Genomic DNA, 52,044 nt, shown 5'->3' on the forward strand with positions numbered 1-52,044 from the left:
TCTCCGGAGGCGTGGTCACCGGCGTGACCAGCTCCGGGACAGGGATTTCGGGCGGCACGGTGAACGTGTCGTCGGGAGGCGCGATCGACCACACGACCGTCAGCAGTGGCGGCATGTTGAATGTCCTGTCCGGGGCGACTGCCCACAATGTCAGCGTCTCCAGCGGCGGCACTTTCAATGTTGCCGGCACGGTGACCAGCAACGTTGCGGTGTTTGCCGGCGGTACGGAAATCGTTTCGTCCGGCGGATCGACCGGTGCGATGACGATTTCGGGCGGCAGCGTCGAGCTGCAGGCCGGAAGCATCGCGAGCGGCGGCATTACCTTCGCCAGCTCCAGCGGAACGCTGGTGATCGACGGCACCACCATGCCCAGCGACATCATCAGCGGCATCGTCGTCGGTGACACCATCGATCTGACCGGCGTGATATTCGCGTCCGGTGGCTCAGCCACTGTTGTATCCGGCAGCATGCTTCAAGTTGTCGAGGGCGGAATAACGTATGATCTGCAGCTGGGTCAGAATCCCGGAGTTGGCTTCACTGCAACGCAGGATTCTGGTACGGGCACGCTGATTACGGCCACACCACCTATTACGCCGTCGGTTAACGTCGCGAACTACCCTTCGGCGAGTGCAGGTCAGTTGATCACCTTGTCGAGCCTGGTTACCGTGTCCGATCCCAACGGTGCCGGCTATCAGACTCTCCAGCTGTGGGATTCGAACGGCACGGCAGCCGGCGGCGAGTTCCTGATCAACGGCGTGGCGCAGACCGCAGGCCATGCGATCAATGTGCCGTTGGGCGCCAATGTGGTGTTCGATGCCGGTACTTCGGCCGGTACCGATACTCTGTACGCGCGGCTCGTTCAAAACAACGGCGCGCTAGGTAGCTGGCAGCAGTTTACGGTCTCGGTGGCGGCGCCGACGCTGAGTGTATCGGGCGTGCCCAGCACCACGGCCGGTGCGCAGATTGCGCTCTCGAGCCTGGTCAACGTTTCCGATCCAAGCAATGCGACGTATCAGCTGCAGCTGTGGGATTCGAACGGCACGGCAGCCGGCGGCGAGTTCCTGATCAACGGCGTGGCGCAGACCGGAGGCCATGCGATCAATGTGCCGTCGGGCGCCAATGTGGTGTTCGATGCCGGGACGTCAGCCGGCACCGATACGCTGTTTGCGCAGCTCGTTCAGAACGGCACGGCAAGTGGCTGGCAGCAGTTTACGGTCTCGGTGCCGGCGCCGACGCTGAGCGTATCGAGCCTGCCAAGTGCCACGGCGGGCGCTCAGATTGCGCTTTCGAGCCTGGTGAACGTGTCCGATCCAAGCAATGCCACGTATCAGTTGCAGCTGTGGGATTCGAACGGCACGGTGGCCGGTGGCGAGTTCCTGATCAACGGCGTGGCGCAGACCGCAGGCCATGCGATCAATGTGCCGTCGGGTGCCAATGTGGTGTTCGATGCCGGGACGTCAGCCGGCACCGATACGCTGTGGGCGCAGCTCGTTCAGGGCAACGGCACGGCAAGTGGCTGGCAGCAGTTCACGGTCTCGGTGGCGGCGCCGACGCTGAATGTCTCGAGCCTGCCGAGTGTCACGGCCGGCGCGCAGATCGCGCTCTCGAGCCTGGTGAACGTGTCCGATCCGAGCAACGCGACGTATCAGCTGCAGCTGTGGGATTCGAACGGCACGGTGGCCGGCGGCGAGTTCCTGATCAACGGCGTGGCGCAGCTCGCAGGCCAGGCGATCAATGTGCCATCGGGCGCCAATGTGGTGTTCGATGCCGGGACGTCAGCCGGCACCGATACGATGTGGGCGCAGCTCATTCAGAACGGCACGGCGAGTGGCTGGAAGCAGTTCACGGTCTCGGTGCCGGCGCCGACGCTGAATGTCTCGAGCCTGCCAAGCGCCACGGCCGGTGCGCAGATCGCGCTCTCGAGCCTGGTGAACGTGTCCAATCCGAGCAACGCGACGTATCAGCTGCAGCTGTGGGATTCGAACGGCACGGCGGCTGGCGGCGAGGTCCTGATCAACGGCGTGGCGCAGTCCGCGGGCCAGGCGATCAATGTACCGTCGGGTGCCAATGTGGTGTTCGATGCCGGGACGTCATCCGGCACCGATACGCTGTGGGCGCAGCTCGTTCAAGGCAACGGCACGGCAAGTGGCTGGCAGAAGTTCGCGGTCACGGTGCCGGCGCCGACGCTGAGTGTATCGAGCCTGCCCAGCGCCACGGCCGGTGCGCAGATTGCGCTCTCGAGCCTGGTCAACGTGTCCGATCCAAGCAATGCGGCGTATCAGCTGCAGCTGTGGGATTCGAACGGCACGGTGGCCGGCGGCGAGTTCCTGATCAACGGCGTGGCGCAGACCGCAGGCCACGCGATCAATGTGCCGTCAGGTGCCAATGTGGTGTTCGATGCCGGGACTTCAGCCGGCACCGATACGCTGTGGGCGCAGCTCGTTCAGGGCAACGGCGCGGCAAGTGGCTGGCAGAAGTTCGCCGTCACGGTGCCGGCGCCGACGCTGAGTGTCTCGAGCCTGCCAAGTGCCACGGCGGGTGCGCAGATTGCGCTCTCGAGCCTGGTGAATGTTTCCAATCCGAGCAATGCGACGTATCAGCTGCAGCTGTGGGATTCGAACGGCACGGCGGCCGGCGGCGAGTTCCTGATCAACGGCGTGGCGCAGACCGCAGGCCAGGCGATCAATGTGCCGTCGGGCGCCAATGTGGTGTTCGATGCCGGGACTTCAGCCGGCACCGATACGCTGTGGGCGCAGCTCATTCAGAACGGCACGGCAAGTGGCTGGCAGCAGTTTGCGGTCTCGGTCCCGAATCCGACGGTCACGGTGCACAACTTCAGCACCGCGACCCCTGGCCAGACCATTGCGCTGTCCAACCTGGTGACGATCCTGGATCCCGGCAATGTCGGGTATCAGAAGCTCGAGCTGTGGGATTCCGATGGAACTCCTGCTACGGGTCAGTTCGTTGTAAACGGTGTGGCGCAAACCGGCGGCCACACGATCAACGTGGCTCCCGGCGATGTCGCCAACACCGTGTTCAACGAGGGCACGACCGGCAACACCGACACGCTGTGGGCGCAGCTTTTGCTGAACAACAACACCACGACCGGCTGGCAACAGTTCACGGTGGTCGATCCGGTAACCGTTGAGCAAGGCGCAACACTCGAGCTTACCGGCGCCTATGCGGGGCACGCGATCTTTGCCGGCAGCAGCGGCACGCTGCAGCTCGACCAATCTGCGGCGTTCAGCGGAACGGTGTCGGATTTCGGAGGTCAGGATCAGCTCGACCTGCGGGACATCGGCTTCGGCTCTGCCACCACCGTGGGCTTCTCGGCTAACAGCAGCGGCACAGGAGGAACCCTCAGCGTCAGCGACGGCACGCACATGGCTCAGATTGCGCTGCTTGGCCAGTATGCCGCCAACAGTTTCGTTGCGGCCGGCGACGGCCACGGCGGAACGCTGATCACGGAGCCTGCCGCAGCCGTCATGCAGGCCCAACTGACGCAGCCGCATGCCTAGACCGTACCGATTGGAGATCGACCGGACGGAAAGGATCCTGGTGAGGGGGACGAGAAGCGTAGCGTAGACCGCGACAGGATTCCTGTACGGAGAGATGGCCTCGTCTTGCCCGTCACTTTGCCGGTCGAATGTCCAAATGGCCATTCGACGGCAAAGCGCGGTGTATTGAAAAGTGTGGAGCTATCCGTTTCGTTATTCGGGTCGGATAAACTGCGCCTGCAGATCTCCTGTAAACGTCACCGGGCCGGTGTGGTTCAATTTGCTGAACGTATCGAGCCAGATTTCGCCGCCGAGATCGCGCCATCGCCGGCAGAACGCATAATCCTCCGAAAGGTATTCCTTAGTCTCGGGATCAATCATGCAGTCGAACAGGGCCCAGCGGGGGCTGTTTTCGGGTACGTGCCCCGCGTAGACCGGAGCTATGTGACGAAGCTCGGGATACGCGTCGCACATCCGCTCGATGACATTGCGTCGGATGAGGAGGAAACCGGTGCCGATGCGTTTCACGGGCGCGAAGCCGTCCCTCGCCGTGATTGCGGTGCTGTCCTCCCAAGCCAGTACATAGTGCAGTGCCGCGGTTTGCACATTGGAACGACCGGCCTTGATGGCGCGTTCGGCCTTGGCCCAGTCGACTTCCTTCAAGGGATAGGCGCCCGCCGCAACGTCGACGTTGAATTTCAGAAGTCGCAGCACCTGGTCGGGCGAGAATCCGATGTCTGCATCGATGAACATCAGGTGCGTTGCGTGCTCGTGGGCCAGAAACTGGCGGACAAGCTCGTTGCGTGCGCGCGTGACCAGCGAATCGCTGAAGAAGCGAACGCCCATGCCAACGCCAAGCTCGAGGCACGTCGTTTGAAGCGTCAAAAGTGAGGTTATGTATGAAGTGGTCGCCAATCCTCCGTAGGTTGGGGTGGCGACAAGAATATAGGGCGGTTGCGACATGATACCCCTCGGTGGACGCGAACGAAGGAATTCAAGCTCATTCGCTCGCGGCATTTACCTGATGCGGATCGTGAGTTACCGGCATCTTGCATTCGTCGTTTGAGATGGCCGGCCAGGATCCTTGATAGCTAAGCTACCAGCCTAGCTTACCGAATACGGTCTCTGGGACACCAGCGGAAACGAACACTGGTTCGCAGGCAGCACGCTGGAGCCCGCCCCGCGAGACGACGGCACCGGTGGCGTTCCGTGGCAGCACCGGAAAGCTCAGGCGTGGCAGCTCCACGAGCTTCGGGGACCGTTGCGGGCAGCGCAGCGCAAGCACTGTCCACTTCGCCGACATCAACTTCGTATCCGTCCAATCCCCGCCCATACCGGGAATACTACGGGTGGCCCGCTGACCGGGACCGATGGTAGGCATATGGCGGCATTTCGCTGGTTGGCCGCTATCTGGCCCCCGACCTTTGCAGCCTCGCGCGACCGACGCGCAGGAGCCTCGGTTGTCCCAACGTTCGACCAGTGGTGTGCTGACCACGCTGCATCACGCATAGGGTGATCGCGCAACCTGTATGGAAAACCCGTCCCCCCGGAGCGAGGGAGATCGCTCCAGGGGGACGGGCATTGAATTAAGTATTTTTGACAACCAGGGCTGGTAGCCTAGCTCAGATACTTGCAAATTAGGCCGTTCTCGCAATATCAGGGAGCTTATTGTTATTCATATTTCAGGAAGACAGGTGTCCGAAGGTCCGGACCAGCACAGCGCAACCGACGAAGGGCTGATCGCGCTCGCCCGTCTGCTCCAGCTCAATGGTTTTGCTGCAGACCCCAAGCAGATTCAGCACGCGCTTGGAAACGTCGTCATTGGCGTCCCCGAGATGCTCCGCTTCGCGAGGCAATCGGGCTTCAAGGCGCGGGCCTTTCGAACGAGCTTCAAGCGGCTGCTCAAAACGCCGCTTCCGGCAATCGCAACCCTGCGCGACGGTGGATTCCTGATCCTGGGCAAGGCGGCCGAGGGCAAGGTTCTCGTTCAGTCCGCCAAGATTGCCGTGCCGCAGATCCTCAGTCAGGCCGAGTTCGAGAAGATCTGGGACGGCCAGATCGTCTTGTTCACGCGTCGTGCACGCCTGGTCGAACTGACGCGGCGCTTCGACATCACCTGGTTCCTGGCCGCGATCGTGAAATATCGCGCGCTTCTGGCCGAAGTCCTGGTCGCTTCCTTCTTTCTCCAGCTGTTTGCGCTGGCTTCGCCGCTGATATTCCAGGTCGTCATCGACAAGGTGCTGGTGCATCAGAATCTCAGCACGTTGGACGTGCTGATCTTCGCTTTCTTTGCGATCGTGCTGTTCGAAACAGTTCTCGGCACATTGCGGACCTACGTCTTCTCGCACACGACAAATCGCATCGACGTCGAGCTCGGAGCGAGACTCTTCCGTCACCTGCTGGCGTTGCCGCTGTCTTATTTCCAGGCCCGCCGGGTCGGTGATTCCGTCGCCAGGGTACGCGAGCTGGAAAACATTCGGAATTTTCTCACCGGCTCCGCGCTGACGCTCACCATCGACTTGTTCTTCACGTTCGTCTTCCTCGCCGTCATGTTCGTCTACTCGCCGCTTCTGACGCTGGTCGTCGTCGGCTCGTTGCCGTTCTATGTGGCGCTGTCGATGAGCGCGACACCCGTCTTCCGCCGACGCCTCGACGAGAAGTTCAGGCGGGGAGCCGAAAACCAGGCTTTTCTGGTGGAGAGCGTAACCGGAATCGAAACGCTGAAGTCGATGGCGATCGAGCCGCAGGCGCAGCGCAAGTGGGAAGAGCAGCTCGCCGGCTACGTCACGTCGAGCTTCCGCGTTTCCAACCTCGGAAATGTCACCAGCCAGGCGGTCCAGTTCGTCAGCAAGGCGACCACCGCGATCACGCTCTATCTCGGCGCCAAGGCGGTGATCGAAGGCAACCTGACCGTGGGCGAGCTGGTCGCCTTCAACATGCTGGCGGGCAGGGTCAGTCAGCCGGTGCTGCGGCTGGCGCAGATATACCAGGACTTCCACCAGGCGCGGCTGTCGGTCGAGCGGCTCGGCGACATCCTCAACACGCCGGCGGAGCCGACCTACAATCTCGGTCGGTCAACGCTCCCCGAAATATCCGGGGCGATCAAATTCGATCGGGTCGGATTTCGCTATCAGCTGGATGGCAGGGAGGTTCTGAAGGACATCGATTTCGAGATTCCCGCAGGGCAGGTGGTGGGGATCGTCGGATCGTCGGGATCCGGCAAGAGCACGATCGCAAAGCTCGTGCAGCGGCTCTATGTGCCGGAGCGCGGCCGGGTTCTCATCGACGGCGTCGACCTTGCGGTGGTCGATCCGTCCTGGCTGAGGCGCCAGATCGGCGTGGTGTTGCAGGACAATGTGCTGTTCAATGCAAGCATACGCGAGAACATCGCGGTGGCCGAGCCGGGCATGCCGATCGAGCGCGTCGTGGCGGCAGCAAAGCTTGCCGGTGCGCATGAGTTCATCCTCGAACTGACGGATGGATACGATACGACCGTGGGCGAGCGAGGTTCGACGCTGTCCGGCGGGCAGCGGCAGCGCATCGCGATCGCGCGAGCGCTCGTGACCAACCCGCGAATTCTGATCTTCGATGAAGCCACCAGCGCGCTGGATTACGAAAGCGAGCAGATCATCCAGCAGAACATGCTTCAGATCGTGCGGGGACGCACCGCCCTGATCATCGCGCACCGGCTGTCCACGATCCGCCGGGCCAATCGGATTTTGACGGTTGAAAACGGGTCGATCGTCGAGGACGGCACGCATCAGCAGCTGATCAGCGTGAACGGTAGATACTCCAAGCTCTATCGCTTGCAGGAGGGGCGGGCGGATGGCGCGGATTAGGAACGTGCTTGCCCTGCGGTCCGGTACCGACGAGCGGGAGTTCCTGCCGGCGGCGCTCGAAATCGTGGAGACGCCAGCCTCGCCCGCCGGACGGCTCACCGGCGCGACAGTGATCGCGGTCTTCTGCGTCGCGCTCGCCTGGGCGGCCTTCGGCAAGGTGGACATCGTCGCATCCGCACAGGGCAAGATCGTTCCCATCGGCGGAACGAAGGTGATCCAGCCGTTTGAAACCGGGATCGTGAAGGCGATTCACGTTCACGAAGGTCAGCAGGTGAAGGCCGGTGACGTTCTGGTCGAGGTGGATCCGCGCATCAACCAGGCCGAACGGGATCATCTGGTCGTCGATTACCGGGCGGCCCGGCTCGAAGTCGCCAGAATTAACGCCGCACTCGCTAATGCGGACGACCCTCTGACCGCCTTTCATCCGCCTGATGATGCCTCACCGTCTGAAGTCGCGGTGGAGCGGGACTACCTGCTGAAGCAGACGGCCGAGTTTCGCGCCAAGATCGAATCGCTCTCGCGTCAACTCGAGGAAAAAAAGGCCACGCGAGCGACCACCCAGGCGACGCTCGAGAAGCTCGCGGCCATCGTTCCCATCATCCAGCAGAGGGTCGATATCCGGAAGACGTCGTCCGAGCGCGAATACACCTCGAAGTACCAGTATCTGGAGATTTACCAGTCGCTGACCGAGGCGCAGCGTGAAGTCGTGGTCCAGCAGAACCATCTGCAGGAAGCCGAAGCCAGCATCGCCGCGCTCAGTGGATCGCGCGATCAGGCCATAGCTGAATTTCAGAGGACGTTGTTCGGGCAGCTTGTCGAAGCTCGGCGCAAGGCCGACGGCCTGGCGCACGACATCGAGAAGGTGCAAAGCAAGATCAACGCGCAATACATGACGTCGCCGATCGACGGGACCGTCCAACAGCTCGCGATTCACACCGCGGGTGGCATCGTGACGCCCGCTCAGGTGCTTCTGATCATCGCCCCCGCAAGCGGACGCATCGAGATCGAAGCGATGGTGCCGAACAAGGACGTCGGATTTGTGCGTCCTGGTCAAAAAGCGCAAATCAAGATCGACACCTTCAACTTTACCAAATACGGATTGATCCACGGCACTGTCGAGAGCGTCTCCCGCGACGCGGTCGTTCGCGAAAAGCCGCGGGACAAGTCCGGCGACCAGGCGCCGGGATCTACCAACACGACGAGCGAGCCGGCAGGGCAGCAGCTGGTGTTCACCGCACGTGTGTCGATGGATCGCACGGAGATGATGATCGACGATCGCGAGATCAACCTGTCCCCGGGTATGGCCGTGACAGTTGAGATTTCAACTGGAGCGCGATCCCTACTCTCGTACTTGCTGTCACCCCTGGTCAGATATGGGCATGACAGCATGAGGGAGAGATGATCTGTGAGCTGCTCCACACTTTCGGCACTGCGCAGGGCCAGATGAGAGCTTGATCGCCGATGGCGCCCGCAGTCGGTGGCGCGCTTGCAAGGGGTGTCGGCTGAGCTGCAATCTTGCGGACGACGGTTCGAAGGTCCGGCCTCAGCTGGCGTCCGCGATCAGCTTGAAATCGCTATTGGGATCTTCGTAGGCATCGAGCATCGCCTTGGCGATCTGCTTCGGGTTGTGCCACCGTTCGACATAGAGCCGCGATGCCTGGCCACGGATCTGCCATTCGGATCGCCGATCAAGAATGGCGGCAATGTCCTCGACAAGATTTGCCGGGTTCAGCCGGTAGAGAGGCAGATCGCGCTTGATGGCGTCCGGCACGAACATCATATCTTCTTCTCTGATGTAACATGCGACCGGCTTTCCCATTGCCATCATTTCGACGGCAAAGCCTCCATACCAGCCTGCCAGCACCTGGTCGATCGCGAGATCGGCCGATCGATAAATCTCGAGCGCTCGCTCGTGGCTGGTGTTTTCGACAAGGACCAGGTCGAAGTCGTACCGCGATCGCAACTGTTCGAGGGCGTTCATGATCATCGGTGTGCCCTTGATCCGTCCGGCGGTCGGGGCATGAACAATCTTCGGCCGTCCTTGCTGGGAGGGCAACGCAACGTCGAACTTCTCGATCTCGACGTTGGAGTAGGGGAGGAATCGACCGTTCGGTACGACGTGGCCGAGCTCAGGATTGAGATAGAAGACGCGATCGAACAGCGGCAGGACCTTTTCGATCAGGAAGTTGCGTCGATGGTCGAGCGCGTCCGTGCATCTTTGATACAGCTCGCAATGCTGCGGGGCGCACATCGTCCATTGGTTTCTCTTGTTGCCCTCATTCGCCAGTCGGACGTCACAACCTTGCAGCGTCATGAACAGCTTCTTGTTGAAGAAGCGCGCGACATGCAGGTCTACAGCCGAAAGCCGGTTGATCGTGTCCGTCAGCAGCGACGCCCTGGAGAGCAATGATCCCGGTGCTGAAAGCGGAAAGCCTGGCGACAGAAAGGTCTGTCCAAAGTAGAAATGAAGAACGTCGTAGCGCCATTGGTTCTTGAGGCCGAACGCCGTGCTGCGAATGGCGGTTTCAACAAATCCGGCGCTCTTTGCCGATAGCACCCGGTCCGCCGAGTATCCAAGCCATGTGTCGTTCCGAACGACGACGTCGCTGGATGCCCCCAGCTGCCGTTCGGCGCGGGATAGCACCCAAGGCTGATTGCCGACATTGACTGGTCCGTGCAGGATTCTCATGTGCGGGTATTCAGGTCCACCGAACGGGACGAAGGTTGCGGGCTACTCGGCATGATCGCGGCTCGCGAACTCGCCGATTTGCTTCGTCAAGCTTGTCTGCAGATCTTCGGGAAGATCGGCGGTTTCACAATAGAGCCTTCCGAGCCGGGCTGCGACGGCTCGCAGGCTATAATGTGCTTCTACGTAGCGGCGCCCGGCCTTGCCGATGGCATTCAGGTCGAGCGCACCGCTCAAGCATCGCTTCAGCACATCATAGATTTCGTCGGGACGCGTGTTGATGATCGGGCAGGTTGCCGGATCAATCATCATTTGGTCGCCGCGCAGAAAGCACAAGACCGGCTTCGCCATGGCCATCGCCTCGAGGGCCGTGTAGCCGTGAAAGCCTGCGACAAACTGATCTGCAACAACGTGCGATGCACCAAAGAGCTCGAGGACCTTCTTGTTGGGAACGCCCTGGACGGAAACCAGCTCGATCTTCTCTCCTTCCTTCACCAGCCGATCGATCGCCTCGATCAGAAGCCTGGTCCCCTTGAAGTGTCCGTGGTTCGGCGCATGGGCCACCTTCAGCACGTCGCCGGCCTTGTAGACCGGGGGCTTCGCGGCGAGCGTGCTTGCGTCGATCGGCCAATAGTGCATGTCCCGGCAGCCAGGCACATACGTCACCATGTCCCCCATCGCGATCTGCGCGGTCGCGCGGCCTGTGAGGCGGTTGATCGATGAGGCGTGCATCTCTGTCGTACAGACACAGAACTTGCCCGGAGCCGGGCATTCCTCGCACAGGTTCGGGTGACCGAGTGCGAGCGTTGATTCCCGTGCCCGGACATCGGCGCCGTAGGCGTAGGTGTACAAGCGCTTTCCCGACTGGAACAGGAGATCGAGTTCCTCAGGGTTGATGCCATAGCGTCCATCGCTCAGCATCAGGCCACGGTCGTAGAAGTAGTTGAAGATATCGTAGCGAAGCAGGGCCCACGCCAGGACCACGCGACGAAACAGGCCGAGACCTCTTCGGCTGCGCAGCAGTCGAAGGAAACCCTCGAACAGGATGAGATTGATGTCGAATGATCTCGTCACGTAGTACGTGTTGAACACCAGCGACGAGGAGCGAAATCCCAGCAAGCGATCGCAGCGTGCGAGAAGCGGCAAGGTGAGGATCGGGGTGGCGGCCCACAAGGTACGCACCTTTCCTTTGGCCAGACGCTTCTCGGTGGCGCGCCGCGCCGCGCGAACAAGCACGCGGGTGACGAAACCTGCGATGGCAGATCGGGCCCGCGGGGGCGATGCAATGCCGTCGGGGGGAAGCGGCGCTTCCGTCAGGGACGTCGGTCCGATGGGTTCAATCTTGTTCACTCAGGGATCCGATGGATGCCAACTCAACATCAGCCAGCGGTTTCTAGCACAGGTTTGGTCCGAAGCGGCCATGTGATGCAAGCCCGGAGAGGCAGTGCAGAGCTGGCGGCCGAGCCTCGCTATCTCAGGTTTCAGCAGCGCATGAAGGCAGCTTCGATTGGTCCGGGAACGTTGACGCTCAATACATGAACAGGCTAAGACAGCGGCGGTTTGTTCCAAATGCGCACATATTCCGACGCGGCGGTTATACCGAGCTCCGCCATCGAATCAATCTGGATAGGCATTTCGTGTGCGGCATATTTGGCCTCGTAGATAAGACCGGGCCCGTCGATGCCCGCCAAGTGGACCAGATGACCGATCTCGTCGCCCACCGCGGACCGGATGGGCGTGGGGTGAGGGTCAACGGGAACGTCGGGATGGGACACCGGCGACTGGCCATCATCGATCTGACCGACGACGGCGCGCAGCCGATGCGCGACAGACGGCTTCCCATCTGGATCACCTACAACGGAGAGATCTACAATTACGTCGAGCTCCGCACGGAGCTCGAGGCGCTCGGATATACCTTTCACACGGCCTCGGACACCGAGGTCCTGCTCACAGCCTATGTTTGCTGGGGTGCTGGGTGCCTGGAGCGCTTCAACGGCATGTGGTCGTTTGCGATTCACGATGAGCGCGACAACACGCTGTTCTGCGCCCGGGACAGGTTCGGCGTGAAGCCGTTCTACTACATCAATACGGCGAGGCAGTTCGCGTTCGGCTCGGAGATCCGCCAGCTTCTTCCGTTGGTCGAGCGCCCGATTGCGGATGACGATCTGATCAGCGATTTCCTCGTTTGCGGCATGACCGACCATACCAGCCGGACCTTCTTCAAGGGCGTCGAGAAGTTGCCTCCCGGGCATCGGATGCGCGTCGACGTGTCGACCGGGCAGATCGAAATCGAACGCTACTATTCGCTTGCGCCTGGGGCGGCCGTCTCCGACGAAGGCGGCGCAGCGAAATCGTTGCGAGAGCTGCTTGATGACGCGACGCGTCTGCGGTTGCGTTCGGATGTCCGTGTCGGAACCTGCCTGTCGGGTGGGCTGGACAGTTCGAGCGTCGCGACACTGGCGGCGCGGCGCTATGCGCCAGGTTCGAGCGAGCGCTTCTTTGCCATCACGGCCGTGAGCGAGCAGGCGTCCAACAATGAAGAGGAGTACGCGGCGGAGGTTGCGGAAAAGGCAGAATTGAACTGGCTACGCACCAAACCGTCCTATCAGGACTTCGCATCCACGGCCGAGACCTTGCTCGACGTCCAGGAGGAGCCGTTCGCCGGCCCTTCGATCATGATGCAGTATGCGGTGATGCAGGCCGCGCGGTCGAACGGCGTCATCGTGCTGCTCGATGGTCAGGGCGGTGACGAAACGTTGTTGGGGTACCATCGCTACTATGCGGCCTGGTTGCTCGACCATCTTCGCAGCGGCGGCTTCCGCGGATTTCTGTCGGCCTTCGGTGCCGCCACGCGGGCAGGCGTTTCGCGCGGGCGGTTGCTGATGTATCTGTTCGGTGCCAGTTCGGCAGGGCTGCGCGCTGCCTATTACCGGCTGCGTTACAGTTTTCTCAGAAATCCCGGCCTGCCCGAGCCGCTTCGCCGCTTTGCCTCGAAGACGAGGGATGCGCAGGCCATGCAGGTGCTGGAGATTACCGAGACCAATCTGCCGATGCTGCTGCGTTTCGAAGACAAGAACTCGATGCGGTTCGGCATCGAAACGCGACTTCCGTTCCTTGACTATCGCTTCGTCGAGTTTGCGTTGGCGCTGCCAACACGCATCAAGCTGAACAAGGGATGGGCAAAATGGCCGCTCCGTGCCGCCATGAGCGATCAGCTGCCGGCCAGCATCAGCTGGCGGAAGGACAAGGTCGGTTTCGCTGCTCCGGACCGGATCTGGCTCACGCGACACTCGGCTCCGATGTATGACAAGGTGATCGCAAGCGAGCTCTTGGCCCGTTATGTCGACATGCCGAAGCTCAAGAGAAAATTTCATCGGCTCGATCTCGGGATGCGCTGGAGGCTTTATTGCGTTGCGCTCTGGGGTGAGCGCTTTCGGGTCGAAGCGCCATGAGGCCTGGGGATTCCTGGATGTCATCGTTGCTGTCCGCAATTGACGGCTTGCTGGCTGCTGCCGTCCGGGCGGCCCCATGAACATCTGGCTATTGCATCCGTTCGCCGGGGGACCGGGCCTCGGCCGTCACTGGCGGCCGTTTTGGCTCGCCGACGCCTGGGGAAGAATGGGGCATCGGGTCGTCGTGGTCAGCGCCGGCTTCCATCACCTGCATCGGGAGGCGCGCGCTGCCGGGCCGCAGCGGATCAACGACGTCGACTTCTGGTTCCTCGACACGCCGCGCTATGGCAGTGGCAGCTTGGGGCGGCTTCGGAACAATCTGAGCTTTGGGCCGGCCGTCCGCTCGACCGCGAACGCAATTGCCGCGCAGTTCGGCAAACCGGATCTGATGATCGCGTCGAGCCCGCATCTGTTCTTCATTTCAGCGGCGCACCAGATCGCCCGGCATTTCGATGCCAGGTTTTGGCTGGAGGTCCGCGATCTCTGGCCGGAAAGCATCGTGGCGCTTGGAATGACGCCGGCATGGCATCCCCTGATGAAGCTGCTCGGCTGGAAGGAGCGCGCCGCCTATCGCGCGGCTGATCGCGTGATCTGCCTCTTGGCCGGAGCCGAAGCTCACATGCGCGCGCGTGGCTTGCCGGCAGGCAAGTTCTTGTGGGTCCCCAACGGGGTGTCCGACGGTGAGATACAGAGCGCGCTCACTATCGAGAAGCTTGATCACCCCCTGATCGACCGCATCAACCTGCTCAAGCAGCAGGGCGTGCGCGTCGTCCTCTACGCCGGCGGCATGGGCCCGCCCAATGCCGTGGAGGCTATTCTCGACGCTGCCTCGATCCTCGGCGAAGCGAACTCCGGGATCCATTTTGTGATGATCGGTTCCGGCACGTCCCGGGTCGCGCTCAAACAGCGGGCGGCCGGGCTCGCCAACGTCGAGTTTCACGACGAGGTTGACCGATCCATCGTGCACGGCATGCTGCACGCGTCCGATTGCGCGGTGGTCGCCTTCCACAAGAACGCGCTCTACCACCACGGCATCAGTCCCAACAAGCTGTTCGACTACGGTCTGTTCGCGCCGCGCAGCGTCATTGCCTGCGAGGAGCGGGCGCTCGTTGGGCTCGAGGATTTGGTGACTGCCCGATGCGCGCCGGACGACCCCGGCGCACTCGCCGCGTCGCTGCGCGCTGCGCTCAACGGTCCGGTGCGTTCGCGGGCCGAGCGCGTCGCCATCGCACAGCGGTACAGCTATTCGACGCTCGCCACGCGATATCTGGCCGAGCCGGGGGATCCTGCCCAAGTGTGGCCCCCGCGACACATTGGTCTCAAATAAAATCTTTTATTATCAGTTGCTTACAACGTTCATGATGTGAACGAATTAGCTTGACGTTCATCCAGTGAACGCGCTATCAGCCCCTCCAGTGGGGATGGGCGTGATGGCAGGACTTCTACCAACGGATGAGAATGACAGCGACCGGCTGGTGCTCGGGCTGCTCACCTCGCTCGAGGCAGATGGTGCGCAATCGCAGCGGCGGATGGCAGCCGATCTCGGCGTCGCGCTCGGCCTCGTCAACGCCTATCTCAAGCGGGCGATCAAGAAGGGCTTCGTCAAGGTCGGGCAGGCACCGGCGCGGCGCTATGCCTACTACCTCACGCCGCAAGGCTTCTCTGAGAAATCGCGCCTGACCGTCCAGTTCCTGTCTGATTCCTTTTCGCTCTTCCGCAAGGCGAAAGAGGAGTACGGCAGGCTGTTTGAGCGCGCTCAGGCGCTCGGCTTCAGGCGGGTGGTGCTCGCCGGACAGTCGGATCTTTGCGAAATTGCGATCCTGTGCGCGGTCGATGGGCCAGTTTCTGTCCTTGCGATCGTGGATCCCGATGCAACCGCGACCCGGTTCATTGGTGTCAAGGTCGTCTCCTCCTACGCGTTGGTGGACGAGCCGTTCGATGCGGTCGTCGTGACGCATCTGACGGCGGCGCGAAGCGTATTCGAGCAGGCAGTCAGCAATTTCGGCGCGGAGAAAGTCCTCGCGCCTGATCTGCTGGGCTTGCGTCCAAAGCAGTCGCTGGGGGCATGATGGCGATGGAGCTCGGGACCCGCTGGTACGTCGTCCAGACGCAAGTCAATGCCGAAGCAAAGGCGGCCGCCAACCTCGAGCGGCAGGGCTTTTCCGTCTATTTTCCCCGTTACCTGAAGCGCCGCAGCCATGCCAGGAAGGTGGAGACCGTGCCGCGTCCGCTGTTTCCGCGTTATCTCTTCGTCGGGATCGATCTCGCGTCGCAGCGGTGGCGCGCCATTCAATCAACGCTCGGCGTGTCGCACCTCGTATGCGTCGGAGACCGGCCGGCCATGGTGGAAGACCGCGTTATCGATGCCTTGAAGGGGCGCCAGGACGACGCCGGCTTCATCACGCTTGCACGCAGGCCGGCGTTCTCGCCCGGGGATAAAGTGCGAATTGTCGAGGGTGCGTTCGTCGACAGTCTTGCGCTCGTTGAAGACGCCAGCGATCACCATCGCGTTGCGGTTCTCTTGAACCTGTTGGGCCGCAAGGTCCGTGTTCTGGTCGGGACGGACCTGATCGCTGCGGCGTAAGTGCGTCTGCCCGCGGGCAGGCGTGATGGACATGTTTGGCTTGGGTGTGATGCTCGATTCACCCCGAGTGCGGTAGCTTGCCTGAAACAGGCGGAAAACGTTTGAGAGAGGGGCCCATGACGACTTACGCACTGATCGGCGCTGCCGGCTACATCGCGCCGCGGCACATGCGGGCGATGGCCGAGACCGGCGGAAGGCTGGCCGTGGCGTACGATCCCAACGATTCGGTGGGCATCATGGATAGCCATTTTCCGGATGCCGAGTTCTTCACCCAGTTCGAGCTGTTCGATCGTCACGTCGATCAGTTGCGCAGAGGCGGCAAGAAGATCGACTATATGTCGATCTGCTCGCCGAACTATTTGCACGACGCCCATTGTCGGTTTGCGCTGCGATCTGGCGTGGATGCCATCTGCGAAAAGCCGCTGGTCCTCAATCCCGGCGACATCGACGAACTGGCCGCCATCGAGCAGGACACCGGCCGCCGCATCTCGACCATTCTGCAATTGCGCCTGCATCCAGCGATCATCGCGTTGCGCGATCGCTTCGCCAATTCGCAGAAGCGCCACAAGGTCGAGCTGACCTATATCACGTCGCGCGGGCGCTGGTATCACACCTCCTGGAAGGGTGCAGACCCGAAGTCGGGTGGCGTGGCCACCAACATCGGAGTGCACTTCTTCGACATGCTGAGCTTCGTGTTCGGCCCTGCCAGTCGCAACGAGGCGCATCTGCGTGAGGCGGAGAGGGCGGCCGGCTCTCTGGAGTGCGAGCGCGCGGATGTGAGCTGGTTCCTGTCGCTGGACCGCAACGATTTGCCCGACGGCGTGAAAGGCAAGAAGACGACCTATCGCTCGATCACTGTCGACGGCGAGGAGGTCGAGTTTTCCGAAGGGTTCACCGATCTCCATACGCGGAGCTATGAGGAGATCGTCGCCGGTCGCGGTTTCAGGCTGGACGAAGTTCGCCCCTCGATCGATATCGTCTCCACGTTTCGCCATGCGCCGATCGTCCGAAGCAATGGCGTTCACGCCTTCGCCCAGAAGGCGATGCACAGATGAGCGAGATGCGCGAGGATCCGCGCTTTCCAGGCGTCTTGATCCATCAATCGAGCTACGTCGATGATGGAGCGGTGCTTGGGCGTGGCACCAAGATCTGGCACTTTTGCCACATTCTGCCGCGCACGGTGATCGGCGAAGACTGCTCGATCGGCCAGAACGTGATGATCGGTCCGAACGTCAGGATCGGAAACGGCTGCAAGATCCAGAACAACGTCTCGATCTATGACGGCGTCGAGCTTGACGATGACGTGTTCTGCGGTCCGAGCTGCGTCTTCACGAATGTGAACAATCCGCGCGCCGGCGTGTCGCGGAAGGACGAGTTTCGCAGGACACCGATCGGGCGCGGCGCCAGCATCGGCGCAAACGCGACCATCGTCTGCGGACATTCGCTGGGCGAGTACAGTTTCATCGGAGCAGGTTCCGTCGTCACGAAGGATGTCGCCGCCTTTTCGTTGATGGCGGGTAATCCGGCTCGCCGAATTGGTTGGATGAGCAGAGCAGGCGAGCGGCTGGGCAGCGACCTGGTCTGCCCACGCACGCATCGTCGTTATGAGCTTCACAACGAAGCGCTTGTGGAAATCGAGGGTTGAAGACAATGGATATTCGCGGAAAGAAGGTTGTCGTTATCGGGGGCGCCGGGCTGATCGGGTCGCATGCGGTCGATCAGCTGACGCAGACTGACGTCGGCGAGATCGTCATTTACGATAACTTCGTGCGCGGCACGCATGAGAACCTTGCAGGCGCCTTGCGCGATCCCCGCGTGAAGATTTTCGAGGCCGGCGGCGATATCACCCAGGTCGATATCCTCGATGCTGCCTTGAAGGGAGCTGACGGCGTGTTCCAGTTCGCTGCGCTCTGGCTGCTGCAGTGCCACGAATTCCCGCGGACGGCCTTTGACGTCAACGTCAACGGAATGTTCAACGTGCTGGACGGCTGCGTGCGCAACGGGGTCAAGCGGTTGGTCTGGTCGTCGTCGGCGTCGGTGTACGGCGATGCCGTCGAGGAGCCGATGACGGAAGACCATCCGTTCAACAACAAGAACTTCTATGGTGCGACCAAAATCTGCGGCGAGGCCATGGCCCGCGCCTACCACTTCCGCTACGGCCTCGATTATGTCGGACTTCGTTACATGAACGTGTACGGCCCGCGTCAGGATTATCGCGGCGCCTACATCGCAGTGATCATGAAGATGCTCGATGCCATCGACAAGGGAGAAGGGCCGACCATTCTCGGCGATGGATCGGAAGCCTTCGATTTCGTTGCGGTGGAGGATTGCGCGCGCGCCAATTTGTGCGCCATGGGCGCGACTGCGACGGATCGCTTCTACAATGTCGGCACCGGCCAGCGGACCTCGCTGAAGCAGATCGCCGAAAAGCTCCTGAACCTCACCGGCTCCAACCAGCCCATCAACTATGCGCCGCGCAGCCAGGCCACGCTTGTGCGCAATCGGATCGGTTCGCCGAAGCGGGCGCAGGAGGAAATCGGCTTCACCGCCGCGATTGACCTGGATGACGGGCTGCGGCGGCTGATCGACTGGCGCAAAAGCCATATCGATCAGGTCGATCAGCGTCGTGCCAAGGCCCAAATCTGAAGGGCTCAGATCTGAGTTCGCATCCGAGATCATGGAATAGATCGGCCAGAATCACATGTGCGGCATAGCCGGAATTCTGCACCGCGACGGGCGGCCCGCTTCAATCACCACGTTGACGGCAATGACCGATATCATTGCCCATCGCGGGCCGGACGGCGAAGGCCACTACTGCAACGGTCCCGTCGGACTGGGCCATCGTCGGCTCTCGATCATCGATCTGACCGACGCTGCGCGGCAGCCGATGGAGACGCGCGACGGGCGCTTTGTGCTGACCTACAATGGAGAAATCTACAACTTCAAGGAATTGAAGATCGAGCTTTCGGCGAGGGGCCGCGTTTTCAACTCCTCCGGTGACAGCGAGGTGTTGCTGCATGCCTTCGCCGAGTGGGGCCTCGGAGCGCTGCTCAGATTCAACGGCATGTTCGCCTTTGCGATCTGGGACAATCAGGAGCGGAAGCTCACATTGGCCCGGGATCGCTTTGGCGTGAAACCGCTTTACTACGCGGAGCTTGGCCAGACATTCGTCTTCGCCTCCGAGCACAAGGCTTTTCGGGCATTTTCGGAGTACAAGCCGCGTGTCGACATAAGCGGACTGTCGGAATATCTGAGCTTTCAAAACTTCTTCGCGGAGCGAACACTGTTTGCCGGCGTGAAGTTGCTGCCGGCCGGCTGTTACCTGCAGATTTCGCAGGACGGCAGGGCCGTCGAGCCGGTGCAGTACTGGGATTTTCATTTCGAGGAACCCGAGTACGCGGTCGACGAGATTGAGGCGACCGACGAGCTCGATCGCTTATTCAGGCAGGCGGTCAACCGGCAACTCGTGAGCGACGTCGAGGTCGGGTGCTATCTTTCCGGCGGCATGGATTCCGGCTCCATTACGGCGCTCGCATCGAGCCAGCTGCCGTTCATGCGGACGTTTACGGTCGGCTTCGATCTCAACTCGGCCTCAGGTGTCGAACTTGGATACGACGAGCGGACCAAGGCCGAGCATATGTCGTATCTGTTCAAGACCGAACACTATGAAATGGTCTTGAAGGCCGGCGATATGGAGCGCGCGCTGCCTCAGCTGGCGTGGCATCTGGAAGAGCCTCGTGTCGGCCAGTCCTATCCCAACTTCTACGCGGCGAAGCTCGCGTCGAAATTCGGCAAGGTGGTGCTGACGGGGACCGGGGGAGATGAACTGTTCGGCGGATACCCCTGGCGCTACTATCGCGCTGTCGTGAACGACGACTTCGATCATTACATCGAAAAATACTTTGGGTTCTGGCAGCGCATGATTCCGAGCGGAACGATGCCGAGGCTGCTGGGACCGGTGTGGGATGAAGCCAGGCAGACCTCGCCGATCGATATTTTCAGGGGCGTGTTCAAGGAGCACGCCTCGGAGCTGCGGCGGCCCGAGGACTATGTCAATCACTCGCTCTACTTTGAGGCCAAGACGTTCCTGAACGGGCTTCTCGTCGTTGAGGACAAGCTCGCCATGGCGCATGGGCTCGAGAGCAGGGTGCCGTTTCTCGACAACGATCTCGTCGATTTCGCAATGAAGCTCCCCGCCAAGATGAAGCTCGGCAATCTGACCGAGGTCATTCGCCTCAACGAAAACGAGCCCGGAGGAAAGGCGCAGCGCTATTACGAGCGCACAAAGGACGGCAAGCTGATTTTGCGGAAGATGATGAGCCGGCATATTCCGGACGAGGTGGCGGAGCGCGAGAAGCAGGGCTTCTCTGCGCCGGACGCCAGCTGGTTCAAGGGAGAGAGCATCGAGTATGTCAAACGGAAGCTCTTCAGCAACACCGCTCGGATCTACGATTTTGTCGACCGGAAGACCGTTCGCTCGCTGGTTGATGAACATCTGGAAGGACGGGAAAACCGCCGCCTGCTAATCTGGTCTTTGCTCAATCTCGAGCAGATCATGGAAAGCAGCTTTTAGGTACGCAAATGGGAGCGCGCTGAAGATGAATGGGTCCTTTCCGGCGGCGAGATGGGTTCGGGTTGGCCTGTCGCCATACCGCAACTCTCAGGCCCTTTGGACCACGATCAATCAGATCCGGCGATATCCCGATCTGTTGCGGGAGATGGTTGATCGCGACCTGAGCGCCGCGCATGCCCGGCACGGATTTGGCACGTTGTGGGTCTTCATCCACCCGCTGGTGATCGTTGGAACATACCTGCTTATCTTTGGCTTTGTGCTGGGCAGCAAGCTATCGATAACCGCGGATTTTCCCGGCGATTTCCCGGCCTACATCCTCGCCAGCCTGGTTCCCTGGCTGATATTGCAGGCGGCGCTGGTGCGCGGGCCCGGAGTGCTGCTCGTAAGTGCAAATCTCGTCAAGCAGGTCGTGTTTCCGATCGAGCTGCTTCCGATCGCGGCAACCATTGCCGCGACGATCCCTCATCTGCCGGCGCTCGGGCTCGTCATTCTCTATAAAGCGTATGTGGGCGGCCTCAGCTGGATGCTGTTGCTGCTGCCGGTCGTATCCGCCATCCATGCAATTCTGGCGATTGGATTGAGCTTCGCTCTGTCCGCTATCACTCCGTTCTTCCGCGATCTGCGTGAGATCGTCACAGTCTTCACCTCGATTGCCATGTATCTGATGCCGACGGTGTACCTCCCTGATTGGATGCCCCGTGCGCTCCGGCCATTGATCTATTCGAATCCCTTCAGTTACGTCATCTGGGTCTATCAGGACGTTCTCTTTTTCGGTTCGTTTAGACATCCCTATGCCTGGGCGGTTACGATCGTGTTCGCGTTGCTAAGTCTCGGGCTCGGATACCGCATCTTCGAAAAGCTAAAACCGTACTATGGCAATGCTCTCTGACAATCTGGAAGCCGGCGCACTGATCCCGCTTGCCGGGTCATCGGAGCCGCAGTGCGCCATTCGGGTCGCCGATCTGGGAAAGGCCTATCGGCTCTATACGCAGCCTTTGGATTTCCTGAAGGAGATCATCACCGGGAAGCCTCGGCACCATGAGCACTGGGCGCTTCAGAATGTTTCCTTTGAGGTGTCGCGCGGGCGGGTGGTTGGCATCATCGGGCCGAACGGCGCGGGGAAGAGCACTCTTCTGAAGATCATCGCTGGACTGCTGGATGCGTCGACCGGACAGGTCGAAGTGGCGGGACGATTGTCCGCGATCCTGGAATTGGGGACCGGCTTTCATCCGGATGTGTCGGGTCGCGACAACATCGTCCTCGGCGGGATGTGCCTGGGTATGACGCGGGCGGAAATCGAGGCGAAGGTTCCCTGGATCATCGATTTCAGCGAGCTTGCCGAGGTGATCGATCAGCCGTTCCGGACCTACTCGAGCGGCATGCAGGCGCGGCTCACGTTTGCGACAGCGATCAGCGTCGATCCCGAGATATTCATCGTCGATGAGGCGCTCGCGGCGGGTGATACCGCCTTTGTCAACAAGTGCATGAAGCGGGTTCGTCAGATCTGCGAAAGCGGCGCCACCGTGCTGTTCGTCTCGCACTCGAGCGGGTTGATCAGCGAGCTGTGCGACGAGGCGATCTGGATCGACAAGGGGCGGGTGCTGATGCACGGAAATGCCCAGCGCGTCAGCAAAGCTTATGAGCAGAGTGTTTGGGATATCGAGGAAGCGCGGAATCTCCGGGAAACCAAGAAGCTGAGCCAAGCGATAGAGAGCACGGCCGAAACCGGAAAATACGAGCTTGGCGGCGACACCCTCCAGATCACGGCCGTCGAGGTGATCGACGTCGAAGGCAAGCCGATCGGCGTTGTGAAGAATGGGCAACCGCTCCGAATCCGGGTGTCGTGGTCGGGCTTCACCGAGCACAGGCAGATCTACGCAAGTTTGCGGATCGATACCGCACGGCTTCAGGCGGTGACCGGAATCGAGGGGTACGATGGCGGCCTGTTCCTCGATGGCGACGATGGACTGCCGAAACGCGGAAGCGTTATCTACGAGGTCCCGGAGCTCGCGCTTGGCGAAGGGCAATACTACATTTCCGCCGCGCTGTGCCGGCACATGCTGCCGAAGGGGACAGAAGCCATCCTGCATTATGTCGAAAAGGTGGCGCAGTTCTCGGTGTCCCGCAATTCTCTGTGGCACTTCAACTATCTCTATGATCCGAAATTCACCTGCAGTATCGAGCGAAGCTGATGGCGACGATGACGGATGGTGATTGGCAGGAGAAGCTCGAAGCGTTCTTCGAGCTTCGCGCACGGCAGGTGTCAGAGAAGCCGACACTGGATGACCTCTGTTATATCGCTGGCCGTAATCCACGGTTGTGGGCAAACGAGAACCTTCTCGACGACCTCAGGCTCAATATGCTCGGCCTCATGAAAGCGGGCCCGGGCTCATCGGTTCTTGAAGTGGGCTGTGCGGCTGGGTTCTTGGCGAAGGTGCTGGCGCCTAGTGTCGGCAAATATGTCGGAGTTGATCTGGCTGAGGCGCCGCTTGTGGTCGCAAGGCGCCTCGGACTGAACAATGCGAGCTTCGAGAGAGCCAGCGGGGAAAGCCTCCAGTTCCCTGATCGGCGGTTCGATGCCGCCTATTGCTATGATGTCTTCTCGAACTTCCCGTCGCTTGCGGCTGGAGAGCCGATCATCGCGGAAATGCTTCGGGTAGTGAAGCCGCATGGTCGGGTCCTGATCGGATCAATTCCAGACCGCGAGAAGGCTGAAGAGCTGCAGGCCATCGCTAAGAGGCTCACGGCAAAATTCGAGCAAGAATTTGAACCCGAAGCAGAACGGCCCCAGTTGGGAACGATTCAGAAGAACGCGCAGAAGTCGAGCCGTGTGGCGAAGATCGCTGGTTTGCTAGGATGGAGCAAGTCGCCCCCGATTTCGATCGAGATCAAGCCCGAGATCATTTCGTACTATTTCGACCGCAAGGATTTTCTGGCATTGGGGCACCGCCTCGGCGTCGACACCAGAATTGTGGATATCCACCCGCTAAATCCTTATTTCGGCACACGCTTCAATGCGGTGTTTGAATCGCGATGAAAGTCGTTCGGTTTCGCGAAATTGATCGTAGTGCCTGGGATGGTCTGGCGCTGCAATCGCCGCAGGCCTGGCTCACACATCGATCGTCCTGGATAGAGATCGAGCAGCGGTTTTTCGTGTCTACGAACCTGTCATTCGCCCTGGAAGAGGGCTCGCAACTCGTCGGCATCCAGCCCTTGTTTATCAACGAGGGCGCCGGAATGCCGCTCGGCGAGCGGTTGCTGCATTCGGGGATTCATCGCCATACCGGTCTTGCTCTCGCCCCGGATATCGACGCGGGCGTCGCGAGGGCCGCACGGCAGGCTGCGATGCAGGAGATATTCGCGATCGCCGATTTATACGACGTCGATCGCATTCAGTTGAATTGCCACAACCTCGCGCCAGCACATCGTCATCCCCAGAGGGAGGCTGTTCCGTTCTGGGTCAGCGAGTTCGGTTTCCAGCTTGGTATTGCGTTCGGACCCTCGGGAATGTTGCCTTGCCCCGGCTCCTCGACGCTCAATGCCGATCAACTGGTCGATCTCGCCCCAACCGTTGAAGAGCTGTTCGCAGGGTTGGATAACACGTGCCGCACTGCGGTTCGAAAAGCGCAGAAGTCAAATCTGCAGTTCGAGATATCGAGCGATGTCTCCTATCTCGACACCTATATGGATATCGCGCGCGCATCGGCTACAAGAACGGGCGAAGTTCTGCCCGACATCGAGTACTACAGAAGTATTTTCAGGGCATTTGCAGCAGAGGGAGGAGCACGCGTCGCGTTGGTTAGGCAAGATGGCAACGCAATTGCGGGCCTCATCCTGTTGACTGACAAGAAAGCGGCCAGTTTTCTTGCGGGCGTTTCTCTGCCCGACGCCATGAAGCTGAGGCCCAACAATTTCCTGCACTGGAATGCCATTCGCTGGGCAAAACAGGCGGGATTGGAAGTTTACCGGTTTGGACCGTCATTTCCGGAAGTTCCCAGGGATTGGCCGATCGCGATGGTCTCTCACTTCAAGACGATCTTCGGGTCGAGGAGTGTTCCGGTCATCCAGGGCAGCCTGTTTCGACGCCCGGAACTCTACACCTCCAATATTCTCGCCGCTTCCAACCGTCTCAATGAAATCGCCAGCCGGCCGGCAGATGCGAGGAGCGCCGGACAAGCCGGCGGCGCCTTCATTGTACACCACTTGCACACGTTCGGTTTCCGGTCGGCATCGTCGATGCAAGCCGGGGAGCCGGTGGTGCTTTACCGCCCATCCCAGGCGGATCTGGCGACTGCAAGGGATGTTCTTGCCGGAGACGGCTGCGTCATCGCTGTGCTCCCGAGCGCGCAGTTCGCCAGGGAATTCGGTGTAGATACGCAGGCAAGATCGATATTCTCACCGAGCGTGCTGCGGGCGGCATTTGCCGGTTCGAAGCCGTGGTCGCGACTGCGCACGCTGCATTCCCACATGTGTTTTGTGGCTGACGGCGATTCAACAACGATTGTTGAGAATGCCCGCCTCGAGCCGATTTGGCTGCATCGGAAAATGGGAGACAGAGGTTCAGTCATCTTCATCGGAACTGACCTCGCATCCGACTTGATGCAGTATCGCCAAGGGGATCCGGCAGCAGCCTCAAACCGCCCGACCGAGCCGATGTGGGGCATTGCGGGTGAACGGCCAAACTATCTCTTTGAAGGCCAGCTTGCTGGTGAAAGCCTACGTGAGCGGCCTGCCGACTGGTGGTGCGAGGCTCTGGCGGATGCGTTGGTTCGGCTGAGCGGAATAAGCCGGTTGCCGATATTGCCGAACGGGGCGGTTGGCGCCGTCGTTATTACCGGCGATGATGATCAAGCCGCATTGAGCTGCTACGCGCAACAACAAGAGGCGTTGGGCTCGCTGCCGGTCACCTACTTCCTGCATCCCCTCACCAAACACACACAGGAAACGCTGAGGCAACTGAAGGCTGGGAGGAAAGTCGAGTTGGGAATTCATCCCGACGCGCTCGACCGTCCCGACAGGTACGCCGAGCTGTTCTCGGAGCAAGCGCGATGGTTTGAACGTCTTACCGGAGCGCGCGCGCGCTCCGTCCGAAATCACGGCTTTCTAAACGATGGCTATTGGGGGCATGCATCGGTCTGGAATACCTGCGGCATAAGAGGCAGCTCGAATCTGCCGGGCCTTGACGGTTCCATCATCAACGGTTCGCTACTTCCTGCCAGAATAGTGTTGGACGGCAAGCTGACGGAACATTGGAGTGTCCTCACGGCAATTGGCGACGGGATCGTATTCATAAATGATTGGGACGATCGGCAATCGGCGGATTGTGTGCTGGGCCTCGCCGATCGCATTCGACAGAGCGGCGTTCCTGGCGTGATCGTCATCAATCTACATCCCGAGAACATCGGAAAGACTCGCGGGATGCATCAAGCGCTCATCAAACTCGTTGAGTATGGGTTTATCCCCTGGACGATGACTGAGTGCTTCGATTGGTTTGAGACGGGCGTACATCGAAGCGGGCCGGCCGACACTTCGGGCGCCAAGCGGCCCTCGGTGGCTGAAAAAGTACGCAGTCTACTCGGAATAAACTGATCTTTCGAATTTGTCGTGTCGCCGCGGAGTTGCATTCGCTAGTCGCGCTTCGAATATCTTAACTGCGTGAGCCTGTACGATCGAGTGCTTGCTCGCTGGAGGTCACTTTGGATTATCTTTCGCGCCTGGAACACGAGACGGTTTTTATTTTGCGCGAAGCGTTCGCGCGGGTAAAGCCTATGGCGATGTTGTGGTCGATCGGAAAGGATTCCACGGCGCTGCTCTGGATGATACGCAAATGCTTCTTCGGTCACGTGCCGTTCCCGATGATCCAGCTCGATACGGAAATGGAACTCCCCGAAGTCTATGAGTTCAGGGATCATATCGCGAAAGAATGGGATCTCGATTTCCGAGCGGAGTTATGTCCGCCTGAGTCGGAGATGGATCCGACGCTTCCTCCGGCGTCCAGAGCGGCGGCTCGAAAGACGGCAGGCCTGAAGGCGCTGATTGAGCGGGACAACTACCGCGGAATTGTTCTCGGGATCCGACGAGACGAGCAGAGCATGCGTGCGAAAGAGCGCGTGTTCAGCCCGCGGGCGAGAGATGGCGTCTGGGACTTTCGAAATCAGCCGCCGGAGTTCTGGGACATCTACAAGATGGATCTTCCAGAAGGTTGCCATCTGCGGATCCATCCGCTTCTTCATTGGACCGAACTCGATATCTGGCGCTATACGCTGCGCGAGCGCATTCCGATTGTACCGCTCTATCTTGCCCGCGACGGCTGGCGCTATCGCTCGCTGGGAGAGAAGAACATTACGACCCCCATTCGAAGCGAAGCATCCTCGATCGAGGAGATCATCGCCGAACTCGAGCAAACCCGAACGCCCGAGCGCGCGGGGCGAACCATGGATCACGACTCGGAAGACAGCTTTGAGCGCCTGAGAGCCTCGGGCTATATGTAAGAACTCAGATCCAATAAAATGAAACAGTCCTCATATCGCGACCAGCTCAAGCTTGTGGTCGCAGGTCACGTCGATCATGGCAAATCGACTCTCATCGGACGTCTCCTCCACGAAACCGGAAGCCTGCCCGACGGCAAGGTTGAGGAGCTGCGTAGAATAAGCGAAAAGCGGGGAATGCCGCTTGAATGGTCATTCGTGCTGGATGCCTTCCAAGCGGAGCGTGACCAGGCGATCACGATCGACACGACCTGGATTTGGCTGCGTACGGGGCATCGGGATACAGTCATCATCGACGCGCCAGGGCATCGCGAGTTTCTCAAGAACATGATTTCCGGCGCCGCGAATGCCGACGCGGGATTGCTGGTGGTCGACGCCCTTGAGGGTGTGAAGGAACAGACGCGCCGGCACGCCTATCTCTTGAAATTGCTCGGAATCAATCAGGTCGTTGTCGCGATCAACAAGATCGATCTGGTCGACAATCTTGAAGCGAAGTTCAGAGAGCTCGAAGCCGACGTTCGCGCTTATTTGAAGGGATTCGGGATAGAGCCCACCGCGGTTGTGCCAATCTCGGCTCGGGAAGGTGATAATCTTACGGCGCTGTCGGCGCGGACCCCTTGGTACTCCGGCCCGACACTTCTCGAGACGTTTTCCTCCCTGAACGTCGAAGCTCCCGCTTCCGAACGCCCACTCCGAATCGTCGTTCAAGACGTCTACAAGTTCGACGAACGTCGCATCGTCGCGGGGAAGGTCACGTCCGGAAGCGCCCAGGTCGGCGATACGCTGATGTTCTCGCCGCACGACCGGATTGCAAAGATCGCACGTATCGAACCGCTCGATCATCTCAACTCATCTGACCGAATTTCAGCCGGGGAATCCGTTGGGATCGTTCTCGACGAGCAGATTTTCGTTGAGCGAGGAAATGTAGCGAGCCATTTCGCAAATCCACCGGTGTTGTCGAATGTGTTTCGAGGAAAGTTGTTCTGGCTCGGAGATAAACCTCTGCGGGCAGGGGCGACGCTGAAACTGCGCGCCGGTACGCTGGAAACGCAAGCGACCGTTCGCGCGATCGAATCCCTGCTGGATCTCGAGAGCCTGGAGCATCGTCGTGGAAACGTCGTCACGCGCAACGATCTGGCCACGGTCAGATTGAGTACGTCGTCGATTCTCCCGGTAGCGGACGGGCATGACGACAAGGTGCTGGGCAGATTCGTCTTGCTTGACGGCTTTGACACCGTCGGTGGCGGCCTGATCGATCTCAAGGGGATACCGGACCAGCGGAGCAATCCGGCCATCAAGGCGGCAAACATCAAGAAGGTCGATCTGCTGGTCAATCGCTCCGAGCGAGAGATCCGGCACGGCCATAAGGGGGCGGTGATCTGGCTGACAGGTTTGTCAGGTGCGGGGAAATCGACGCTAGCCGTGCGTACCGAGCGCGCTCTGTTCGAGGCCGGTTGGCAGACCTACGTGCTTGACGGTGACAATCTCAGGCATGGCCTGAATTCTGACCTTGGGTTCTCTGCGGATGATCGCTCGGAGAACATCCGGCGTATTGGGGAGGTCGCTTCGCTCTTTGCTTCGGCAGGGCTGATCGTGCTGACAGCGTTCATCTCGCCGTATCAGAGAGATCGAAGCAGGGCTCGCTCGGCATCCGCGGACTCGTTTCACGAGATATACGTGAAGGCGTCGCTTGAGGCTTGTGAGAGCCGGGATGCGAAAGGCCTCTATCGACGTGCGCGGGCAGGAGAAATCAAGGAGTTTACCGGAGTTTCGGCGCCCTATGAGGCGCCGCAGGCGCCGGAGCTTGTTATCGATACGGAGCAGGCCGACGTTGAACGTTGTGTCCATGATTTGGCGGAGTACATCAGAAAGGTGTGCTCACGTTGACGGGCTCGTTCCAGGTTCGGCCGCTTGAGGAGGGGGAGACTCCCGCCTATGAGGAGTTTCTGAAGGAAAACTCCCGCCTCCCGCTTTATGGCATACCGAGCTTTCTGCGGTTTCTGGAGGCCACGACATCTTGCAGCACACATGTGCTCGTTGCTTGGTCTGACGGTGCCATCGTGGGGGCACTTCCTTATGCAGAGCTTCGCCGCGAGGGCATCGGTCGGATCGTGAACAGCTTGCCGTGGTATGGCTCACACGGTTCCGTCACCCTTTGCCGGGCGGCTCGCTCGCGGGAGGATACCGATGCGATCCGGCGCGCGCTCTTGTCGGACTTCGTTGCCGCGGCCGACAGCGGGGATTTGCTGTCGGCGACGATGATCTTGCTGCCGGACGAGGAGGGGCAAATCGCCTCCTATGACGCCGTCCTCCAACCGATTCAGAAGGACGCTCGCATCGGCCAGATAACAGAATTGCCTCCTGTAGATGGAGCGGCCGATGGGCTTGAACTGACATTCAAGCAGAAGACCCGGAACCTGGTCCGAAAATCGCTCAAGCAGGGATTTTCCGAACAAGTGACCGATGACGACTGGGCTTGGAAATTCTTGGCCGAGACCCACGCCGAGAACATGGCAGCCATCGGCGGCAAGCCAAAGCCTGAAAGTCATTTCCGCGCTATGCGCGAGACGCTGCCTCCGCAGATGCGGCGACTTTCGGTGTGCATGAGCGATGGCACACCTACTGCGGCCTTGTTGCTGCTGCTGTGCGGGGATACGTGTGAATATATCACACCCGTTATCGTCAAGGACTTTCGGCCCAGACAGCCGCTGACGTTCCTGATCTGGATGGGCATGCTCGACGCGATCAAGTCTGGATATCGTCGGTGGAACTGGGGCGGCACCTGGCATGGTCAGGAAAACCTGCATCATTTCAAGGCTGGATTCGGTGCGGTTGATCTTCCGTACAGTTATCTGATTAGGGCACCACACGAAGGCGTTGTGAAGTTGAAGCAGTTGAAGTCCCAGCTCGGGACGCTGTTTCCGAATTTTTATGCTTATCCGTACGCGAAGCTCGATTGAAGAAGGCATGGGACATGAGTCGGCTTGTAGAAAGCTTTGAAAAGGACGCGGCTCGTGACGAGCGATTGCTGGAGCTAAACGTCCTTTTGTCTAAGCTCGATGTTCCGCTTGGGGAGGCCGGTTCCGAACCTCGTGAGCCCATGCTTTTCATTCTGGGTCCCCCACGCTCTGGCACGACCCTTACGAGCCAATTGGTGCTCGAGAGCCAGGGATTCGCTGGAGTCACGAACTTTGCTGCCCGCTTTTGGTTGGCGCCTCACATTGGAATGATGATCGAGAATTATCTTGGTCTGCACGACCAGAGCTCCTCGATGTCATTTCAATCTCTTCGTGGAAGAACGTCTTCCTGGTCTGAGCCTAACGAGTTCGGCTTTTTCTGGTCGCGATGGTTTGATCATGGGCAGGAGACGCACTTCCTTGACGAGCGTACTAGACAGCTCGTCGACAGGAGTGGACTTGTGCGCTCGATATCAGCGATGCAAGCCGTTCAAGAAAAGCCACTGGTCTTCAAGAACAACACTTGGTTTTCGTTTCAGGCGGACTGGCTGGCGGATGTATTTCCGCTCGCCGTCTTTGCGTCATGCAGGCGGGATGCATTCTTTGTCGCGCAATCGATCTGGCTCCAGCGGCTCGATTTGTTCGGTGATGTAGCGCGTTGGTGGTCGGTCAAACCGCCGGACTACGCAGATATTACGAAGCTACCGCCTATCGAGCAGGTCGCGCGACAGGCGGTATCCATCGAGATTGCGACTGACGCCAGCTTGGCAAAGATCGGGCCCGGGCGCGTCATTGACGTGGATTACGAACGATTGTCGCGTGAGCCGCGATCAGTCATTGGCGAGCTTGCCGAAGCGATAAAAAGCAAGGGCGGCAGCGCGAACGTTCAACTTGATAGGATCCCCGAGCGTTTCGAGTCGACCGATCGAGTCCGACTTGACGACGGAGTCTCGCGGGAGCTTCGGGTTGCGTTGGATAAATGGCGATCGAAGTTGCACGGGTAGCTGACGCACGGGAACCAAGATGATGAACATCACAGAACCAAGTTTTGATGAAGCCGAAATCACGCTGTTGCGCGAGTGTCTCAACTCGAAATGGGTGACCCAGGGCCCGCTGACCGAGCGGTTCGAGAAGTTGCTTGCAGAGAAGCATGGGGTGAAGCATGCGCTAGCCTGCACGTCGTGCACCGCAGCGCTCCATTTGGCGACTCTGGCGCTGAATCTCGGAGCTGGGGACGAAGTGATTGTTCCGGCGTTCACCTGGGTCACGAGCGCTCATTGCGCCGAATATGTCGGAGCGAAACCGGTCTTCGTCGACGTCGAATTGTCGACCTACAATATCGATCCCGAGAAGCTGAGGGATGCAATCACGCCGCGTACGAAGGCGATCGTCGCGGTCCACCTGTTTGGGCTCGCCGCCCCGATGGATGAGATCAAGGCCATTGCTGGACCACGCGGGATTGCCGTCATCGAGGACGCTGCCTGCGCCGTCGGCACGACATACAAAGGGAAGCCCGTCGGCGCGATCGGCGATATCGGCTGCTTTTCCTTTCACCCGCGTAAGGCCGTTACGACGGGGGAAGGGGGGGCGGTAACGACCAATCGCGATGATCTTGCTGCACGCGTGCGCTCGCAACGCAATCATGGCGCGACCGGAGCTCCAGATCCTTCGATCGAGCCCCATGGTCCGTGGACGATGGCGACGTTTGACAATTTGGGCTTCAATTTGCGCTTGTCCGATATCCAGGCAGCTGTCGGTGTGGCGCAAATGGGCAAGCTCGACAGGGTGCTGGCGGAGCGCAGGCGTCTCGGGCACCGCTATTCCGAGTTGCTCGGCGGAATCGATTCAGTCGTGCGACCGCTCGGTGGGGACGTCGGTGGGCATGCATTTCAATCTTACGTCATCCGAGTGCTAGACGGCGGCCGAAAGCGTAGGAACGAACTCATGGCCGCCTTGGCCGCAGAAAATATCCAAACGCGGCCAGGCACGCATGCGGTTCACCGCCTCGGGTACTATGCTGACAAGTATGGATGGCGAGCAGAGCAATTTCCAAACGCCATACTTGCCGAAGATACGACGATCGCACTGCCTCTCTTTCCAAAGATGTCCAATGAAGATCAGGATCGGGTGGTCGATCTCCTAGACAATGCCTGTCGAGGGAAGTAGCTGAAGGCCGATTATCTTCGTTGCACTCCAATCCGCAATACCGTTGGCTGAGCTCATCCAGATCTGTCAGCGAGTAAGGGCTTCACAGAAAGTGATCAGAAAATCCATCCTCGGCCATGTGATATGATTTCCAGATTAATCAATCGAATGCGAAGGGCGCGATCGGGCACGTTCCCGAAGGGAACCCCGGGCATCCTGGCTTTTTACATGGCTGAGGACATTGCGGACTTTTTCTGCAGCGCAGACTGGTGCGTGCGAAGAGGCTCTCCAGCAGAAATGCTTCAAGCAGTCAGGGCGTTCCGGCCGCTCGCTTTCCCGGATGAGTCGGCCGAGGCGAAGCAGTTCTGGGATCGGCTCATGTTTGCAGCTAGTCGGGCCAGTCATGTTCGTTTGGCTATGGGCAGGTTGAGGAGCGTATGGGGGACAACGCCAATCGCTTCGCTGCGACACGCCACGCGAGCCGATAAGATGGCCGGCGTGGAGGCCGTATCTCTTGTGTTCACGCAATACTATACGACCTCTGATTTTGACATAAATCTCAGTCACATCCAGGAGTTCATTCTAAAAAACGATAATCCGCTGTTCTACGCTTTCCGCAGATACGTTCACGCTTGGTCGTTGCTCGCATTTGATATCTTCCACCTTTACAACGACCGCGGATTGCTTGAGCCGGCGGGGGGCTACGGAAGCGAGCGCTTTGGGATTGCTTTGTCGGAAATGCAGGCCTATCGCGACGCGAACAAGCTTCTTTTCACTTACGCATACGGAGCTGACCACCGTTTGCGGCAGAGAACTCTGGCGTCCGCGAAGTTCAACATGTGCATGGATTGTCCAGCACCGGGACGCTTCTGCCTGTGCGACGATGAGGGGGGGCTGCAGACCCTGGAAACAATAGGGCGGTATGCGACGCGCATGGTTGGCTATGGTCTGTCAATAGATTATTTGCCGAACCCGTACTTCATGAGATACTTGATCGTCGATGTCGCGGACCTATTGCCCAAAGCTAAACCTAGTGACCACTCAGACCCGGTCTTACGAGTTGGACACTTTCCGAATCATGACCACTTCAAGGGTACGCGTTACCTGGTTTCCGCCATCGACGAGCTGAAGCGGCAGGACCGAGCTATTGAATTGGTCAAGCTTTCAGGGCTGCCTCGCCGAGAAATCCTTGATCAGATGACGAAGGTCGACGTTGTCGTTGACCAGTTGATCAGTGGCGCCTTCGGCCTCACCGCCATCGAAGCTATGGCGCTAGGCGTTCCTGTGATCGCCAATATCCGGCCGGGGCTTCGCATTCCGTCGCCGCAAGAATGCCCCATCATTAAAGCGGACCCAGAAACCATCGGCCAAGTGCTGGATCAACTGAGCAAGGACAGGGCCCCGCTGATAGAAGCTGCGGCCCGCGGCCCGGAGTATGTAAAGAAACATGCCTCCATTGAGGCGCTGGCGACAGACCTGCGACAACTTTACAAGGCTATGTTGCCACGACGTTTGAGAAGTGCAGCGATTGCTTTAGGAGCCTCGCGCATTGCGGAGGCTGGGAGGCGATGGGCTTCGATGAGAAGGCGGGTAGCGAAGCGCCTCGGTGATCTGGCTGAGCGCTACGCCAGAGCAGCACCTGCCGCACGTCGGGCTTGGATTCTAAGACGCCTTCGTAGGGAAGCCGGCAGAGTGCTCTCGCTGTTCATGCCAACGACGCTTCGAATTTACCTCGGGACTGCTGAGAAGATCGTGTCCGGTGCATATGCGCTTGAGCTTCGCCAGCGGCTCAATCCGTTGGTCCGCGAGAAAAGAAACGCATCGTCTCAAAACGCGGCTTTTCACGGACTGTACGCGACGGTCCAGCCAACGGTGCTCAGCAGCGATCTGAAAGCGCTTGGGTGGCACTCTGTCTACGAGGCGTTCGACTACAACCCTGCGTTCGTGGCTCCAGACGTCGTGCGCAATGATGTCTTCCATCCGGATTTCTATTTCGAGCACGTATCATTCGATCGCGTCGGCATAGAACCACGGCGGCCGCCGGTCACAGATACGTTCAATTTGGACAACCTGGAACGTTACTTCATGAGTAAGTGGGGGCGGTATGACGTCTACCACTTTAACTGGTTCCTGAGCTTTCTCCCAGATAACTTGGACGTTGAATATCTCAGGAAAAGTGGCAGCTCTGTCTACTTTCACTGGCGGGGCTGTTTCATTCTTACTAAACTGGCACCCGAGTTCGCAGCCCAGGGGAAGAGTGTCGCGGATGCTTGTGCCGCCTGCAAGGCGCGCGGCTGGCGACGCGAATATTTCCGTCGATTCCAACGCGGAGTGCGCGAAGCAAATCGAGTTTTTGTATCGACGCCCAACCTCTGTCATTGTAGCCCTGATTTCGAATATTTGCCGTTGTCTTTAGACGCGGAAACTGCTGCTTTGCGACCCGAGGTCGAGAACCTTACAAAGGGCGGCGGACCGGTCGTAGTGATGCATGCACCTTCATCAGCGGCGATGGAAAACGTAAAGGGCACAAAGCACGTTGTTGCAGCCATAGAACAGCTCCAGCGAGAGGGCTTCGACATCGAACTGGTCATGGTCCAGAACCTGGAGCGACGGGAAGCCATCCGCAAGTTCGGACAGGCTGACATCTTTGTGGAGCAGTTGACCCTTGGATCTTACGGCAACACTGCGATCGAGGCTATGGCGCAAGGAGTGCCAGTGATTTCCAGCCATCATCCAGATCACGCCCATCTTGTCCCCGGATGTCCAGTCGTCCACGCAGATCCTACGACGATCGCGGATCGCCTTCGCGACCTGCTGCGCGACGATGACGCCAGGTTGGCGCTCGGCCGTCGCTGTGCTGCTTTCGTGCGAGAGTTTCACAATCATAGCCACATCGCCGGCCATGTTAGTCGCCTCTATCGGGAGGATCTCGGCCATTTGCACGCCCGTGCGCCAAATAAGCTCGATAATCAGGAGCCGTACTATGGCCCGTGACCGCAAGCCACGTGTCTATCATGCTCCATTCGACGTTGGCGGCAATGCATACTATCTGTCCCGAGCCGAGCGGGGACGCGGGTTCATTTCGAAAACGTTCGTTTATTTTCGCCAGTGGTTCGGGTATCCCATCGACCGCGATCTTAAGGTGGGGGCAGGCGGCAACCCGTTTTTGTCTATTCGCTGGTGGTTCGGGCTAGCTGAGATTCTGTTCCGGGCTGATGTCGTACATTTCAATTTCGGTACCAGCCTTCTCAGCGATTTGAATCGCAAGTGGATCATGGCCGATTTGCCACTGCTGAACGCGGTCGGCATATCAACCTTCGTTACGTTCCAGGGATGCGACAGCCGCATCAGCGACTTCGCAATCGAAAACTTTCAGGTCAACGCGTGTGCGAACTGCCGCAGTCGGCTTTTGTGCGAGTCCAGCTACAACGACTATAAGCGTGAGATGATTAATGCTGCGCTGGCCTGGATGGACGGTGTCTATGCCGTCAATCCAGACCTTTTGCATAACATCCCGGGCGCACAATTCCTCCCCTATTCCAACTGCGATACGCGCACCTGGGTTCCGCCGCTAGATGATGAGCCGGACTCGGGGGCACGTCTGCGTGTGCTTCATGCCCCAACCTGGCGGGAGATAAAGGGTAGCGACTTTGTCATCGCTGCAATCAAGGAGCTGGAAGCCGAAGGCGAGAATGTCGAACTCGTCCTCGTCGAGAATGTCCCGCATGCTGAAGTCAGACGGGTGTATGAGACGGCGGACTTGCTGGTCGATCAAGTTCTGGTGGGTTGGTACGGCGGCCTTGCAGTCGAACTAATGGCGCTAGGCAAGCCCGTCATTGCCTTTTTGAGAGAAAGGGACCTCGAGCTTATCCCGGTCGAAATGCGGGATGATTTGCCTGTCATTTCGGCGACCCCGGAGACGCTGAAGGAAACTCTCCGCGGATTGATTCGCGATCGTGCTGGACTGCGTCTGCACGGCAAGCGCTCGCGAGCCTTCGTTGAAAAGTGGCATGCTCCTGACAAAGTGGCCGAGTTTACTACTACTGCGTATCTGAAAGCGATCGCCGCTCGCGGCGGGCCGGTGAGAGTCGGAGCGCGGCTCGGGAGGTTGGCCAGGTTCTTCGGGTTCTACGCGCGTTTCGGTCTGCGCACGTGTGCCTCGATTTGGAGAGGCCGTCTCTATTCCTGGGTGTGGCGGGCCGGGCCAGCTATCACTGCCGCGTTCGCCATTCTGGCCGCACCTTTCATTTGGTTAGCTGCCTTGTGGCGGCTGCATGTGGCTGCGCGACCGGCTAGCCTTTGGGGCACGACTCCTATCCTTACGCTACCTCTGCTGGCCGAAGCCGACAGACAGATGGGTTTTCATTCAAAGACTTTAGCCTATACAGCCTATTACATCACAAGTAAGTTCGACTATGTCCTCAAGCCGCAGATCGAGTGGCTTGCCAAGCGATTTCCATTTTTGATCCCGGTGTTCCGGCGGCTTGTTTTCGCCTGGGCTCTGATCCGCTTCGACGTATTTCACTTCTTCTACGATGAAGGAATTCTTGAGAGGGATGGTCGTTTTGGCGTCTCCAACTCCGAACTGAAATGGCTGCGTCGGTTTGGCAAGCGCATCTATCTCTATGCCTATGGCGCCGATATCCGCACCAGAAAGGAGACCGAAGCTTTAGGCAAGTTCAACTGCTGCACGCATTGCGATCGGCCTGGCATCAACTGCCTTTGCGACTCCGATGCAGGCGCCAAGAACATGGAGAAATTCTCCAAATACGCCACTCAGCTCGTTTCCATGGGCGACATGATGGCCTATACACCGGGTGCACGCCGGCTCTGGTATTGGCCAATTGATCTCGACAAGCTGAGTTACGTCGGAACCTCGGTCGAGGTCGGCGGGCGGCCCCTGCGGATATTTCACGCTCCCAATCACGGCTGGGCCAAAGGATCGCAATATCTGATAGCCGCAGTGGACAAGCTGCGAGCCGAGGGTGTGGCTATTGAGCTGGATATGGTGTCAGGGGTCCCGAACGATGTCGTGGTGTCGCGAATGGCGGACTGCGATGTCGTTGTCGATCAGCTGCTGATAGGCTGGCATGGCTACACTGCGTTGGAATCGATGGCGCGAGGCAAGCCTGTCATCTGTTACATCCGTGACCGCGCCGAGCTTGTCGATGCCGAGTCCTGTCCGATCATATCTGCCAATCCCGATACGATCGAGCGGGTGCTGCGTGAACTGGTGGAGCGTCCGCGCGTGGAGCTAGCAGACCTTGGGCGCAGAAGCCGGGGGTATGTCGAGAGAAATTATTCGATCAGTGCAGTCGCCGCTCGACTAGGCGAGCTCTATGTTGATACGGCGAAGTTTCCACGTCGCGTCGAAGCTGCGATCAGCCGACGCACGAGCTGCTTGCTGCCGGCCGAAGAAGTGCCGGCGGCGGGACAATTGGCTTAAACTGGGCGGTTCGAGCATGTGTGGCTTGGCAGGTATTCTCCATCGAGGTCGTGTTCGCGATGCGGGCCGGCGCATAGGGTCAATGGCCGCAGCGATTCGTCACCGCGGGCCCGATGACGACGGCTTCTTCGAGGATGCAGATATTTCGCTTGGCTTCCGCCGGCTGTCGATCGTCGATCTTCATTCCGGTCGGCAACCTATGGCCAACGAAGACGGCACCGTCTGGGTGGTCTTCAACGGTGAAATCTACAATCACCGCGAGCTTCGTCGAGAACTTGAAGCGGAGGGCCACCGCTTCAAGACCGATCATTCCGACACTGAGGTTCTCGTCCACGGCTATGAACAATGGCGCGAGAAGCTTCTCGACAAGCTGAACGGTATGTTTGCGTTCGCAATCTGGGACCAATGTGCGCGAAGTCTTACACTCGGGCGCGACCGTCTTGGCATCAAGCCGCTGTACATTGCGGAGACGAGCGAGGGGAGCCTGTTGTTCGCCTCCGAAATCCGGGCGCTACAGGCCTCGGGATTGGTTTCCCTTCAGCCGGACGACGCCGCAGTCTTCGCATATTTCCAGAATCAGAACATCTGGAACGGAAGATCCATGTTCCGGGGCATTCGCCAGCTCCGAGCGGGCCACTATCTGGTGGATGACGGCCGGGGGCGCCGCGAGGCCGAATATTGGGACTTCTCCTTCAACCGTCGGAGCAAGGCGCCAGCGGTGGCGGCTACGATGCTGCGGGACGTCCTTGACGAAACGGTCGATCGTCAAATCGCCGCTGACGTACCGGTCATGGCCTACCTGTCGGGCGGTATCGATTCCACCTCACTTGTCGCCGCGGCCCATCGGCGCGATCCGAAGGTCCGCGCCTATTCGTGCATCTTCGATCTCGAAGGGGTGGGCGAGGATCGGCAGGTTGATGAACGAGAGTTCTCGCGGCTGGTGGCGAATGAACTCGCCATCGAGCACGTCGAGCTGGAATTGCCCCAGACGGTATTGCGCCGAGCCTTGCTGCCAACCGTCCAGGCGCTCGAAGAGCCGCGCATGGGCATGGCTTATGTCAATTATCTCATTGCGGGGCGCGTCGCCGAGGATAGCAAGGTGGTCCTGTCCGGCTGCGGCGGCGACGAGATGCTGGGCGGCTATGTGGGGCGCTATGGATACGTTGGCGGCGTTGCAGGTGGGGCCGCACGTTCCTGGTGGCGGAGGTTTCTACACCCGCAGGAAGCGTCGGCGGTCGAGCGGATCTTGCCGCTCTATACATACCCGCTTATCCCGTCGGAGTACGACGCTGCGTTCACTGCCTCGTTCAAGGCTGGCGCCGGGGATTACAGCGTGGCCGAGGAGTTACGTGCCTTGTTGGCGCGCGCACCGTCGGATCATGTCTGGGATAAGCTGCTTTACGCCGACGCAAAGACCTATCTGGCTGGGCTGCTGATGGTGGAAGACAAGGTTTCGATGGCCCACGGGCTGGAGGCGCGTGTTCCGTTGCTGGACAATCGGATAATTGACCTGGCGACGAGTTTCGATTGGAGCCTGTTGACCGACGGCAGTGTGGGCAAGAAGGTGTTCCGCGACGCGGTCCGCCCGTGGGTTCCACAGCGCATCGCAGACAAACCGAAAATGGGGTTCGGTCCCCCGGATGCGTCTTGGTATCGTGGCGGGCTGCGTCCCTTCGTCGAGCAGGTATTGGCACCGCAGCGGGTCGCTGCCCGCGGCGTCTTCAATCCCGATTTCGTCGCCACGGCCTTGGAAGCCCATATGTCGGGAAAAGCGAACAGGCTCACACTGCTCTGGTCGCTGCTGTCATTCGAGGCTTGGTGCGAAGCGTTCGACCTCTACGGCGGCGACCTCGGCATGCCATTGGGCGACGAGAATCGACTGCAGCCGTTGTCACGCAGCTTCGCCAGTTCGTAGTTACTATGTGTCAGTCCAATCGAGCTGAACAGAAGCACTTTCGGAGGTAATTGACTTGAGACCCGAGGCTTTAGCTCTCTTCCAGCCTGATGGAATGAAAGCAGGTGAACTCGAATTGCGATCGTTCGCATCCGCAGACGATCACGTGCTCGAGGGCGCGTTGGTTGCGGGAGATGGTCGCTGGTTTCCAATCCTGGAAGGTGTTCCTTCATTCTTGACAGGAATCCTGCAACGGGATCTCTCGGAGTTTGCCAGACGGCATGATCTGCCGCTCAAGGCAACCACCACAGGACTTACCGCCGCTGAGCAGGCGAAGACGAATGAAACGTTCTCGGATAAATGGCGCCGCTTCAAGAACTACGGCTTTGAGGACGCACATAAGGAGTTCCTGTTCGACTGGTATCGCAAGAAATTTGGCTTCCAGACGGTCGAAGAACTGAAGGCCTTCTACAAATCTCGCCGACGTATCCTGGAGTGCGGGCCTGGCTCCGGCTTCAATACTCGATTCATGGCTGAGAATACGGACGGAGAGGTCTTCGCGCTCGATATCTCCGACGCTGCCTTTACTACCTTCGGCAATACCAAGGGCTTGCCGAACTGCTCCGTCATCCAGGCCGACCTCATGGCCGCTCCCTTCGCCGACGAAAGCTTCGACTTCATTATTGCCGATGGCGTTCTGCATCACACGCCCGACACACGGGCTGCGGTCGAAGCGCTCTATCGCAAGCTGGCCCCAGGTGGGCAGTTCTTCTTCTATGTCTACAGGAAGATGGGCGCCGCTCGCCAGTTCTGTGACGCGCATATCCGCGAGCATTTCACCAAGCTTAGTCCCGAAGACTGCTACGTCGCTTGTGAAGGGCTTACCGACCTGGGACGTGCTCTCTCGAAGCTCGGTGCGACGATCACGCTTGAGAAGCCGATCCCTGTTCTCGGCATTCCAGCTGGTACGCACGATGTTCAGCGGCTCATCTACTACAACTTCGTCAAGTGTTTCTGGAACGAAGCCTTCGACTACGAGACGAACAACATGGTCAATTTTGACTGGTATCATCCTCACAACGCGTGGCAGCACACCGGCGAGGAGGTTGAGAGTTGGTTGAAGGGATTGGGAGTTGAGACCTTTACCTTCAACGACGCCAATCCGAACGGCATCTCTGTTCTGCTGACGAAACCAGCAGGCTAGCTCGAGCATGCGGATCTTATTGACCGGCGGTACCGGCTTCGTCGGTTCTGTGCTGGCGCGCCGGCTGGTCGCCGGCGGGCATGAGCTGTTTTGCCTCTGTCGGCCGGAGGCGTCCGTGGCCTTCGGGACAAAAGTCGATTGGGATGGCACCACGCAGATCGAAGCCGGCACGTTTCCGGAAGGTGTCGATGCGGTGATCCATGCGGCCCAGTCGCGCAACTATCGGCAGTTTCCCGGAGATGCCCGGGAGATGTTCGCGGTCAATGTCGGCATGACGATGTTTCTGCTGGATTGGGCGGCGCAGTCGGCGGTCAAGCAGTTCTGTTTAATATCGTCGGGGGCGGTGTACGAGCCATTCGGCCGAGGGCTGCAGGAAAACAGCCCGTTGTCACCAACCGGGTTTCTGGGGGCTACGAAGCTCGCTTCCGAGGTCATCGCGAAGCCATTTTCGAAGCTGCTAGGTCTCAGCATCCTCAGACTATTTTTTCCCTATGGCCCGGGTCAGGATGGCCGGTTGGTCCCGGACTTGATCCGTCGCATTCGGCAGGGTAGCCCGGTTCAGCTCAACGGAGATGCCGAAGGGCTTCGGCTGACCCCCACCTTTGTGGACGATGCCGTTGACGTCATTCTTGCGAGCATCGCGTCGTCATGGACAGGGACCGTGAACGTCGCGACACCCGAGACGCTGTCAATTCGTCAGATCGCCTGCTCCATTGCTCGAGAGCTCGGCATCGAGCCAAAGTTTGAAATAGCGAGGGGCAGCGCTGCGGTTGACATCACCCCGGATTTGAACCGGCTGGCAGCGCGGTACGATCTGAGCCGGTTCACTTGCTTCGACGAAGGCGTGCGGCGAATGCTGGTTGCGCTGTCCTTCAGTGCACAGTGAATTCGCGGGCATTGACGAATTGTGCCGGCGGCTGCGCAGCTTGGGCTTTGGGCTTGTCCATTCGGCTCAACGAGTCTATGCAACCGGAAGCGGAAGTACGCGCCGAAGGCACCTCTTCGACGGTAGGCTAACCAGAACAATGTCCCGCGTGGGCATGACTTCACCAGAACCAGATGGCGCTTGAGATGAAAGCTGAGCTGATCGAGAAGCTTGACCGCAAGACGGCGAAAATTGGAATCGTCGGTCTGGGTTATGTCGGCCTGCCCTTGATGCTTCGCTATTGCGAGGTGGGTTACAAGGTCGTCGGTTTCGACATTGATCAATCCAAGGTCGACCGGCTTCGCGCGGGCGATTCCTACATCGAGCATATCTCGAGCGCCAGCATCAGGAATGCGACGGAGCTCGGCTTTGAACCGACCACCGATTTCTCCCGTGCCAGGGAAGTCGACGCGCTGATCCTCTGCGTTCCGACCCCGCTCAACAAGTATCGCGAACCCGATCTCAGCTTCGTGCTGAATACGACGGAATCGCTGCTGCCGTATCTCCACCAGGGAATGGTGTTGTCGCTCGAAAGCACGACCTATCCCGGTACGACCGAGGAAGAACTGAAGCCGCGCATCGAAAAGTGCGGCCTCACTGTCGGCAGCGACATATTTCTCGTTTTCTCGCCGGAGCGCGAAGATCCGGGTAACCAGAATTTCACGACGCGTTCGATCCCGAAGGTCTGCGGTGGCTGCACGCCGGCATGTCTCGAGGCCGGCATCGCGCTCTATCGCCAGGTGATCGACAAGGTCGTTCCGGTGAGTTCGACGCAGGCCGCCGAGCTGACGAAGCTGCTAGAGAATATCCATCGCTCGGTGAACATCGGTCTCGTCAACGAGATGAAGATGGTGGCCGACAAGATGGGGATCGACATTCACGAGGTGATCCGCGCGGCGGCAACCAAGCCGTTCGGGTTCATTCCGTACTACCCCGGTCCCGGCATCGGCGGTCACTGCATTCCGATCGACCCGTTCTACTTGACGTGGAAGGCGCGGGAATACGGCATGCACACGCGCTTCATCGAGCTCGCCGGAGAGATCAATTCCTCGATGCCGGATTACGTGGTGTCGAAGATCTCGCTGGCTCTCAATCAGAGGCACAAGTCAATCAGCGGCAGCTCAATCCTGGTCCTCGGCATCGCCTACAAGAAGAATGTTGACGACGTTCGCGAATCGCCGTCGGTGGCGTTGATGGAACGGCTTCGCGATCTCGGTGCCAAGGTGTCCTACAGCGATCCGCACGTCCCTTCATTTCCGAAGATGCGGGCGCATTCCTTCGATCTGTCGAGTGTCGCCCTCACCGAGGACAATCTGCGGCGTTTCGATTGCGTCCTGCTTGCGACCGATCACGACAAGTTCGACTATCAGATGCTCGGCGCGCATGCGCCGCTGCTCGTCGATTGTCGTGGAAAGTTTCCCCAGCCGGCGGACAATATCATTCGCGCTTAGCCGATTTCGCGCCCGCTTCGGTTACCCCTCTCGGGAACGGGTAACTGACGGGTTCGGCGTGACACTAACCCGCACGTGCGGCCTGTAGATTCTCGCTCATAGCGGCCGTCATGCCGCTGTCTGGTCGAAGGCTGACCGAGGCGTAATGTACCAGAGCAGGAAAAGCAGCCCGGTGCCGTTCGTCAGCAAGGCTGTCGAAAGCGGTACATTGAGGAGAACCTGGGGGAGAAGCCCGGCGGATAGCAGCACAAATTGCGACGGCAAGCCGGACGACAGGCGATTGCCGAGGGCAATGATCAGACCACAGCCTAGCGCGGACACCGGGGCAAGCACGAGACCGACCGAAGCGATCCCCTCGGTGGCGAACAGCGAAGCATTGAAGGCACCGAGATCGTAGGCTTTGGCCATGACGGCCCATATCGGCTCGTCGTAGACGCATGCAACCAAGAGCTTCACTGCATTGATTTGGCAGAAATGGGTCAGGGGATGCGCTGAGAAATAGTTATTGTAGACCTCCAGGGCGAGCGAGGGGATACCGACCATCCTGGTGTTGACAGTGCCGAAATAGACCAATCCGGGAGTGAGTGGGAACAACTCTGCCTTGACCAGGAAGAACAAGATCGTGCCGATCAGGACAGGCAGGAAGAATGACAGGATCGTTGCAACCCTGGCCTCGACCAGCTTGCAGATGACCGCAAGAAACAGCAGCCAGACCGGAGCAAACAGCGCCATCTTGGTCAGCATGATCGGGTAGAACAGAAGCATCAGGAGCAGAGTGATCCCCGCCTGCCAAATCCGCTTGCTGGCGACGAAGCAGGCAAAGGCAAACGGCAACAGTGCGTTCGACGCGATCCAGACGGCGTATCGCAGGATGCCGGGCAACGCTACCTCCGCCCGATACTTATACATCTCGGAGAGGTCGACGAGCTTAAGGTTGTAGAGAGAGCCGATCCCGATGATTACGGCGGAGGCAATCAGGATCACCGAAGGCATCATGTGAAAGGCCTGTGCCGGCATCACAACAGCCTGTCGCAGCGGAGCGGTGATGAACAGGGCGGGGGCGAGAAACGCAAATGCCGAAAGCACGATCGACGCAAGCGCCAGGCGGTGATCGTAATCAAGCAGCGAAAATTCGGTTAGCCAGAGATACCCTAGGACCATGATGTAGAAGTAGAAGCCGACGAGATAGCCAAAGCTGAAGCGCCCAACTGCAAACAGGATCACGACCGGGCTGAACGCCACGACGTTCAGGATTGCAGCTGCCAGGTGCGACTTGTCGAAACCGACGATGCCCGGGAAGGAATTGGTGATCACGATGCAGTACAGCGAAACGGCGCAAACCAGGATGTGGGCATAGGCAAGCATGGCAAGCTTGGCCTGGGGCCAACCGAACCCAGACTCCAGCTGAATAACGCGATCGTTCATTCTCGTTTACCGTCGTATCGGGCCGTGTGTTTGGACTGTTTCGTGGGTGGTCATCGCGTTCGGCAAGCTAGGCGAGTTGCTGACCGATGTCGCCTCTTGGGCTCAGGGACATGGCACGGCGCCGATACAACGACAAGAATTTATGCTTGTAGTTTATTCCATTTTTCCAGCCCAATGACCCAAATTCCGCTTATTGCTCAGGTGTGTCCGAGCGCGGCTGCCTAGCAAGGCTGAATTCCCGTAACTGGCTGCCAAGGTGCAGTGTTTTCGGAATGTCTTGCTGCGACTCCGCTGATCGGACTTTTGAGCCCGAAGTATGCCAGGCGTCTTGGGATCAAACTGCAGGGCTCGCAACCCTAAGCCGGATTCCGCGAGCTTGGGATTGCGAATCATGGCGGCTGGTCGCCGGCCCGAGTCCCGCCGGCAGCCGCGTTCGGCGGGGAAAATGCCGCCAGGAACAAATCCGTCGCGTGCCGTGTCGCGTCATCGGTCTTGGGTGCCGGTGTGCCACCAATCCGACTGCCCGGGCCAGAAGTGCGAACCGTCACCGCCGAACTTGCCGCTACTTAGCAATATTGAAAGTTTGCGCCTTCGCATTGAGAGCTTGCATTTGAATTTCCAGGCTGCTCACTCGGTTGTTGATCTCGTTGATCAGTTTGTAGGTACGGTCCAGCTCAACTTCTTGCTGGGCTAGCCGCTGCTGCTCGACCTTCCGCAACTCCAGAGTGGCTTCGGTGCCTTGTTGTCCCAGATGCCTCCGCTGCACCTCGGATAATCCGATCGAGACCGCGTTAAGAATGACAGCCACTATCAAAATCGCTCGCGTTGAAATTGTCATGAATCCCTCGGCAATTTTGCTGCGTTGCACAATCTGAGGTGGTCATTCGAGGCGATACTTCCTTCCGTTGGTGTTTGGGTCGGTATTGTCACTCGACGAGAACATCAGCACCGGGACCGTCTCATCCTGCTGACGGTAGAACTTATAGAGACCGTGGCCCTTTGACGAGATATCTTGCGGATCGCTGTTTGCTGGTCCTAGTGGCTTGTCGTTCTCGTAAAGGCGGGCAGATTGGATCTGTGCAAGCGGATACTTGACCACTGCGACGTATGCGTGGCCTTGCCAGAGACGAAAAACACCACGAATCCACGGGTCAGGCGCTTGCGGAGGGATCAGGTAGAGAAACCCACTTGCAGTCAATGCGAACAGCGTTGAGCCAATTGTCACTAGCATGCTGGAGGGCATGCTGGAAAACTTAAAGAACGGCAGTTTTTTCTGGCTCGTGGTCACCAGACTGTGGCCTCTCGGATGTGCGCCGGATACCGCCGTAGAAGTTATGCGACTCCGACAAGCCTTGCTCTCGACCTTCGCGGAAGCCCATCCGATACGCTATTTTGGAGCACAGCGCGAGGAGCAAAATCGAACCTGCAGCGAGGGTGAGCGAGGTTATCATGCAAGACGCCGACGGTTGACCAGCATCGAATCATGTACCCGTTAAGAAGGCCATTGCGTATGGGTGTCAAGTCATCGTCTTAGTCTGATTCCTTCGGCGGAGTTTTCTTCCGTATTTTTGTGGGATTTGCATCCGTGTTCGGCGAACTCCGGCGTGCGATTTTGGGTCCGTAGGGAGCCAGCCGACGAGTGGGCGTGTGACTGCCCGACGAGAGCTATATTTTGGGACTTCGATGCTGCTCCGTCTTTCGCCGCTTTGGATGGTTGCCAGGCTTCTTATCTTCTTCAGATGGTGATTTCACCTCGGTGAGCGGAGGTGTGGATAGCCAGCCGTGCCCCTCGTAGCGCCAGGCTGCCTTTCTATTCGGGCCGGAGGCCCTCAGACATTCGCCACATCTCTACGGCCCCCGGATGGACATATACGCCTTGCTTTACTCCAAGTTTTCTGGGTAATGGACCTTATCGTGCGGCTCGCAAGGCCGCTTGTTCCCTCGGTTTTTCGGCTGGCTTCAATGGCCGGTCACGAGACAAGACAGGGCCTGTTGCATGATCAGATTTGGCCTGCTCGGGTGCGGGCGTATTGCCAAGCGTCATTCCGATCTCTTGGGTGGCAATCATATCGCGGGAGCGAGCCTGGTTGCGGTTTGCGATCCGATCCGCGCACGCGCTGATGCCGTTGCCGGGAAGTTCGGCGTTCCCGCCCATTACGACATGGACGAGTTCCTGGCGCGCAGGGATATCGACGCAGTTGCCGTGCTGACCCCGAGCGGGTTGCACCCCGCGCATGTGATCGCCTGCGCCAAGGCTGGAAAGCACGTGGTGGTCGAGAAGCCGATGGCGCTGCGGCTGCAGGATGCCGACGACATGATCCGGGCCTGCGACGAGGCCGGCGTCAAGATGTTCATCGTCAAGCAGAACCGTTTCAACGTGCCGGTAGTCAAGGCGCGCGAGGCGCTCGATGCCGGCCGCTTCGGCAAGCTCATCCTGGGGACGGTCCGGGTGCGCTGGTGCCGGGATCAGGCCTATTACGACCAGGACGATTGGCGCGGCACCTGGGCCTATGACGGCGGCGTGCTGACCAATCAGGCGAGCCACCATGTCGACATGCTGGAGTGGTTCTTCGGCGACGTCGTGAGCGTGCATGCGCGCGCGACGACGGCGTTGGCCAATATCGAAACCGAGGATACGGCCGTCGCAACGCTGAAGTTCCGCAACGGCGCGCTCGGGATCATCGAGGCGACCACCGCGGCGCGTCCGACCGATCTCGAGGGCTCGCTATCGATTCTCGGCGAGAAGGGTACGGTCGAGATTTCCGGCTTCGCGGTCAACCAGATCCGCCACTGGCGCTTTGTCAACGAGCTGCCGTCGGACAAGGACGTGGTGGAGAAGTTCTCGGTCAACCCGCCCAACGTCTACGGCTTCGGCCATCAGGCCTACTACCATCACGTGGTCGATTGCCTGGAGAACCAACGCGCTGCGCTGGTCGATGGGCTCGAGGGCCGCAAGAGCCTGGAGCTGATCTCGGCCCTCTATGAGTCGATCGAGACCGGTGAGGAAGTTGCGCTGCGCTTCACGCCGCGCTTGAGCCGATTGGGTGTCGTTTCGTGAATCGGCCGGAAGTGCATCAGGCCAGCGTGCGCGATGTCACGTTCGGCGAGCGCGTCAAGATCGTCGAGCCCTGCAATCTCTATGGCTGCAAGCTCGGTGACGACTGCTTCATCGGGCCCTTCACCGAGATCCAGAAAGGCGTGGTCGTCGGGGCGCGCACCCGCGTGCAGTCGCATGCGTTTGTCTGCGAGCTCGTCGCCATCGGTGACGATTGCTTCGTGGGCCACGGCGTGATGTTCGTCAACGACACGTTCGCAACCGGCGGCCCGGCGCGCGGACGCAAGGAGCTGTGGCGCGAGACCGTGATCGGCAATCGGGTGTCGATCGGCTCCAACGCCACGATCATGCCGGTCAGGATCGCGGACGATGTCGTCATCGGTGCGGGATCTGTGGTGACCAAGGACATCACGACATCAGGCACCTATGCCGGCAATCCGGCGCGCCGGCTGCTGGCGAGCCAATAGGGGAACATCGATGGCTGTGCCGTATGCCGACCTGCAACTGCAATACCAGTCGATCAAGGGCGAGATCGATGCGGCGATCGCCGGCGTGATCCGCGACAACGCCTTCATCCGCGGCAGCTATGTCGACGTCTTCGAGCGCGAGTTTGCCGCGGCTGCCGAGGTCGCTCACTGCGTATCCTGTGCCAACGGCACCGACGCGCTTTACCTCGCCATGCGGGCGCTGAAGGTGCAGCCGGGCGACGAGGTGATCACCACGGCGCATTCCTGGATCTCGACCGCGGCGATGATCACCCATTCCGGTGCCACCGTCGTATTCTGCGACACCGATGATGCGACGTTCACGATCGATCCGGCCGCGATCGAGGCGGCGATCACGCCGCGCACGGTCGGCATCATCCCGGTGCATCTGTACGGCCAGCCCGCGGATATGGACGCGATCATGGCAATCGCACAGAAGCACAAGCTGTGGGTGATCGAGGATTGCGCCCAGGCCCATCTCGCGCGTTACAAGGGCCGCATGGTCGGCACCTTCGGCGAGGCCGCGACCTATTCGTTCTATCCCGGCAAGAATCTCGGCGCGATGGGCGATGCCGGCGCGGTCGTCACAAACGACAAGGCACTGGCCGAACAGATGGCCATGCTGGCGCGCCATGGCGGGCTGGTGAAGCACCAGCATCACATCGAGGGCATCAACAGCCGGCTTGACGGCATGCAGGCCGCGATCCTCTCGGCCAAGCTGCCGCATCTCGCCGCCTGGACCGAGGCCCGGCAGGCCGCAGCCGAAGTCTATGATGCCGGTCTCAACCAGATCGAGGACGTCGTGGTGCCCGAGGTCGCGCCGGCGCGCAGCCACGTCTATCACCTCTACACGATCAGGCATCCGCGCCGCGACGCGCTCGCCGCACACCTCAATGCCAATGGGGTGCAGACCGCGATCAATTACCCGACGGCGCTGCCGTTCCTGCCGGCCTACGCCCGGTTCAATCACCGGCCGGAGCAATTCCCCAACGCGCATCGCGATCAGGGCCGGATTCTCTCGCTGCCGATGTTCGCCGAGATCACGCGCCAGCAGCAGGATGAAGTGATCGAGCTGGTTCGGAAGTTCTGATCGCGATCGTGGCCTCGCGCCGGGCGCGGGCTCAGCCTCGCAGCAGAGGCCGCAGGAACAGTTCCAGATTGGGGCCCGAGAACAGGTGGCCCTTCAGGCCCGCTGCGCGCGCGGCCTCGAGATCGGTCGGCTGGTCGCCGACCAGGAAGCTTCGCTCGACGTCGACCGGAAAGCGCTCCAGGAGATCGTTGATCATGCCCGGAGAGGGCTTGCGGCGGTGGCTGACCTGCCGATATCGCTCCACGGTCCCCTCAGGATGGAACGGGCAGTATTCGAAGGCGTCGATATGTGCGCCGATCCTGCCGAGCTCAGCCGCCATCCAGTCGTGAAGCTGCTGGATGTGGGACTCCTCATAGAGGCCTCTTGCAACACCGGACTGGTTGGTCACGACAAACGCGAAATAGCCGATGTCGTTGACGGCTTTCACGGCCTCGCGCGCGCCGTCGATCCAGATCAGCCTGTGGCTCTCGAAGAGGTAGCCGATGTCCCTGTTGAGGACGCCGTCCCGATCGAAGAAAACCGCCGGTCGTCGCGGCTGATTTCCTGAAACGTTGTTCATGAGCTGGTGATCCGTATGTCTCTGCGAGGCATGAACTAGCTCAATAGTTCACAATGCCCCGCGCGACAAATCCGGACCGACCACGCTCCGGGGGCTTTTGCGTTTATCGCTCGTCCACAATCACCTTGCCGTCATTCGGCAGCGAGCCGGTCCCGACCAGCTCGACGGCTCCGCCAAGTTTTGTCACGGCGCGCAGCGTCGCCGCGACTTCATTCAGAAGGGCCTCCGGCGGGGAAGCGCATTCGGCCCTCAGCGTCATCGCGTCGGTCTCGCCGGCACGCGTGACGACGAGGCGCAGCCGTCCGAGCTCGGGATGGCGCTTGCCGATTTCCGCGATCTGCTCGGGGCGCACGAACATGCCCTTCACCTTGGTGGTCTGGTCGGCGCGGCCCATCCAGCCCTTGATGCGCATATTGGTGCGTCCGCACCGGCTCGCGCCGGGCAGGACCGCGGTCAGATCGCCGAGCGCGAGGCGGATCCAGGGATGATGCGGATCGAGCGAGGTCACCACGATCTCGCCCACGTCACCCGGCGCAACGGGATCGCCGGTGCCGGGCTTGACGATCTCCAGGATCAAATCCTCATTGACCGTCATTCCCTCGCGCGCCGGGGTCTCGAACGCGATCAGTCCGAGATCGGCGGTGCCGAAGGCCTGGTAGGCCTCGACGCCGCGCGACTTCATCTCCTCCTGCAACGATTTCGGAAATGCGGCGCCGGAGACCAGCGCGCGCTTGATCGAGGAGACGTCGCGGCCGCCGGTGGCGGCCGCGTCCAGCAGGATCTTCAGGAAATCAGGGGTGCCGCTATAGCCGACCGGGCGATAGGCCTCGATCAGCTCGAACTGCTGCTCGGTGTTGCCGGGGCCTGCCGGGATCACCGCGCAGCCGAGCGCCCGCGCTGACGCGTCGAAGATGAAGCCGCCGGGGGTCAGGTGGTAGCTGAAGGTGTTCAGCACCACGTCCCCCTCGCGAAAGCCCGCCGCAAACAGCGCCCGTGCGCCGCGCCACGGGTCTGTCTGGCGGCCTTCGGGCTCGAAGATCGGTCCGGGCGAGGTGAACAGCCGGGCGAATGAGCCGGGCTTGTCGGCCACGAAGCCGCCGAACGGTGGGGCGGCCTTGTGCAGGGCAGGGAGTTCCGACTTGCGCAGCACCGGCAGCCCCGCCAGGGCCTCCCGGCTGGTGATGGAGGCGGGATCGATGCCCCTGAGCAGGTTGGCGTAGGCCGGCGCGGCCATCGCCTTGCGCAGCACCTCCGGCAGCCGGGCGAACAGGACGGCCTCACGCTCGGCCGGATCGCGCGTTTCAAGGGCGTCGTAGTGGTCGGTCATGTCAGGTCCTTTGGCAGGTCCTTGAGAGGATGTGCGCAGGTTGCGTGCCGGTCCGCCCGTGCTATCAGACGGTGACCGCTGACATTGGGACGGTTCCAGGAAGCACGATGGCTGAGGCAGAGAGCGTTGCGGCGGACGGGGCCGCCGATGTCGTCGCGAGGTTGAAGGGCCGCATCATCGACCATGCGCTGCCGCTGTGGTCGACCACAGGCGGGGACAGCACCGCCGGCGGCTTTGTCGACCGGTTGCTTCAGGATGGGACAGCCGATCACGCCGCGCCGCGCCGGACCATGGTGCAGGCGCGCCAGATCTATTGCTATGCCAAGGCGGCCCAGCTGGGCTGGTATCCCGACGGCCGCGCGGTCGCACTGAAGGGGCTGGAATTCCTGCTGGCCAAGGCCAAGGCGCCGGACGGCCGGCCGGGCTTCGTCTTCAGCCTGACGCCGGAAGGCGGCGTGCATGACCCGCTGCGCGACACCTACGGCCATGCCTTCATCCTGCTCGCGCTGGCGACCGTCTACAGCCTCGACCGGGATGCCCAGGTCCGCGCCGAGATCGACGCGCTGCTGTCGTTCCTCGACACGCAGTTGCGTTCGCCCCATGGCGGCTTCCAGGAGGGCCTGCCGCCGTCGATGCCGCGCCGGCAGAACCCGCAAATGCATCTGTTCGAGGCGATGATCGCCTGCTTCGACGCGACGCACGATCTGTCGTTCCAGAACCGCGCCGGCGATTTCTTCGCGCTGTTCCTGGCCAACCTCTACGACAAGCAGACGCGCACCCTCGGCGAATATTTCGAGGAGGCCTGGGCGAAGATCCCGCCGGCCACGGGATGGCGGAGATACTGCCGTGCGAGCAGCACCAGCGCCGCGCGCGCCGCGTCCGCAGCGCCGGCTTCGCCCGACTCGGCCTGCGCGACCCACGCCTTCGCCAGCGCGCGCTGCGGCCACAGCCGCCGGGAGTGG

40 protein-coding genes are annotated in these 52,044 nt (G+C 60.0%); 30 read left to right on the top strand and 10 right to left on the bottom strand.

Annotated features, from left to right (window positions below; translation table 11 throughout):
• A partial coding sequence (locus FNJ47_RS50470; protein ID WP_206685304.1) for a hypothetical protein occupies nt 1–382 on the bottom strand: 382 nt, incomplete at its 3' end.
• On the opposite strand from FNJ47_RS50470, the gene FNJ47_RS10070 reads away from it, so the two are divergent.
• The gene (locus FNJ47_RS10070; protein WP_206685305.1) at nt 348–3,518 is read left to right on the top strand and encodes a beta strand repeat-containing protein; all 3,171 of its coding nucleotides are present in this window, start codon (nt 348–350) and stop codon (nt 3,516–3,518) included. The two genes, FNJ47_RS50470 and FNJ47_RS10070, sit on opposite strands and share 35 nt — an antisense overlap.
• Before the next feature lie 192 nt (nt 3,519–3,710).
• Here FNJ47_RS10070 and FNJ47_RS10075 read toward each other — a convergent pair whose 3' ends face one another.
• On the bottom strand, nt 3,711–4,460 hold the full coding sequence (locus FNJ47_RS10075; protein ID WP_163152927.1) for a hypothetical protein: 750 nt from the start codon (nt 4,458–4,460) through the stop codon (nt 3,711–3,713).
• 731 nt (nt 4,461–5,191) lie between these two features.
• On the opposite strand from FNJ47_RS10075, the gene FNJ47_RS10080 reads away from it, so the two are divergent.
• Both FNJ47_RS10080 and FNJ47_RS10085 read left to right on the top strand, forming a co-directional pair.
• Complete coding sequence (locus tag FNJ47_RS10080; RefSeq protein WP_163152928.1) at nt 5,192–7,336, top strand: type I secretion system permease/ATPase; 2,145 nt, start codon at nt 5,192–5,194, stop codon at nt 7,334–7,336.
• 4 nt (nt 7,337–7,340) lie between these two features.
• Entirely contained in the window at nt 7,341–8,738 is a 1,398-nt protein-coding gene (locus tag FNJ47_RS10085) for an HlyD family type I secretion periplasmic adaptor subunit (RefSeq protein ID WP_347341648.1), read from the top strand.
• 141 nt (nt 8,739–8,879) lie between these two features.
• On the opposite strand, the gene FNJ47_RS10090 is transcribed toward FNJ47_RS10085, so the two are convergent.
• The 3 genes from FNJ47_RS10090 to FNJ47_RS10100 all read right to left on the bottom strand — a co-directional run bounded on the left by FNJ47_RS10090 (nt 8,880) and on the right by FNJ47_RS10100 (nt 11,743).
• Nucleotides 8,880–10,025 (bottom strand): glycosyltransferase family 4 protein, encoded by a 1,146-nt coding sequence (locus FNJ47_RS10090; protein WP_163152930.1) that lies wholly within the window; start codon nt 10,023–10,025, stop codon nt 8,880–8,882.
• Nucleotides 10,026–10,067: 42 nt separating this feature from the next.
• A complete protein-coding gene (locus FNJ47_RS10095) occupies nt 10,068–11,372 on the bottom strand; it encodes a glycosyltransferase family protein (protein ID WP_163152931.1) in 1,305 nt (434 codons plus the stop codon).
• Between the two features lie 194 nt (nt 11,373–11,566).
• A complete protein-coding gene (locus FNJ47_RS10100; RefSeq protein ID WP_163152925.1) occupies nt 11,567–11,743 on the bottom strand; it encodes a hypothetical protein in 177 nt (58 codons plus the stop codon).
• Between FNJ47_RS10100 and asnB (FNJ47_RS10105) the strand changes: the two genes are divergently transcribed.
• From asnB (FNJ47_RS10105) to FNJ47_RS10215, 23 genes are all read left to right on the top strand, one after another.
• Complete coding sequence (asnB, locus tag FNJ47_RS10105) at nt 11,714–13,474, top strand: asparagine synthase (glutamine-hydrolyzing) (protein ID WP_488226092.1); 1,761 nt, start codon at nt 11,714–11,716, stop codon at nt 13,472–13,474. The two genes, FNJ47_RS10100 and asnB (FNJ47_RS10105), sit on opposite strands and share 30 nt — an antisense overlap.
• Before the next feature lie 76 nt (nt 13,475–13,550).
• The gene (locus FNJ47_RS10110; protein WP_163152933.1) at nt 13,551–14,801 is read left to right on the top strand and encodes a glycosyltransferase family 4 protein; all 1,251 of its coding nucleotides are present in this window, start codon (nt 13,551–13,553) and stop codon (nt 14,799–14,801) included.
• A gap of 94 nt (nt 14,802–14,895) precedes the next feature.
• Nucleotides 14,896–15,543 (top strand): winged helix-turn-helix transcriptional regulator, encoded by a 648-nt coding sequence (locus tag FNJ47_RS10115; RefSeq protein WP_235999754.1) that lies wholly within the window; start codon nt 14,896–14,898, stop codon nt 15,541–15,543.
• Nucleotides 15,543–16,058 (top strand): transcription termination/antitermination protein NusG, encoded by a 516-nt coding sequence (nusG, locus tag FNJ47_RS10120; RefSeq protein ID WP_163152934.1) that lies wholly within the window; start codon nt 15,543–15,545, stop codon nt 16,056–16,058. Before FNJ47_RS10115 ends, nusG begins: the two co-directional genes overlap by 1 nt.
• Nucleotides 16,059–16,174: 116 nt before the next feature.
• Nucleotides 16,175–17,113 carry a Gfo/Idh/MocA family oxidoreductase gene (locus FNJ47_RS10125; protein ID WP_163152935.1) on the top strand — a complete coding sequence of 313 codons (939 nt, stop codon included), beginning with the start codon at nt 16,175–16,177 and terminating at the stop codon, nt 17,111–17,113.
• Entirely contained in the window at nt 17,110–17,703 is a 594-nt protein-coding gene (locus FNJ47_RS10130; RefSeq protein ID WP_163152936.1) for an acyltransferase, read from the top strand. Before FNJ47_RS10125 ends, FNJ47_RS10130 begins: the two co-directional genes overlap by 4 nt.
• A 5-nt stretch (nt 17,704–17,708) precedes the next feature.
• Nucleotides 17,709–18,704, top strand: coding sequence for an NAD-dependent epimerase/dehydratase family protein (locus FNJ47_RS10135; protein ID WP_163152937.1), 996 nt, complete (start codon nt 17,709–17,711; stop codon nt 18,702–18,704).
• A 55-nt stretch (nt 18,705–18,759) separates the two neighbouring features.
• On the top strand, nt 18,760–20,631 hold the full coding sequence (asnB, locus tag FNJ47_RS10140; protein WP_163152938.1) for an asparagine synthase (glutamine-hydrolyzing): 1,872 nt from the start codon (nt 18,760–18,762) through the stop codon (nt 20,629–20,631).
• Nucleotides 20,632–20,656: 25 nt separating this feature from the next.
• A complete protein-coding gene (locus FNJ47_RS10145; RefSeq protein WP_163152939.1) occupies nt 20,657–21,520 on the top strand; it encodes an ABC transporter permease in 864 nt (287 codons plus the stop codon).
• Complete coding sequence (locus tag FNJ47_RS10150; protein WP_163152940.1) at nt 21,504–22,823, top strand: ABC transporter ATP-binding protein; 1,320 nt, start codon at nt 21,504–21,506, stop codon at nt 22,821–22,823. The genes FNJ47_RS10145 and FNJ47_RS10150 overlap by 17 nt, the downstream gene beginning before the upstream one ends.
• Complete coding sequence (locus FNJ47_RS10155; RefSeq protein WP_163152941.1) at nt 22,823–23,668, top strand: class I SAM-dependent methyltransferase; 846 nt, start codon at nt 22,823–22,825, stop codon at nt 23,666–23,668. Before FNJ47_RS10150 ends, FNJ47_RS10155 begins: the two co-directional genes overlap by 1 nt.
• Nucleotides 23,665–26,220, top strand: coding sequence for a GNAT family N-acetyltransferase (locus tag FNJ47_RS10160; RefSeq protein WP_163152942.1), 2,556 nt, complete (start codon nt 23,665–23,667; stop codon nt 26,218–26,220). The genes FNJ47_RS10155 and FNJ47_RS10160 overlap by 4 nt, the downstream gene beginning before the upstream one ends.
• 107 nt (nt 26,221–26,327) lie before the next feature.
• Nucleotides 26,328–27,122: a sulfate adenylyltransferase subunit CysD gene (cysD, locus tag FNJ47_RS10165; RefSeq protein WP_163152943.1), complete on the top strand. Its 795-nt coding sequence runs from the start codon at nt 26,328–26,330 to the stop codon at nt 27,120–27,122.
• Nucleotides 27,123–27,140: 18 nt separating this feature from the next.
• The gene (cysC, locus tag FNJ47_RS10170) at nt 27,141–29,006 is read left to right on the top strand and encodes an adenylyl-sulfate kinase (RefSeq protein WP_163152944.1); all 1,866 of its coding nucleotides are present in this window, start codon (nt 27,141–27,143) and stop codon (nt 29,004–29,006) included.
• On the top strand, nt 29,003–30,079 hold the full coding sequence (locus FNJ47_RS10175) for a GNAT family N-acetyltransferase (protein WP_163152945.1): 1,077 nt from the start codon (nt 29,003–29,005) through the stop codon (nt 30,077–30,079). Before cysC ends, FNJ47_RS10175 begins: the two co-directional genes overlap by 4 nt.
• On the top strand, nt 30,076–31,080 hold the full coding sequence (locus tag FNJ47_RS10180) for a sulfotransferase (RefSeq protein ID WP_163152946.1): 1,005 nt from the start codon (nt 30,076–30,078) through the stop codon (nt 31,078–31,080). The genes FNJ47_RS10175 and FNJ47_RS10180 overlap by 4 nt, the downstream gene beginning before the upstream one ends.
• Before the next feature lie 22 nt (nt 31,081–31,102).
• Nucleotides 31,103–32,242, top strand: a complete 1,140-nt coding sequence (locus tag FNJ47_RS10185; protein WP_163152947.1) for a DegT/DnrJ/EryC1/StrS family aminotransferase — start codon at nt 31,103–31,105, stop codon at nt 32,240–32,242.
• Nucleotides 32,243–32,710: 468 nt separating this feature from the next.
• Complete coding sequence (locus FNJ47_RS10190; protein ID WP_163152948.1) at nt 32,711–35,215, top strand: glycosyltransferase; 2,505 nt, start codon at nt 32,711–32,713, stop codon at nt 35,213–35,215.
• Nucleotides 35,205–37,667 carry a glycosyltransferase gene (locus FNJ47_RS10195; RefSeq protein WP_163152949.1) on the top strand — a complete coding sequence of 821 codons (2,463 nt, stop codon included), beginning with the start codon at nt 35,205–35,207 and terminating at the stop codon, nt 37,665–37,667. Before FNJ47_RS10190 ends, FNJ47_RS10195 begins: the two co-directional genes overlap by 11 nt.
• Before the next feature lie 16 nt (nt 37,668–37,683).
• Nucleotides 37,684–39,582: an asparagine synthase (glutamine-hydrolyzing) gene (asnB, locus tag FNJ47_RS10200; protein WP_235999763.1), complete on the top strand. Its 1,899-nt coding sequence runs from the start codon at nt 37,684–37,686 to the stop codon at nt 39,580–39,582.
• Nucleotides 39,583–39,637: 55 nt separating this feature from the next.
• Nucleotides 39,638–40,765, top strand: a complete 1,128-nt coding sequence (locus tag FNJ47_RS10205; RefSeq protein ID WP_163152951.1) for a class I SAM-dependent methyltransferase — start codon at nt 39,638–39,640, stop codon at nt 40,763–40,765.
• 7 nt (nt 40,766–40,772) lie between these two features.
• Nucleotides 40,773–41,651, top strand: coding sequence for an NAD-dependent epimerase/dehydratase family protein (locus FNJ47_RS10210; RefSeq protein WP_163152952.1), 879 nt, complete (start codon nt 40,773–40,775; stop codon nt 41,649–41,651).
• 185 nt (nt 41,652–41,836) lie between these two features.
• Nucleotides 41,837–43,141 (top strand): nucleotide sugar dehydrogenase, encoded by a 1,305-nt coding sequence (locus FNJ47_RS10215; RefSeq protein ID WP_163152953.1) that lies wholly within the window; start codon nt 41,837–41,839, stop codon nt 43,139–43,141.
• 108 nt (nt 43,142–43,249) lie between these two features.
• Here the strand turns inward: FNJ47_RS10215 and FNJ47_RS10220 are convergent, their stop codons facing one another.
• The 3 genes from FNJ47_RS10220 to FNJ47_RS10230 form a co-directional block, all read right to left on the bottom strand.
• Nucleotides 43,250–44,566, bottom strand: coding sequence for a hypothetical protein (locus FNJ47_RS10220; RefSeq protein ID WP_163152954.1), 1,317 nt, complete (start codon nt 44,564–44,566; stop codon nt 43,250–43,252).
• Nucleotides 44,567–45,128: 562 nt separating this feature from the next.
• Nucleotides 45,129–45,404, bottom strand: a complete 276-nt coding sequence (locus FNJ47_RS10225; RefSeq protein ID WP_163152955.1) for a hypothetical protein — start codon at nt 45,402–45,404, stop codon at nt 45,129–45,131.
• Between the two features lie 42 nt (nt 45,405–45,446).
• A complete protein-coding gene (locus FNJ47_RS10230) occupies nt 45,447–45,854 on the bottom strand; it encodes a hypothetical protein (RefSeq protein ID WP_347341649.1) in 408 nt (135 codons plus the stop codon).
• A gap of 708 nt (nt 45,855–46,562) precedes the next feature.
• On the opposite strand from FNJ47_RS10230, the gene FNJ47_RS10235 reads away from it, so the two are divergent.
• From FNJ47_RS10235 to FNJ47_RS10245, 3 genes are read left to right on the top strand one after another with little or no spacing between them, the layout of a single operon-like run.
• Complete coding sequence (locus tag FNJ47_RS10235; RefSeq protein WP_163152956.1) at nt 46,563–47,624, top strand: Gfo/Idh/MocA family protein; 1,062 nt, start codon at nt 46,563–46,565, stop codon at nt 47,622–47,624.
• A complete protein-coding gene (locus tag FNJ47_RS10240) occupies nt 47,621–48,088 on the top strand; it encodes a DapH/DapD/GlmU-related protein (protein WP_163152957.1) in 468 nt (155 codons plus the stop codon). The genes FNJ47_RS10235 and FNJ47_RS10240 overlap by 4 nt, the downstream gene beginning before the upstream one ends.
• Nucleotides 48,089–48,098: 10 nt before the next feature.
• Nucleotides 48,099–49,196: a DegT/DnrJ/EryC1/StrS family aminotransferase gene (locus FNJ47_RS10245; protein ID WP_163152958.1), complete on the top strand. Its 1,098-nt coding sequence runs from the start codon at nt 48,099–48,101 to the stop codon at nt 49,194–49,196.
• Between the two features lie 31 nt (nt 49,197–49,227).
• Here FNJ47_RS10245 and FNJ47_RS10250 read toward each other — a convergent pair whose 3' ends face one another.
• A complete protein-coding gene (locus tag FNJ47_RS10250; RefSeq protein WP_163152959.1) occupies nt 49,228–49,755 on the bottom strand; it encodes an HAD family hydrolase in 528 nt (175 codons plus the stop codon).
• Between the two features lie 103 nt (nt 49,756–49,858).
• Nucleotides 49,859–51,082: a phenylacetate--CoA ligase family protein gene (locus tag FNJ47_RS10255; protein ID WP_163152960.1), complete on the bottom strand. Its 1,224-nt coding sequence runs from the start codon at nt 51,080–51,082 to the stop codon at nt 49,859–49,861.
• Between the two features lie 107 nt (nt 51,083–51,189).
• Here FNJ47_RS10255 and FNJ47_RS10260 point away from each other — a divergent pair.
• The coding region (locus tag FNJ47_RS10260) for an AGE family epimerase/isomerase (RefSeq protein WP_235999776.1) at nt 51,190–52,044 on the top strand (855 nt) is incomplete at its 3' end.

This window comes from Bradyrhizobium uaiense (genome assembly GCF_010811875.1).
Taxonomy (GTDB): domain Bacteria; phylum Pseudomonadota; class Alphaproteobacteria; order Rhizobiales; family Xanthobacteraceae; genus Bradyrhizobium; species Bradyrhizobium uaiense.

Bases quoted from the DNA above. Each gene is read 5' to 3' on its own strand.
- FNJ47_RS10125 (WP_163152935.1), top strand. From the start codon at position 16,175: ATGACGACTTACGCACTGATCGGCGCTGCCGGCTACATCGCGCCGCGG.
- FNJ47_RS10115 (WP_235999754.1), top strand. From the start codon at position 14,896: ATGGGCGTGATGGCAGGACTTCTACCAACGGATGAGAATGACAGCGAC.
- FNJ47_RS10225 (WP_163152955.1), bottom strand. From the start codon at position 45,404: ATGACAATTTCAACGCGAGCGATTTTGATAGTGGCTGTCATTCTTAAC.
- FNJ47_RS10255 (WP_163152960.1), bottom strand. From the start codon at position 51,082: ATGACCGACCACTACGACGCCCTTGAAACGCGCGATCCGGCCGAGCGT.
- FNJ47_RS10195 (WP_163152949.1), top strand. From the start codon at position 35,205: ATGGCCCGTGACCGCAAGCCACGTGTCTATCATGCTCCATTCGACGTT.
- FNJ47_RS10075 (WP_163152927.1), bottom strand. From the start codon at position 4,460: ATGTCGCAACCGCCCTATATTCTTGTCGCCACCCCAACCTACGGAGGA.
- FNJ47_RS10155 (WP_163152941.1), top strand. From the start codon at position 22,823: ATGGCGACGATGACGGATGGTGATTGGCAGGAGAAGCTCGAAGCGTTC.
- FNJ47_RS10220 (WP_163152954.1), bottom strand. From the start codon at position 44,566: ATGAACGATCGCGTTATTCAGCTGGAGTCTGGGTTCGGTTGGCCCCAG.
- FNJ47_RS10150 (WP_163152940.1), top strand. From the start codon at position 21,504: ATGGCAATGCTCTCTGACAATCTGGAAGCCGGCGCACTGATCCCGCTT.
- asnB (WP_235999763.1), top strand. From the start codon at position 37,684: ATGTGTGGCTTGGCAGGTATTCTCCATCGAGGTCGTGTTCGCGATGCG.
- asnB (WP_163152938.1), top strand. From the start codon at position 18,760: ATGTGCGGCATAGCCGGAATTCTGCACCGCGACGGGCGGCCCGCTTCA.
- cysC (WP_163152944.1), top strand. From the start codon at position 27,141: ATGAAACAGTCCTCATATCGCGACCAGCTCAAGCTTGTGGTCGCAGGT.
- FNJ47_RS10190 (WP_163152948.1), top strand. From the start codon at position 32,711: ATGGCCGGCGTGGAGGCCGTATCTCTTGTGTTCACGCAATACTATACG.
- FNJ47_RS10185 (WP_163152947.1), top strand. From the start codon at position 31,103: ATGAACATCACAGAACCAAGTTTTGATGAAGCCGAAATCACGCTGTTG.
- FNJ47_RS10110 (WP_163152933.1), top strand. From the start codon at position 13,551: ATGAACATCTGGCTATTGCATCCGTTCGCCGGGGGACCGGGCCTCGGC.
- FNJ47_RS10235 (WP_163152956.1), top strand. From the start codon at position 46,563: ATGATCAGATTTGGCCTGCTCGGGTGCGGGCGTATTGCCAAGCGTCAT.
- FNJ47_RS10135 (WP_163152937.1), top strand. From the start codon at position 17,709: ATGGATATTCGCGGAAAGAAGGTTGTCGTTATCGGGGGCGCCGGGCTG.
- FNJ47_RS10250 (WP_163152959.1), bottom strand. From the start codon at position 49,755: ATGAACAACGTTTCAGGAAATCAGCCGCGACGACCGGCGGTTTTCTTC.
- FNJ47_RS10210 (WP_163152952.1), top strand. From the start codon at position 40,773: ATGCGGATCTTATTGACCGGCGGTACCGGCTTCGTCGGTTCTGTGCTG.
- FNJ47_RS10090 (WP_163152930.1), bottom strand. From the start codon at position 10,025: ATGAGAATCCTGCACGGACCAGTCAATGTCGGCAATCAGCCTTGGGTG.
- FNJ47_RS10145 (WP_163152939.1), top strand. From the start codon at position 20,657: ATGAATGGGTCCTTTCCGGCGGCGAGATGGGTTCGGGTTGGCCTGTCG.
- FNJ47_RS10130 (WP_163152936.1), top strand. From the start codon at position 17,110: ATGAGCGAGATGCGCGAGGATCCGCGCTTTCCAGGCGTCTTGATCCAT.
- FNJ47_RS10245 (WP_163152958.1), top strand. From the start codon at position 48,099: ATGGCTGTGCCGTATGCCGACCTGCAACTGCAATACCAGTCGATCAAG.
- nusG (WP_163152934.1), top strand. From the start codon at position 15,543: ATGGCGATGGAGCTCGGGACCCGCTGGTACGTCGTCCAGACGCAAGTC.
- FNJ47_RS10215 (WP_163152953.1), top strand. From the start codon at position 41,837: ATGAAAGCTGAGCTGATCGAGAAGCTTGACCGCAAGACGGCGAAAATT.
- FNJ47_RS10160 (WP_163152942.1), top strand. From the start codon at position 23,665: ATGAAAGTCGTTCGGTTTCGCGAAATTGATCGTAGTGCCTGGGATGGT.